Below are 45,550 nucleotides of genomic sequence, written 5' to 3'. Positions count from 1 at the left end.
ATCCCATAGGCAATTTTAAATGTGTGAATGCCATAGCCCAGCGGGGAGAAGGTGCCCGTAGGGCGGATGAGGGGGCCGGCGAAGCCGGTCTTTTCAACAACACGGACCCCGCAGGTTTCGAGACTCTGTTCAGGCCGCTGGAACTCGGTGTGGCGGGATAGGTGAATTATGTGTGAGAGGTATGCCGTGTGGCCCCCTCATCCGCCTGCCGGCACCTTCTCCCCGAGGGGAGAAGAGCTTATGCCGCGACCTCTCCGTCCCTCGCCACGTCTCGCAAAGTACGTCCTTCGCCGTGTTTACTGGGTCCGGAGAGTCGAGATGTGTGGCTCGACCCCGGTAAGGTTAGGGTGAGGAACAACCACCCCCACAAACCAGCCTGCCTCGCCCTACCGCGCCGCCCAATTGGCGCCGCGGCGGAAGATGGTCTTCATCTCGGGCACCTCGAATTCCTTGGCCTGATGGCCGAGCGAGGAATAGAAGACGCGGCCCTTGCCGTATTTCCGTTTCCAGACCACAGGCATGACAACGCCGTCGATCCAGTAGGCGTGGTCGCCGGTGAACTTCGTCGTTGCCAGAACCTCGTTCGAGGGGTCGACATGCATGTAATATTGCTCTGACGTATAGGGGAAATCGGCAATCCCTTCCACGAGGGGGTCATCGGGCCGGGTGATATTGACGGTATAGTCGATGATGTTGCCGGGGTGAGCCACCCATTGGCCGCCGATGATGAACTGGTAATCGACGGAGTCGCGGAAGGCATCGCCCGCGCCGCCGTGATAGCCGGCGATGCCGACGCCGCTTTCGATCGCCGTGGCGAGATTCTTGACCTCCTCCTTCTCGATCTTCGACATCGTCATGATCGGCACGACGAGGCTGAGATCATGGACGGAAGGGTCGGCAAGCGCCTCGGTGCCATGTTCGAGATAGACCTTGAAGCCGTCCTCCTCGAGCATGGTCTTGATGATTTCGGCGCACTCCTGCGGCTCATGCCCGCTCCAGCCGCCCCAAACGATCAGTGCTTCACGCATAGTCTTTCCTCCTGAAATTTATTTCGCCAGCCGTCCGTCGACGATGGAATCGGACAAGGGGGCAGGGCGCTCCGTCGCCGTGGTGATCGTCACCGTCCGGCCGGTTGCGGCAGCGGTGTGGAAGGCTTCCATGACTTCCAACACATGCAGCGCCAGATCGCCATTGGCGCGGTGCGGCCGGTTGGAGCGGATCGCATGCGCCATGTCGGCGACGCCGAGCGAGCGGTAGTTGCCGTCGGCATAGGGCGCTGTGACCGGCTGGTCCTCGAACGGACCGCCCTTCTTCAGATATTCCACCGGGCCGGCGAACTTGTTCGGATCGGGAACGATCAGCGTGCCCTCGGTTCCGTAGATCTCGAGCGGCACATGCTTGTGACCGGCGACATCGAAGCTCATGGCGATCTGGACGACCGCGCCGTTGGCAAAGGCCATCATGCCGGCAACATGGGTCGGCACATGCACGGGAATGCTCTCGCCATGACGCGGCTCGCTGGTAACAAGCCGTTCCGATCGCGGCGTCGTCGCAAAGCCGGCAACTTGCGAAACCGGTCCGAGAAGATTGACGAGATCGGTGATGTAATAGGGGCCCATATCGAGCATCGGCCCACCGCCGACTTCGTAGTAGAAGGCCGGGTTCGGGTGCCAGCGCTCATGGCCCGGGCACATGAAGGTGGCCGAGCCGCCGACCGGCTGGCCGATGACGCCCTGATCGATCAAGGCGCGGGCCGTCTGGTGGCCGCCGCCGAGGAAGGTGTCGGGGGCGGCGCCGATCCGCAGATTCCGCGCCTTGGCGGCCTCCGCCAATTTTTTCCCTTCCGCGAAATTAATCCCCAGCGGCTTTTCCGAATAGGTGTGTTTACCGGCCTCAAGCGCCTGCAGCGCGACCGCGACATGCGCCTTCGGGATCGTCAGATTGACGATGATTTCGACCGTGGGGTCGGCGAAAAGTGCCTCGACGGATTTGACCGGAACATTGAATTCAGCGGCCTTTGCCTCTGCCAGCTCCCGGTTGAGATCGGCGACGCCGCGAATGTCGAGAATGGGGAAGGATGCCATCGCCGTGAGATAGGCGCCCGAAATATTGCCGCATCCGATGATGCCGATACCGACTTTGTCCATGAATTCCTCCATTAAATCGTGATTGTGCGCCCGTCAGAGCGCCGGCCCTGTCGTGCTCCAGGGTGATTCGTAGAGTTCGTAGAGCGCCACCGCCGCCGCGCCTTGCGCCCAGAAATCATCGCTCGAATCGTCGAAGACGAGTTCGCTTACGCCTTTCAGCGACGGCGGAATGGCGAGCGCATAGGCATCACGCAGGCTGTTCAAAAAGGGTTCGCCGAGCGCCAGGCTCGACCCCACAAGAATGACCCGTGGCGGCGCAAACAGCGTGACGATATTGGCGATGGTCAATCCGACCGCTTCGCCGGCGCGGATGGCGGCGCTGATCAGCCGGTCGTCATCGGCCTTGATCAGCGCCTGGGCATGGTTCATGCCGCGCCCGAGGCGGATCGCTTCGGCAAAACGCCCGTCGGCCTGCTGTTCGCCGAGGATGGCGCTTTCGCCGGCCTGGCTGAAGAGCCGCACGACGCCATTCGGTCCCATGCCGAGCACGAGATCGCCAAGATTGTGGCTGAGGCCGCCGGCACCGCGAAACAGGCTGTTGCCGTGCAGGACGCCGAGCCCCAGCGTCTGTTCCAGCGAAATCAGCACCATATCCTCGAGATCGCGGGCCTTGCCGAACCAGTGATGGCCGAGGGTGATGGCATGGGCGTCGCTTTCGACAATGGTCGGCGTCGAAAGCCGCGCCGACATCTCGGCGGCGAAGTCGACATTGGTGTCGCGAAAGATCGGGCTGCTTCTGATATAGCCGGTGCGGTGCTCGATAACGCCGGGAAAGCCGAGGCAGACACTGTCGACATCCTCCAGCGACAGCCCGGCATCGACGACGCAGCGCCTGACGCCATCCTCGACTAGATCGGCGATGACGCCGATCGGCTGCCGGTCGATGCGGATCGGCAGAGCGAGCTTCGACAGCACGTCGCCGCGGAAATTGGTGACGACGAAGACCATCCTGTTGGCGGCGATCTTGGCGCCCACCACGCGGGCGGCATCGGGATTGAGCTCCAGCATCACCCGCGGCCGCCCGCGCACCGCCTCGTTGCGGATATCGCCTTCGTGACGCGGCAGGATCAGCCCGTCGTCGAGCAGCGAGGCGGTGATGGCGGAAACGGTCGTGGTGGAGAGTTCGGTGCGCTCGCTGATCTCGATCCGCGAGATCGGACCATGGCGCCGGATGGTATCGAGCACGGTCAAGCGATTGATCGCGCGCATTAATTCTGGATCTGCGGTCTTCATTTGGTCTAGCCGGGCGATCGTTTCGTTGGTGCGGAACCCAATATTTTTAACGGGTTACGAAATAAATAGCGGGCAATTCGGCGGCTCTGTCAAGCGCATTTGATAAAAATAGCGGCATTGGGTTGACATTGCGTCAAAGCTCCGTTGAATTAATCCGCATAGGGGAAAAATTGTGAGGATAGCCCCCTGGGAGGAAAAATCATGAATTTTATGTTGAAGAGCGCCGCTCTCGGCGGCAGGCGTATCGCATCCATGGCCGCGGCAGCCGGTATGCTGCTGGCCGGGGCAGGCGCCGCCTCGGCGACGACTGTCGTCAAGTGGCTGCATCTCGAGCTCGACCCGAAATACGTCGCGGCCTGGGAAGACATCGTCAAGAAATACGAAGCCCAGCATCCTGACGTCGACATCCAGATGCAGTTTCTCGAAAACGAGGCCTTCAAGGCCAAGCTTCCCACGCTGCTGCAGTCCGATGATGTGCCGGATTTCTTCTTCAGCTGGGGCGGCGGCGTCCTGAAGCAGCAGTCCGAGACCGGCGCGCTCCAGGATGTGACGGCAGCCCTCGATGCCGATGGCGGCAAGCTGCGCAGCGCCTATAGCCCGGCGTCGGTCAGCGGCCTGACATTCGACAACAAGACCTGGGCCATTCCCTACAAGGTCGGTCTGGTCAGCTTCTTCTACAACAAGGAACTGTTCGCCAAGGCAGGCGTCAAGGCCGAGGACATCAAGAACTGGGCTGATTTTCTCGGCACGGTCAAGAAGATCAAGGCGGCCGGCATCGTGCCGATCGCCGGCGGCGGCGGTGAGAAGTGGCCGATCCACTTCTACTGGAGCTATCTCGTCATGCGCGAAGGCGGCCAAAAGGTCTTCGAAGCGGCAAAGACCGGGCAGGGCGAAGGTTTCCTCGATCCGGCGATCATCAAGGCCGGCGACGATCTTGCCGAACTCGGAAAGCTCGAACCGTTCCAGCCCGGCTATCTCGGCTCGACCTGGCCGCAGGCGCTCGGCGTTTTCGGTGACGGCAAGGCTGCAATCATCCTCGGCTTTGAAAATACCGAGGCCAACCAGCGCAAGAATGCCGGTGACGGCAAGGGTCTCGCAGCTGACAATATCGGCCGTTTCGCCTTCCCGGCGGTCGATGGCGGCGCCGGCAAGCCGACGGATACGCTCGGCGGTCTGAATGGCTGGGCCGTCACCAAGAAGGCCTCCAAAGAAGCGATCGATTTCCTGGCTTTCCTGACGAGTGCTGACAATGAGCGGGCGATGGCCAAGGCCGGTATGCTTCTGCCCGTGGCCGTCGGCGCCGGTGACGGGGTCACCAACCCGCTGCTTGCCGAGTCGGCAAAACAGCTCGCCGCCTCGACCTGGCATCAGAACTATTTCGACCAGGATCTGGGTGCTGCGGTCGGCCGTGTCGTCAACGACGTGTCGGTGGAAATCGTCTCCGGTCAGATGAATTCCAAGGACGGCGCCCAGATGATCCAGGACGCTTTCGAGCTGGAACAATAACCAGCGCCTGCAGATTCCCCCGGCGCTCCTGCTGAAAGCGGGCGCCGGGATTGCTGCCGACGAGATGCGAAAGCAGGAACCATGGCCAATATCTCAGTCCCATCGATAACGACGGCCGCAAGGCCGGCAAGAAAAGCCGCAAACAGCAGGAGCTCGGTCGCGCATGACCGGCTGACGGTGCTGTTGATCTTTCTGCCGCCGGCGCTGCTGCTCTTCACCCTCTTCGTCATCATGCCGATGGGCGAGGCGGCCTGGTACAGCCTCTACAAGTGGAATGGTTACGGCACGCCGACCGAGTTCATTGCGCTGCGCAATTTCCAGGTTCTGTTCCGAAATGCGGCGTTCACGCAGGCGCTGGTGAATAACGGCCTGATCATCGTCATCTCGATCTGCATCCAGGTGCCGCTCGCCATCTGGCTGGCGACGATGCTGGCGCACCGCATTCCGGGCGTCGTCGGCTACCGGCTGATCTTCTTCCTGCCCTATGTGCTGGCGGATGTCGCCGCCGGCCTGATCTGGCGCTTCGTCTATGATGGCGATTACGGCCTGTTTGCCGCCGTATCCAACTTCTTCGGCTTCGCCAATCCTTACGTGCTCGCCGATAAGGACGTGGCGATCTATGCCGTGCTCGGGGTCATCGTCTGGAAATATTTCGGCTTCCACATGATGCTGTTCATCGCCGGCCTGCAATCCGTCGACAAAAGCGTGCTGGAGGCCGCCGAAATCGACGGCGCCACCGGCTGGCAGAAATTCCGTTACGTCACGCTGCCGCTGCTCGGCTCGACCTTGCGTCTTTCGATCTTCTTTGCCGTCGTCGGTTCGCTGCAGCTGTTCGACATGATCATGCCGCTGACGGGCGGCGGGCCGTCCAACTCCACCCAGACGATGGTCACCTTCCTCTATACCTACGGCGTCATGCGCATGCAGGTCGGCCTCGGCAGCGCCGTCGGCGTGGTGCTCTTCATCATCTGCGTGACGCTCGCCTTCGGTTACAAAAGGATCTTCATGCGCCATGACTGATATGAGCTCTTCCATCCGCATGAGAACGTCGACACGCGTCTATCTCTACGTGTCGCTGAGCCTGATTGCCGCGATCGTGCTCGTGCCGCTGCTGACGACGGCGCTCGGCGGCTTCAAGACGTTGGGCGACCTGCGCACCAATCCCTTCGGCCTACCGACGGAATGGCAATGGGCGAACTATACCGATATTCTCTTCGGTGAACGCTACTGGCTGCAGATCGGTAATTCGCTGGTGATCGCCTCGCTCACCGTCCTCCTGACGCTGATCGTATCGTCCATGGCGGCTTTCGCCTTTGCCCATGTCCGGTTTTTCGGATCGTCGTTCCTGCTCAATTATTTCCTGCTCGGCCTGATGTTTCCGGCGGCGACTGCGATCCTGCCGCTCTTCATCCGCATCCGCGATCTCGGCCTGCTCGATACCTATTGGGGCGTGGTGCTGCCGCAGGTGGCCTTCGGCCTCGGCATGAGCATCCTGCTGTTTCGGAATTATTTCCGCAATCTTCCGGAAGAATTGTTTCAGGCGGCCTTTGTCGACGGTTGCGGTTATCTCCGCTTCTTCTGGCATATCTCGCTGCCGCTTTCCCGGCCGATCGTCGCCACCGTAAGCATCATCTCCTTCGTCGGCAGCTGGAACAGCTACATCCTGCCGCTGATCATGCTGAACTCGGAATCGAAATATCCCTGGCCGCTCGGCATCATGGTCTATCGCGGCGAATACGGCACGGAGTGGCAGCTGGTGCTGGCCTTCATCACGCTGACCATTCTTCCCACCATCATCGTCTTTTTCGTCGCCCAGAGACACATCATCGCCGGTCTGACCGCCGGCGCCGTGAAGTCCTGAGCCGAACCATTGGAGTACCATCATGGCATCCGTTCAACTCACCGATATCAGCAAGACCTATGGCGCCGTCGATGTCATCCACGGCATCTCGCTTCATATCGACGATGGCGAATTCGTCGCCCTCGTCGGCCCGTCCGGCTGCGGAAAATCGACGCTGCTGCGGATGATCGCCGGCCTCGAGGAGATTACCGATGGCGAGATCGCCATCGGCGGCAAGGTCGTCAACGCTATGACGCCGCGCGAACGCAACATCGCCATGGTCTTCCAATCCTATGCGCTCTATCCGCACATGACCGTGGCGGAAAACATGGGCTTCAATCTGAAGCTCGCCGGCGTCGCCAAACCTCAGATCGAGCTCCGCGTGGCGGAGGCCGCCCGCATGCTGGATCTCGCCCAGCTGCTCGACCGCAAGCCGGCCCAGCTTTCCGGCGGCCAGCGCCAGCGCGTCGCCATGGGCCGCGCCGTCGTGCGCAATCCCGCCGTCTTCCTGTTCGACGAGCCGCTCTCCAACCTCGATGCCAAGCTGCGCGTGCAGATGCGCTCGGAAATCAAGACGCTGCACCAGAAGGTCCGGACGACCTCGATCTATGTCACCCATGATCAGATCGAAGCGATGACGCTCGCCGACCGCATCGTCGTGCTCAATCAGGGCAGGGTGGAGCAGCAGGGCACGCCGCTCGAACTCTACAGGAAACCCGCCAATCTCTTCGTCGCCGCCTTCATCGGATCACCGGCGATGAACATGCTCGACGGCACGGTCGACGGCGAAAATGGTGGGCCTGCTGCTCGTCTCAGTGACGGCACGGCGATCCGCATCGCGCCCGACCGCAAGGTCAAGCCCGGCCAGGCCATCACCATCGGCCTGCGCCCCGAACATCTCGTTCCCGGCCTGTCAGCCGGCACACCGCTCGCCGGCCGGACGATGCTGGTGGAACCCACCGGCGCCCAGACCCATGTCGTCTTCGACCTCGCCGGCCAGCAGGTGACCGCCATCGTCGACGGCGAATATCCCGCCCGCTATGGCGCGATGTTCGAGGCGAGTATCGGGAGCGATCAGGTGCATGTCTTCGACCGCGGCACCGGTGTGGCGTTGTAGGTGGGACGGCGTTTATTGTCAGCTGCTGCCTTCCACTCTAAACCAAACCGGAGTCGACTTGTCTCGACCGGTCTTCCGTAGACGCGCCCTATGAGAGGTGAGCGGGGGAGCGGAAAGTGCGCGGCATAATCTCTTCTCCCCTCGGGGAGAAGGTGCCGGCAGGCGGATGAGGGGGCCACACGGCACATCCTTCACCCATAACTTATTCTGGCATACCGACGATAGCGCGGTCGGAATCCGCATGGGCAGACCGGCGTCGCCGGCCGCCCTACGGGCACCTTCTCCCCGCTGGGGAGAAGAGGGAAACGAGACGCTGCGGCATGTTCCTTCGCCCCGTTTACGGGGCGCCGAAGGACGGGTTGAGGCCCGTCCTTCATCTCCAATCGTATTACTCCGCCGCGATCCGCGAGACGCCGTTGGCCTGGACGATCTTGTCCAAGAGCGCCAGCTCGTCCTGGGTAAGATCCGTCAGAGGCGGCCGCACCGGTCCCGGATTCTGCCCGAGAACCTGAAGCCCGGCCTTGATGATCGAGACGGCGTAGCCCTTCTTGCGGTTGCGCAAGGCGACGAACGGGAAGAAGAAGCTCTTCAGGATCTCATTGACAGTCGCCTGATCGCCGGTGCGCAAGGCGCCATAAAAGCGCTGGGCGAGCGCCGGGACGAAGTTGAAGACGGCCGAGGAATAGGTCGTCACGCCGGCGGCGAAATAGGCCTGGGCATAGACCTCATGGGTCGGCATGCCGCCGACATAGACGAGACGGTCGCCGAGTTGGGTGGTGATCTCGATGACCTTGTCGACATCGCCGACGCCGTCCTTGAAGCCGATCAGGTTCGGGCATTCCTCCGCCAGGCGCGCGATGCTCTCGGCCGAAAGAATGGCGTTGTCGCGGTTATAGACGATGACGCCGATGCCGACCGATTGGCAGACCGCCTTGACATGGGCGATCAACCCGGCCTGCTCGGCAAGCATCAGATAGGGCGGCAGCAGCAATAGTCCGTCCGCGCCGGCCTTCTCGGCCGCCTGTGCGATCTCGATGGCAAGCGACGTGCCGTAGCCGGTTCCCGAGATGATCGGCGTCTTGCCGGCCGACGCCTTGGCGGCCCGGACGACCTGCGGAATCTCACTCGGATTGAGGGAGAAGAACTCCCCGGTGCCGCCGGCGGCGAACAGCGCGGCGGCGTCATAACCGGCAAGCCACTCGACATGGCGGCGATACTTCGCTTCGTCGAATTTGAGCTGATCGTCGAAATGCGTGACCGGAAACGAGAGGAGACCACTACCAACGGCCTTCTTCAGTTCAATCGGGTTCATCATGAAGTCCTATTCTCTACGTGTTGAAGACCGTGTCAGGCGCTTTCCAGCACCTGCAGAAGGGCGGCGATATAGCCGTAGCAGAAGGCAAATGCGGTGGCGGTTGGATCCTTGCCGCTGACCGTCGGTACATGGTCGGGCATCAGCATGTATTTGAAGCCCACCTCCTTGTAGATCCTGGCCGAGCGGACCATGTCCATGTCGCCTTCCTCGGGGAACGTCTCCATGAAGGAAAGCTTGCCGCCGCGAATGTTGCGGAAGTGAACATTGAAGATCTTGCCGCGCTCGCCGAACCAGCGAATGACATCGTCGATCTCCTTGCCGGGATTTTCGAGCATCTCGCCGATCGAGCCCTGGCAGAAATTGAGGCCGTGATAGGGGTTTTCGCGCATCAGCACGAACTTCTTCAGGCCTTCCACGGTGCCGAGCACCCGCGTGACGCCGCGATAGCCGGGCGGCGTATAGGGATCGTGCGGATGGCAGGCGAGCCGGACGCGGTTGCTTGCGGCGACCGGAACGACGCGCTCGAGGAAATAGTCGATCCGCTCCCAATTGTCGTCTTCGGAGAGCACGCCGGCAAGACCGGGCTCGGCTTGCTGATCCGTCTTGTCCCAGCGGAAGCTGGCATTCAGCGAGCCGCCGCGCCCCGGTTCATCCGGCGTGCGGGGAATGCCAATCAGATTGAGATTGTATTTGACGGCCGGAATGCCGGCCGCCGCCGCATTCTCGATCAGCTTGCAGACGGCGTCGATCTGCCGGTCGCGCTCGGGGCCGGCGAGCAGTATATCGGGATAGGATGCCTTCTCGATCGGCTGCGAGGGCAGCGGCAGCTGGATCATGTCGAGGATCAGGCCGAAGCTTTCGACCTTGTCGCGATGGCGCTCGAGGTCGGAAAGCGTCCAGCTGCTCGGTTTTCCCGGCGGGTCGGCGTTGATATGTTTCACACCCAGTTGCGCGAAGATGCGATAATCGTCGTCATCCCGCGCAGCGACCTGTGTTCCCAGATACATTTGAGTCTCTTTCCAAATTCAACAATGTCATATGACATAATATGAATTTTGGAGAGAGTCGAGCCCTATTGCTGCTCGGCTAGCATCCGGTAACGCCGTTGGCTGGCCATCATATGTGCCCGCATCGCTTGGCGGGCGCGTTCCGGGTCCTGGTCGGCGATCGCCGACAGGATTTCCACATGTTCGGCATAGACCTTTTGCAGATAGTCCCGGTCATTGGCCTCAGGCAGGGTCGGAAACTGGCCGCGGGGAATGGCCTTGGGGCCGAAATGGCGGAGAACGTCGACATAGAATCGGTTGTTGGTGGCGGCGGCAATCGCCATGTGGAAGGCGTAATCTGCTTCCACCGTCTGCTGTCCGGCCTCAATCAGTTGCGCCATTCTGCGATTGGCCTCGCGGATCGCCGCCTCCTGCTCGGCGGTGCGGCGATAGGCGGCGATTGCTGCCGCTTCACCCTCGGCCGCCATGCGAAACTCCAGCAATTCCAAGGTTTCCGGGATGCTTTTGATTTCCACTGGCGTCAACGACAGGACCGAATGAACCTTCGGGTCCGCGACAAAGACCCCTTTGCCCTGGATCGGTTTGACGAAGCCCGCCGATCTCAGATCGGCAATTGCTTCGCGCACCACGGTGCGGCTGACGCCGAAGGTCGCTTCCAGCTGCGGCTCGGTCGGCAGTTGGTCGCCGACACGCAGTTTCCCCGTTTCGATTTGCGCCCGCAGCTGATCGATGACCTGCTGTGCCAGTCTTTGCCGACCGCGGCTGAGTGTCGTCATGTCCGTTCCCCATTCCTCTGCATCACGTCTTCCGTTCGGCTCTTGCAAATCATATTCGATTTCGTTAAATCATAATACGACATACGGGTGACATAATATGTCTCTTATAGTAATCCAGGGAGGACTGACAATGAAGCATTTTTCTAAGGGCTTATTCGTCGGCGCCGTCATCGGCGCCCTGACGATCGCAGCACCGCAGCTGCAGGCTGCGACGCCGCAGGACCAGCTGGTTGTGGGCACATCGCTGGCGCAGGTTTTGTCCCTCGATCCGCAGCAGGCGACCGAAGGTAAAGCGGTCGAGATCATGTCGAACCTTTACGACCGGCTGGTCGCCAGCACGGCGGATGGCAAGATCCTTCCGCAGCTGGCGGAAAGCTGGAAAATTGACGACAAGGGCATCACATTCACGCTGCGCAAGGCCAATTTCGCCTCCGGCAACCCGGTCACCTCGAAGGACGTGGTCTATTCGCTGGCCCGGCTCCTGAAGATGGATCAGGCTGCCGCCGCCAACCTCAAGCGCGTCGGCTACGACAAGAACAATGTCGAAAAGCTCGTGACAGTGGTCGACGACCAGACGGTGCGGATCGATCTCTCCGACCAGGTGACGGCAGAGCTTCTGCTCTACCGGCTGACGACGACCACCACCAGCGTGGTCGACAGCGTCGAGGTCGAGAAACACGCCGTCGACAATGACTACGGAAACGCCTGGATGCGGACGCATTCGGCCGGCTCCGGTCCGTTCACCCTCAATCGCTGGTCTCCGAATGAGCTGGTCATTCTCGATGCCAACAAGGGCTATATGACCGGCGCGCCGAAGATGAAGCGCGTCATCGTCCGCCATGTGCCTGAAAGCCAGGTCGAGCGGCTGATGCTGGAGCGCGGCGATATCGATATTGCCAGCGCCCTGACGGCATCCGATCTCGCGACGTTCCAGGCCAAGCAGGGCTTTGCCATCCAGCGCATTCCGACAGGCGGCTTCTATGTGCTGTCGATGAATGCCGGCAACCAGTACCTCTCCAATCCCAAGGTCCGAGAGGCCATTGCCTACGGCATCGATTACAAGGGCATCGAGAAGACGATCATGGGGCCTTATGGGCGGGCGAGAAACGTTCCCGTTCCGGAGAATTTCGAATATGCGATTGCGAATCCCGATTGGCATCTCGACGTCGAGAAATCCAAGCAGCTGCTGAGCGAGGCCGGTTTCAAGGACGGCTTCTCGCTGACGCTGAAGACCATTGCGCAGACGCCGCGTATCGATCTTGCCACCGCCATCCAGGCATCGCTTGCCCAGGTCGGCATCAAGATCGACATCCAGCAGGGCAACGGCTCGGAAATCATTGCCGCCCATCGCGCCCGGGATTTCGATCTGCTGATCCCGCAGACCAGCGCCTACATGCCGAACGTACTCGGCTCGATGGAGCAGTTTTCCTCCAATCCTGATAACTCGAAGGAAGCCAACAATGCCGGCAACTTCGTCTGGCGCTCGGCCTGGGACATTCCCGAACTGACGGCCCTGACGGCGAAGGCATCGATGGAGCCGGACGCCAAGAAGCGCGGCGAACTCTACGTTCAGATGCAGAAAATGTTCGTGGAACAGAAGCCGGCAGTGCTGCCGCTGTTCGAGCGCTTCGAGCCGATCGTCCTCAACAGCAAGGTGCAGGGATATATCGGGCATCCCTCACAGCTGACGCGTCTCGAGAACGTGACCAAGGTAGAAACCCAGTAAGACTCCCAGGGTAAGCCGATCATGAAGGAACTCTCCGTAGCCGAATTTGGCCGACGCCTGGCGCATTTGCTGGTCAGCCTGTTCATCCTCCTCTGTGTCACCTTCGTGATCGGCCGCATCTTGCCCAACGATCCGGTCGGCGCGATCGTCGGCGAGCTCGCCGATCCCGCCGCCTATGCGGCGATGCGGGCGCGCCTGGGGCTCGACCTGCCGATCTACCAGCAGTTTTTCCTCTATCTCTATGGGCTGGCGCATGGTGATTTCGGCACTGCCGTCCTCACCGGCAATCCCGTCTCTTCGGACCTTGCCCAGGCGTTTCCGGCAACATTCGAACTCGCGACGCTGGCGGTGATCATTTCCACCTTCGTCGGTGTTCCGCTCGGGCTCACCGCAGCCCTGTTTCGCGACAGCCTGATCGACAAGACCGCCCGGGTGGTCGCGCTCGTCGGCCATTCGATCCCGGTCTTCTGGTTCGGCATCGTCGGGCTGGTCATCTTCTATGCCGGCCTCAATTGGGTCGGCGGCCCGGGCAGGATCGATGTCTTCTACGAAGGCCTCGTCACGCCGAGAACCGGCCTGTTGCTGATCGACAGCCTGCTGCAGGGCGAGACCGAAATCTTCTGGAATGCCCTTGGCCACATCATTCTTCCCGCCGTCATCCTTGCCTATGCGGCGATGGCCTACATCACCCGCATGACACGCAGTTTCACCCTGGAGCAGCTGAGCCAGGATTACGTCATCGCCGCCCGGGCCAAGGGCGTCAGCCCGACCGGCACGATCTTGCGCCATGTCCTGCCGAACATTGCCGTGCAGCTGATCACCATCCTGGCCATTTCCTATGGTGGGCTTCTCGAAGGCGCCGTCGTGACCGAGATCGTCTTCTCCTGGCCGGGCATCGGCCAGTACATGACGAATGCGCTGATGATCGGCGACATGAACGCCATCGTCGCCGGCACCATCATTGTGGGATTCATTTTCATGCTGTTGAACTTCCTGGCCGACGTCGCTTACGCCGTCTTTGATCCGCGCATGCGGGAGGCGGCCCGATGAGCGACGTTATCCGCAGCGAGATTCAGATCCGCCCTCCAAGTGTGTCGACCCGTATTGCGGCGTCGTTTGCGCGCGCCGGCCGCAAATTGGCGGCCGAGCCGCTTGGTCTTGGAGGGTTCGTCATCCTCGGTCTGCTTTGCTTGATCGCAATCTTCGCGCCGCTCCTGGCGCCATACGATCCGGCGATACAGGCGCTTGGCGATGCCTTGCAGCCGCCGAGCCTCGCGCATCTGGCGGGCACGGACGAATTCGGCCGTGACATCTTGAGCCGCCTCATCTTCGGCACGCGCATCACCATCCAGACCGTGCTGTCGATCTCCTTGATCGTCGGGCCGATCGGCCTGTTGATCGGCGTCGTTGCCGGCTTCTTCGGAGGCCGCACCGATGCGATGTTGATGCGCGCCACCGATATCGTTCTGTCTTTTCCGTCGCTGATTCTGGCTCTGGCTTTTGCTGCGGCACTCGGCGCCGGCTTGACCACGGCAATCATCGCGATCTCGTTGACCGCATGGCCGCCGATTGCGAGGCTCGCGCGCGCCGAGGCGCTTGTCGTCAGAAACGCCGATTATGTGGTCGCCGCCCGCCTTTATGGCGCCTCGCCGATGCGCATTCTTCTCCTCTATATCGCACCGATGTGCGTCCCGTCGGTCATCGTTCGCCTGACGCTCAACATGGCGGGCATCATTCTGACGGCAGCTTCGCTTGGCTTCCTCGGGCTTGGCGCCCAGCCGCCGGCGCCGGAATGGGGCGCGATGATCTCCAGCGGCCGCAAGTTCATGCTGGATTATTGGTGGGTTGCCGTCATGCCGGGTATCGCCATCCTCCTCACCAGCCTTGCCTTCAACATCGCCGGAGATGCTCTGCGCGACCTTTTGGATCCCCGCCATGCAAGATCGTGATCTGCAGCCCGTTCTTTCCGTTGAAGGATTGACCGTCCGTTTCGGCCGAGGCGCCGTGCCCGCCGTCTCCAACGTCAGCTTCGACGTCGGGCGCGAACGCGTCGGCATCGTCGGAGAATCCGGTTCCGGAAAATCGACGACCGGTCGCGCCATCATGCGCCTTTTGCCGCCGGCCGCGGTGGTCTCGGCCGAACGCATGGATCTCGGCGGCGATCCATTGCTTTCAAAGAGCGAGCGTCAGATGGGAGCGCTACGCGGCAAGGACATCGCGCTGATCATGCAGGATCCGCGCTATTCGCTGAATCCGGTGCTCTCGATTGGCAAGCAGATCGCCGAAGCCGCGCGCCTTCACCTCGGTCTTCACAAGAAACAGGCGCATGAGGCTGCCCGCGCCATGCTGGAGCGCGTGCGCATCAGCGATCCGGACCGGGTCATGGCGCTTTATCCCCACCAGATATCGGGCGGCATGGGCCAGCGCGTGATGATCGCCATGATGTTGCTGGCGCGGCCGAAGCTCGTCATCGCCGACGAGCCGACCTCGGCGCTCGATGTCAGCGTTCGCAAGGACGTGCTGCTGCTGCTCGATGAACTGGTGCGCGAGAACAATTCCGGACTGCTGTTGATCAGCCACGACATTCGCATGGTGGCAGCCTTTTGCGAGCGCATCATCGTCATGTATGCCGGCCGGATCGTTGAGACGCTTACCCGTCTCGAGGACGCCCGCCATCCCTATACCCGCGGGCTGATCGCTGCGCTGCCCGACCCCAGGAATCCGGTTCGCCGGCTTGCGGTTCTCGACAGGACGAAACTCGATCTGGAGACGGCGCAATGATCAATGTGCGTGACCTCGATGTCGTCTTTGCCTCCGGCAAATCAAGCAACCATGTCGTCAGGGGCATCAGTTTTCAGGTTAATGAGGGCGAGACCCTTGGCATTGTCGGTGAATCCGGATGTGGCAAATCGACGGTGCTGCGGTGTCTCGCCGGCATGGAGGCCGGCTGGACCGGCCAGATCGAGCTTGGCGCCAAACCGATCGGCAAGAAGCGCTCCCGCGAAGAGCTGAAATTCGCCCAGATGGTGTTTCAGGACCCATACGGATCCCTGCATCCGCGCCATCGTATCGGCACCGCCTTGGCCGAACCGCTACGCTCCATGGGCCATGCCGATATCTGGTTGAAGGTCGAAAGAGCCTTGATCCAGGTGGGGCTGCCGGCAAGCTTCGCAAACCGTTTTCCGCATGAGCTTTCCGGCGGCCAGCGGCAGAGGGTGGCAATCGCCCGGGCCCTGATCCTGTCGCCGCCCATCCTGTTGCTCGACGAGCCGACCTCGGCGCTCGACGTCTCGGTCCAGGCCGAAATCCTCAACCTGCTTGCCGATCAGCGCGAGGAAAAAGGGCTGACCTATCTGCTCGTCAGCCACGACCTCGCTGTCATCGCCCATATGTGCGACCGGGTGCTGATCATGAAGAACGGTTGCTTCGTCGATGAGCTCACCAAAGCAGATCTGCAGGCCGGCGTTACGCATGATGCCTATGCGCGGGAACTGTTCGAAGCGAGCTTTATGGAGGCTTGATAAAAAACGGGGAGAGGGGACGTGCCCTGCGAGAGGCTTTCGGAGAGCTCGCGGCCTGGTCCCTTCGCCCCGTTTACGGGGGTCCGAAGGACGGGTCGAGACGAGTGGCTCGACCCCGGTCGGTGGCGGCAGCCGGATGAGGGGCTGCCCCCCCGGCACAGAATCCTCAACGCCCCTCCGTCACAGCAGGCATACGCCTGACAGCCGCAACGCTACCCCTTTCGACGAGATGGCAGGAAAGCTCGACACGGCGCCGTGGCGTCGCAAGGCCGAGCATCATGTCGCGCAGCAGATCGAGCGCGGTGGCGCCGAGTTCGCGCATCGGAATATGCACCGTCGAGAGCGGCGGATTGAGAAAGGCCGACTGCGGCAGGTCGTCTATGCCCATAACCGAGATGTCCTGCGGCACGGCATAACCCATCGCCTGCAATCCGCGCACGGCGCCGTTGGCAAGACTGTCGCCCGCTGTCAGGACGGCGGTGAAGAAGAGACCTTTGTCGCGGACGAGCCGGGTGATGGTCTCGGCGCCGAGTTCCGGCAGCCAGTCGCCGACCTCCAGCACCAGGTCGGCATCGGCTTTCAGCCCGTGGTGCTGCAGGGCGTCGCGCCAGCCCTCCAGGCGCCGCTCGATCGTTCGCCGTCCCGGCCTCAGCATGAACAGGATGCGTTCATGCCCGGATTTGATCAGGTGCTCGGCGGCGATGAAGGCGGCCGAGCGGTTGCAGGGCGTCACACTCGAAAGCCGCATATAGGGATCGTCGCTGTTGACGAGCACGACAGGCTTTCCGAGGCTGGCGGCCGCCGCCAGCATATCCTCATCGTCAACGGTCAGGATCAGCATGCCGCCGAAACTCGGATCGTCCCGCATCTCGGCGACGACGCGCGCTTCGTCACCGTTGTCGGCGACCGGGCGCATCGCCACCTCGATGCCGAGGGCGGCGGCGCGCGCGTTCAATCCTTCGAGCACGTAGAGGGTGAACTGGTTGCGGACATAGTCGATCATCGCCGCGCCGGAGGCGACGAGCATGACCTTCTTGCCGGCGACACTGGCCGGCAGCGCGTAGCTGACCGCGCTTGCCGTTTCCAGCACCAGCTTGCGGATCTCGGGCCTGACGCCCTTTTCACCGGCGAGCGCGCGGGAGACCGTGCTGATCGAGACGCCGCATCGGGCGGCGATGTCGTCGAGGCGTGTGCGCCTGCCTTTTTTCTGCTCCGCTGACATGACATCTCCTCGCTTCCTCTTCAGTATGCAAAAATCTTTCAGATTGCGCAAATGGAACGCCTATGCACAATTGCTTGAGGTGTCCGCGACAAGCGACAGAGCAGGGAGGCTTTGAGGATGCGGTTTGACGGCCAGTTCACGCGTCGGTGTTTTGCCTGTTGTCTTCAGGTTCAAGCGGGCTGAAGCATGGCCGCCGAGCAGCAATCCCATCTCCGCCGCCAGACCGCGAAGCAAGCCCCGATCGTCTATTGGCAGCTCGGCCGTCTCTCTGAGGAGCGCTACGACGTCGCCGACGGCCCGATGGAAGGCAGCATGGATCCGTTTTTCTTCGTCACCAAGACGAAGAACTTCATTCCGCACGAATATCCCTGCCGCACCGAATTCAAAAAATCCTTCTCCGGCCGGCGGCCGCAGCCATCAGCCGAATTCGAGGCTAGCCGCTGGTGGCTGCCCTTTGCGTCGCCGCGTGTCGATCTGTCCGGCTTCTGGTTTCGCCCGACGCGCATCGGCTGCTGGGCGCGCACCTTCCTCGATGCCCGGTCGGCCGGCCGTGCCACGCTTCGCCTGTCGACCTGCGGCGGCGCCATCCTCTTCGTCAATGGCGCCGAGCAGGGCTTCATGGCGCCTTACGAGCGCAATCTGGAAGCCCAGCAGATCTTCGAGGTCGAGCTTGTCGCCGGCCCCAACGAGATCCGCATCTATGTCGACGATCTCGCCGAGCGCGACGCCCGGTTCTATTTCCAGCTGGATTATCTCGACGGGCCGGAGGTCGAAACATCAGTTCCCGTTCCGATCGCCGCCGGTGACGCGGATGCGCTGGAGGGAATCCTCGAAGGCATGCGCTTCGACCGCACCGCCTATCTCGGCGAAGATGTAACGATCCTGTTTCCCGTGCCGCTGCCGGTGGTGCTGAGCTGCCATGTCGAGATCGAAGGCGACTTCATGTCGATCGAGCGCTTCGACTATGATTTCACGCTGGAAAAAGGCGCAACCAGGCTGGAGCTCGGCCCCTCGGCTGATATGCCGGCCGATTTTCGCCATTTCCGCATCACCTTCAAAACAGGCGAGCTTTCGCTCGGTCGCACGCTCGGCGTCGAGATCTGTCATCCCGAGCGGCAGGGTGAGGCACCGGCCGCCCTCAAGGACCGCGTTGCCGAGGCGCTGGCCGAGGTCGCCGCCCATTCCGAGCCCGATACGGTCTGCGCCTTCGCGCGCCTCGCTCTAGGGCAGGGCGGCGAGGAGACCGAGGCGATGATCGCAGTCATGCTGCCTGTGATCGAGGATTGTCACGACTGCGCCGATTTCGTGCTGGTGCCGCTGCTCTTTGCCTATACGCGCTGGAGCGATCTGCTGTCGCAAGGCCTGCGGCAGAGGATCGAGCACGCCGTGCTCAATTACCGCTACTGGATGGATGAGCCCGGCAACGACGTTCAGTGGTATTTCTCCGAAAACCACGCGCTTCTCTTCCATACCGCCGCCTATCTCGGCGGCAGGCTGTTCCCCGATGCCGTCTTCGTCCGGTCCGGCCGCAGCGGTGCTGCGCAGATGCAGGTCGGCGAGGCGCGTGTCCGCGCCTGGCTCGATCATTTCGAGCGCTGGGAAATGGCCGAGTGGAATTCCGTTCCCTATTTCCCGATCGACCTCAAAGGCCTGACGGCGCTGGCCGCCTGCGCGCCGGATGAGATTATCCGCGCCCGGGCGAGCGCCAGCATCGTCCGGCTGATGGAGATCGTCGCCCGCTCGGCCCATCATGGCATGCTGACCGGCAGCCAGGGCCGCTCCTATGAACATACGCTGCGCCCCGGCCGCTCGGTCGAACTCTCCGCCATCGCCCGCCTGCTCTGGGGCCGCGGCTGGTACGGCCGGCGCGTCCACGCCTTGCCGCAGCTTGCCGTCTGCATCCGCGACCACGGCCTGCACTTTCCAGAAGCGTTGGCGGCGATCGCCGCGCACCAGTCCGACGACGCCCAGGAATGGACCTTTTCCCAGGGCGAGAACCGTTTCGCGGCGCTCTATCACTACAAGACACGCGACACCGCGCTCGGCACCATCGCCCATTATCGCCCCGGCGCCTGGGGCTATCAGGAGACGGTGCTGCATTTGCGCCTGGGTCAGCGGCCGGAAGCACAGATCTGGATCAACCATCCCGGCGAAACCATCCAGTTCGGCTACGGCCGGCCGAGCTTCTGGGGCGGCTGCGGAACGCTGCCGCGCGTGCATCAGTATCGCGATCTGGCGATCCTCGATTTCGACATCCTCGAGGGCCAGCCGGATTTCACCCATGCCTGGTTCCCGCTCGAAGCCTTCGATGAGAGGGTGGTCGACGGCAATCTGGCGCTGGCCCGATCCGGCGACGGGCTTGCGCTGCTGATCGGCAACGGCGCGCTCGAACCGGTGAAGCACGGCCCGACGACGGATGTCGAGCTGCGCCTCGCCGGCCGCAACGGTCGCTGGATTGTCCGTCTCTCCGATCTCACCCGCGAGGGCGGCCTCGACGGCATGCGGACGCGTTTCGCTACACTCGCCGCCCGCCGTGACGGGCAGGGCGCCTTGACCGTCACCGATCCGGACTACGGCCATGTCGTCTTCGAGGAAGACGGCACCGTGCGCGCCGAAAACCGTATTCTCAGACCTTCGGACTGGTCGGTGCCGGGAGAAGCGGTACATCTGGAGATATCGGGCAGGCAGCCTCGGCGCGCCGCCTCATAGACGACGTGTCCGGCAGGTGGAGGACCCGGCCGGGCGCAGCAATTCATCGGTCAAGTGGAGGAGAAAATGACCAGAATGAAATCGATCGGGGCGGCTTTTGCTGCCGTTCTCTTGAGTTCCGTTGCCGCTCATGCCGGCGACGTGCGCATCATGTGGTATTCCGACGGCGGCGAAGGCGCTGTCGTCAAGGATCTGCTGGCGCGCTTCTCCAAGGCCAATCCCGATGTCAACGTCATCCTCGACGAAGTCTCCTACGACGTCGTCAAGGAACAGCTGCCGGTGCAGCTCGAAGCAGGGCAAGGGCCGGATATCGCCCGCGTCACCAATCTGAAGGCGCAGGCGCAGCACTGGCTCGATCTTCGCCCTCTTCTCGCCGATGCGAAATATTGGGACGATAATTTCGGCGCCCAGGCCGACTGGATGCGCCCCGACGGCTCGAACGCCATCACCGGCTTCATGACGCAGCTGACGCTGACCGGCGGCTTCGTCAACAAGACGCTGTTCGAACAGGCCGGCGTTGAAATTCCCGGCCCGAAGGCCACCTGGGACGACTGGGCGGCGGCAGCCAGGAAGGTCGCCGACAGCCAGAAGGTCTTCGCCATGGCGATCGACCGCTCCGGCCACCGCGTCTCCGGCCCGAATATCTCCTACGGCGCCAACTATATCGCCGCCGACGGCAAACCGGCGCCGATCGATCAGGGCGCCAAGGAGTTCCTCAGCCGCTTCGTCAAGTGGAACGAGGATGGCACCGTCAACAAGGATGTCTGGGTGAGTGCCGCCGGCACCACCTACCGCTCCGGCGCCGAAGACTTCATCAATGGCGGCCTCGCCTATCTCTACTCCGGCAGCTGGCAGATCTCGGGCTTTGCCCAGAAGATCGGCGACAGTTTCGACTGGGTGATGGCGGGAAGCCCCTGCGGCACGGTCGCCTGCACCGGCATGCAGGGTGGCGCCGGTCTTGTCGCCGTCAAATACACCAAAAACCCGAAGGACGTCGCCAAGGTCATGGATTACCTGGCAAGTGCCGATGTGCAGAAGGAGTTCGCCGAGCGCAGCCTGTTCATTCCGGCGCATAAGGGCGTGGCCGCCGGCCAGATGGACTTTAAGACCGACAATCCGCATGTGCAGGCGGCGCTGAAGGCCTTCGTCGAATCGGCCGGCCAGACGGCGGCGCCGGCGATGAAGCTGCCGGGCTGGAAGTGGTCCGACGCCTATTACAGCGCCATCGTCGCCCGCATCAGCCAGGTGATCGCCGGCGAAATGAAGCTCGACGATGCCTATGCGCGCATCGACGAGGACATCAAGGCCAAGGTTGGCGGCAACTGACGGACGAACCGATGGCGGAGAAGACGGTTTCTTCCGAACCACCTGTCAAAACCGGTCTGCGGCAGGCGCTGCTTGCGCCTGTTCGGCTTGCCATGGGGCTGGTCGACATCCCCATGCGCGGCTGGCAGAAGCTGACGGGGCTGAACGGCATGGCGGGCGTCTTCCTGGCGCCCAACATGCTGATCTTCACCATCTTCGTGCTCCTGCCGCTGGTCATCAACTTCCTCTATTCGACGACGAGCGGCAGCGCCATCTTCCTTCCGAACAGGACCTATGTCGGCGCCGACCACTACCGCATCCTCTTCGATTGCCGCAGCTATCTCGACCCTTCGACCTGTGCTGCCGACACCTTCTGGGCGGCCGTGCGCAACACCGCCGTCTTCGTCGTCTTCCAGGTCTCAGCGATGCTGATCGCGGCACTGGCAACGGCTTTGATCCTCAACCGCGAGCTTTCCAATCGCGGCTTCTGGCGCGCCGTCTTCTTCTTCCCGGTGCTGCTGTCGCCCGTGGTCGTCGGCCTGATCTGGAAATGGATCCTGCAGCGTGAAGGCCTGCTGAACTATGCGCTGAGCCCCTTCGGCTTCGAGCCCTTCTCCTGGCTCAGCGATCGTTTCTGGGCCTTCTTCTTCGCCGTCTTCGTTTCGGTCTGGGCGCATATGGGCTTTTATGCGCTGATCCTGCTCGCCGGCCTGCAGGCGATCCCGCGGGATCTCTACGAGGCGGCGGCGATGGACAAGGCGAGCCCCACCCGGATCTTCCGGCGCATCACCCTGCCGCTGCTGATGCCGAACCTCATCGTCGTCCTGGTCCTGGCGCTGATCCGCGCCGTGCAGATTTTCGACGAGGTCTTCGTGCTCACCGGCGGCGGGCCGGGCACCAGCACCATGTATATCACCCAGTATATTTACGAGACCGGCTTTGCCAGTTCGCTGCGCAATCCGGGGCTTGCCTCGGCCGCCTCGATCCTGATGGGCATCGTGCTCGTCATCCTGACGCTGGTCCAGCTTGGGGTCAGCAGCCGCAACGAGAAGAAGGGAACACGCCAATGAGCGCTGTCGGCACCTTCCTGCTTCGCCGCCGCGGCCGTGGCTGGCATTGGACCGATGTCGTCACCTGGATCTGGTTGATATCGGGCGTCTTCCTGATGTTCGGCCCAGCCGTCTGGCTGGTCTTCTCCTCGTTCAAGACGCCGGCGGCGCTCGCGGAATTCCCGCCGTCCTTTCTGCCCTATGTCACCGAACAGGCCGTGGTGCCGGGCTACGACAAGCCGTTGCCGCTCTACACCGTCGAGATGCCTGATGGCAGCAGCCGTCAGCTCGCCGAAATCCGCCGCATCGGCATCATCGGCCAGATGATCGATCCGAAACAACCGGGCGACATCGTCAAGGTCAACATCAAGGACCGCACGCCGGTGCGCGAGGTGGAATTCGCCGGCGGCAATTACACCGAACCGTTCCAGCGCTTCGATTTTTTCCTGTTCCTGCGCAACTCCGTCTTCGTGACGGTCTTCGCGACGGCGATCACGCTGCTCGTCAATTCCATGGCCGCCTTCGCCCTGTCGAAATACCAGTTCCCCGGCCGCACCGCCGTCATGCTGATGATCCTGGCGACGCTGATGGTGCCGCTCTCGGTCATCGTCGTGCCGCTCTATTCGGTGATCGGCACGCTGAACCTGTTCGACAGTCTCTGGGGCGTCATCCTGCCGACGGTCGCTACCCCCACGGGCGTCTTCCTGCTCAGGCAATATATGCTGACCATCCCCGACGAATTGATCGACGCCGCGCGCATGGACAAAGCAAGCGAATGGCAGATCTACTGGCGCATCATCCTGCCGCTGTCGGCGCCGGCGCTGGCGGTGCTGGCGATCTTCTCGGTCGTCTGGCGCTGGAACGACTTCCTCTGGCCGCTGATCGTGCTCTCGCGCAAGGAACTCTATACGCTGCAGGTCGGCCTCAACGTCTATGCCGGCGAGCTCAATGTGCAATGGCACTACATCCTCGCCATGACCGTCGTCTCGATGATCCCGGTCGTGCTGATCTTCGTCTTCCTGCAGCGCTTCATCACCACAGGCATCGCCGGCTCTGGCCTGAAATAGGCCAGCTGACAATACAACAGGAGAGTGCATGAGCGGGCTCGAGCTCAGGAACCTCGTCAAGAATTTCGGCGCCGTCGAGGTCATCCGCGATGTCTCGCTTGAGGTCAATGACGGCGAGTTCGTCGCCTTCGTCGGCCCGTCCGGTTGCGGGAAATCGACGCTGCTGCGCCTGATCGCCGGCCTCGACAAGCCGACTGCCGGCAGCATCGCCATCGACGGAAAGGATGTCACCGGGATCGGCGCCGCCGACCGTGGCCTCGCCATGGTCTTCCAGTCCTATGCGCTCTATCCGCATATGAGCGTCCGTGAAAACCTCGCCTTCGGTCTGGAGAATACCAAGGTGGCGAAGGCCGAGATCGAAGCGCGTATCGCTGACGCCGCCCGCATGCTGGAGATCGAACCTTTCCTGCAGCGCCGTCCGGGTCAGCTCTCCGGCGGCCAGCGCCAGCGCGTCGCAATCGGCCGCGCCATCGTCCGGCGGCCGGATGCCTTCCTGCTCGACGAGCCGCTCTCCAATCTCGACGCCGAGCTCCGGGTCAGCATGCGTGCCGAACTCGCCGCCCTCCACGCCCGCCTGAAGGCGACGATGATCTATGTCACCCATGACCAGGTCGAGGCGATGACGCTTGCCAACCGCATCGTCGTGCTGAGAGGCGGCAGGATCGAGCAGGTGGGAACGCCGCTGGAACTCTACAACAAGCCGGCCAACCGCTTCGTCGCCGGCTTCATCGGCGCGCCGCACATGAATTTCCTGGAAGGCGCGATCGTCGGCCACGACGGTGGTTTCACACAAGTCGAAACCGTCGGCGGCCATCGTCTTTCCGTTGTGGCCCGGGAGGCGCACCCGATCGGCGAGAGGGTCAGCATCGGCATCCGCCCGCAACACATTACCTTTGCCGAGGCGGGCGCCGCTGCCAGGCTGGACACCCGCGTCACCCTTGTCGAGGAACTCGGCTCGGAAACCGTCGTCCACGCCGACGCAGGTGGGAAAAAGCTGATCGCCGTCTTTGCCGGCCAGCAGCGGATGAAATCCGGCGACAGCCTGCCGCTGCATCTCGATCCCGAGGTTCTGCACCTCTTCGGCGAGGACGGCCGGCGTCTTTCCTGATAGCCTGCTGCGAAACGTCTCGTCAGCTTCCAGTCAAGCGCTCCCAATTTCGATGGGCGAACTTCGGTTTGTCGGTATCGTCGAGTTCGAGGCCCTCGACAAACCGGCGCGCTTCGCCTCCGGACCGGTACTGGTACGGGTAGTCTGTGGAGAACAGGATGCGATCCGTCCCGACCGCGTCGATCGCCTGCCGCAGATAGGCCGGGCTGAACATGCCGCTTGCGGTCAAATAGAGATTATTGCGGACGTAGTCGACGAAGGGACGCTGCAGTCCAGACACCCGATCGAGCATGGCCAGTCGCTCAAGATAGAAGATCACCAGTTCGCCCCAGTTGCCGAGGATCACCTGAAGGCCGGGATACCGGTCGAACACGCCGGCCAGAACGATGCGGACGAACTGGATGCCGGCCTCGAAATGCCATCCCAGGCCGAAGGTCGACAAAGCAAGATCGATCGGCGCTGCGAAGCCCGCATAATAGGCGTCGCGAACGCTCGCCTGAGGAATCTGCGGGTGGATCAGCAGCGGGACGCCAAGTTCTGCTGCGCAGGCAAATGTCTGTTCGAAGATCGCGTGATCGAGGTTCTTTTCGCCGACCCGGCCATAGAGAATGGCGCCCTTGCACCCAAGCTCCCGAACAGCACGCCGAAGCTCTTCGGCGGCGGCATCAGCGTCGACGGACGGCAGGACGGCCAGCGCCTGGAAGCGGGACGGGTTGGCAGCCATGGTGTCGGCGAGGAGATCATTGACGCGGCGGGCCAGATCGACGCCTTGACGCCCAAGATTATTCAAGCCTGGCGTCGTGAGCGACAGGACCTGGACATCGACGCCGGTCTCATCCATCAAAGCCAGCCGTTGTTGCCTGAGATCGGCGAGCCGTTCTCCGAGTACACCCGGATTGAGCCCCAGCGTTCCGTCGTCGGCGCCGGGTATCGTGCTCCATGCCTGCTTCACCTCATCGGGAAGGACATGCTCTTCGATCGCAATGATCTTCATCTTTGAAATCCTTGAATCTGCGCTTTCTGGCTCCTTGCGGGTTTTGCTATCCGCGACGCCAGATGACTCGCCACTTTTCATCATCCTGCGTGGACGTAAGGATGAGCTGATCATTCACAAAGCTGTATGCTCGCGGGAAATCCTGGCCCACCAACTCGTGAACCAGCGCTCCTTCGACACGATAGATGAAGATGCTGTTTGCGGAATCCAGCGTGATTTTGCCGAAGCTCGCCTCGTATCCACCGCTGCTGTACGCACTGTCGACATGCCCGGGTTCGAGGTTGCGGACCTGGATCGCCATGTAGCCATCACGCGTACAGACGAGGAGACCGTCGACGCGCGCAGTCTTCACCGCTCCTTTCGCATCGGGCTGCTCGATCGTCACGAGGTGCCAGCCCCCATCCAGTCGTGCAATGATCTCGGAATCGGCGGCGGATTGCTCACTCGTACCGGCGGTCTTCATTGGCCGTTCTCCTCTGTCTCGATCCTGTCAGGCTCCGGGTCCGACTGGAGAAAGCCTCTCACCAGGAATTGCCTCATCAGGCTGCGGCCGGAGCGCCGGATGTCGTTCAGGACTTCGCGGCAAGCTGATTGGCCACAGCTTTGCCGACGCCATGTGCCGAAGCTGGGTTCTGCCCTGTGATCAGGCGGCCATCGACCACCACGTTCTCCGTCCAGTTCGGTGCCGGCTGGTGCAGCGCGCCACGGTCCTTGAGGGTCGTCGCCAGCAGATAGGGTACGACATTGGTGTACTTGACCTCGGCCTCTTCCTCGTCCGTAAACGAGGCGACCTTCCTGCCAGCGACAAGATGACTGCCGTCCGACAGCGTCGCGTTTACCAACGCTGCAGGGCCGTGGCAGACCGCCGAGACGACGCCGCCGGCCTCGTAGATTTCGCGGGTGACGTGCTGCACGGCTGGATTGTCGGCGAAATCCCACATAGTGCCATGGCCGCCAGCGAAGAACACCGCCGAATAGCGGGAAGGATCGAGTTCACTCAGAACCAGGGAGTTGGCCAGAGCATCGCGGAACTCGCGGTCCTTCCAGAAGCGGTCATTGACCGGATCGCTAAGGTCGAAGAAGTCGATCGGCGGATGGCCTCCCCGGATCGAGGCGATCTCGGTCGGAATGCCGGCCTCGCGGAACACTGCGAGGGGGTGGGTGAGTTCGACCATCGCAAAGCCGGTGGGCTCACCGGTGTCGCCTCTGATCGGGTGGCTGGTGACCACGCAAAGGATGGGCTTGATGTTATCTGCCATTGTCTTGGCTCCTCATGATTTGAGCGAAGCCATGTCGATGACGAAGCGATATTTGACGTCGCTCTTCAACATGCGCTCATAGGCGTGGTTGATCTGTTTGATGGAGATGATTTCAACGTCCGATACGATGGCGTGCTGCGCGCAGAAATCGAGCATCTGCTGGGTCTCGGCGAGACCGCCGATGAACGATCCTGTGATCGCCCTGCGGCCGCGCACGACCCCGCCGGCGTTAACCGGCGTGCCAAGTGACCCCATATAGCCGACGAGCACGAGCACGCCTTCCAGCGTCAGCGTCGGCATGTAGGGATTGACGTCATGGTCATAGGGAACCGTGTCGATGATTACGTCGAAGCGGCCGGCGACGGACGCCATCTGCGCCGGATCGCTCGAGAGCACGACATGGTCGGCTCCGAGACGGAATGCGTCTTCCTCCTTGCCGGAGGAGCGCGTGAACAGGGTGACGTCGGCGCCGAGCGCCTTGGCGAGCTTTAGCGCCATATGGCCGAGACCGCCTAGACCGATCACCGCGACCTTGCTGCCTTCGCCAACATTCCAGCGATGAAGCGGCGACCAGGTGGTGATGCCGGCGCACAGGAGCGGTGCGGCCCCAGCCGGATCGAGCCCGGCTGGAAGCGTGAGAACGAACTTCTCCGTCACCACGATCGCGTCGGAATAGCCGCCATGGGTCGGCATGCCGTCGTGCCTGTCGAGGCTGGCATAGGTGAAGGTCGGACCTTCGGCGCAGTCCTGTTCCCATCCCTTCAGGCAGCGTTTGCAGTGCCGGCAAGAGTCGACCATGCAGCCGACGCCGACCATGTCACCGGCCTTGAAGCGGCTGACCTTCTCCCCGACCTGACGAACCCTTCCGATGATCTCGTGACCCGGAACGATTGGATAGGTCGTGAAGCCGCCGTGGTTGCGAGCCAGATGCAGATCCGTATGACAAACTCCGCAATAGAGGATGTCGATCGAGACATCATCGGACCGCATCGCACGCCGCTCAAAGGTGAAAGGCTCGAGAGCACCGGTGGGCGATGGAGCGGCATAACCGAGGACGTTCATGTTTGTATTCCTTTCGATCTGGCGCCATCGACGCGCGGGGCGAACTCACTGCGCCCGCCGAGCCGCGGTCGGGCGCAAAGTGTTCCATGATGTCGCGGACGGGAAATCTCAGGCGTTTGCTGGCGCGAACAGCGTTTCCCAGTTCAGGAAGGGGCCAAGCGGGATGACATCCCAGTCGATAAGCCCGGCCTTGGCCAGCGGAAACGCGCGCAGGGCCTGCTTGGCGGCTTCGACCGACTCGCATTCGGCGATGATGGCCACACCGGGGCGGTCCTGGCGGAAATAGATGTCGCGGATGACGCCGCCCTTGTACATTTGCCAAGCGTGCCGGGCTTCATCCGACATATGCGGTTGGTACTGTTCCAGGCTGGCACCGGGCTGCGGAATATCGAGGCAGAGCAGTTTCATAGCAAAGTTCCTTGGTTGGCAAAAATGGGTCAAGCGGGCTGGAACCGGCGCACGGTCTCGGCGACGCGACGGCCGAGGTAGCCTGCCGTCCTGAGATCGCTTCCTAGAGGCGCGACATCCGGTGCCTGGTCGACGTTCGATTGGGTCATGACACCAAGCTAGCTGCCGAGCCGGTTGAGGTCATCCGAGCTGCCGGTGCTGCTGCTGTTACCCGGCATCAGATCGAGACCGACCCAGATCATGCCGTGTTGCGCGGCAAACAGCGTCATCGATACGAGCGAGTTCAGCTTGTCTCCGTGCTGGGCTCCGGAGTTGGTGAAGCCGGCCGCGATCTTGTTGCGCCACTTCAGCTCTGACCAGGCTGCCTTGGTGGAGTCCTCGAAGAATTGCTTGAGCTTGGCGCTGATGAGGCCGTTATAGGTCGGCGACCCGAAGATGATGGCGTCGCTTTGCTCAAGCGTTTCCCAGTCCATCGCTCCATCCGCGACCGCGATGAGTTTCGCCTCCGCCCCTTGGACCTCTTGGATGCCGATGGCAACCGCTTCCGCGACACGTGCCGTATGGCCATACCCGCTGTCATATACGATGGATATTAGCAATTGCCGTCCTTTCATTGACGAGGTCGCCCGCGAAGCGAGGGCCATGGTTGCCCGCTGTTTCGACGACCGCATTGGTCGTCGGCGTCACGAATATCGTTTGCTTGGCCGGCGTTATATCGTAGAATGGAATTGACAATTAGAGATCATTTTTATCTTCTTTGGTTCCCAGGATTCTCCAATCGTGGGACTCGATGCTCGGGAGGACTAGCTCGGTGCGTGATAGGTTTGATGGTGTGCAGGCATTCGTCGAGGCAGTTGAGACGGGTGGCTTTGCCAAGGCGGCCGATCGGCTGTCATTGACACGTTCCGCGGTCGGCAAGGCGATCGCGCGTCTCGAAGAGCGCCTGGGTGTCCGGTTGTTTCACAGGACCACGCGAACGCAGAGCCTGACCGAGGATGGTCAGCAATATTACGAGCGCTGTATCCGTGCCATTGAGGAATTGCGCGCAGGCGAGTCTCTTCTGGAATCCGGCCGGCGCGAGGTCGTCGGCCGATTGCGCGTGTCTTTGCCTGTTCTGTTCGGCCGCTACTGCGCCGCGCCCATCCTGCGTGCCTACGCGCGCGAGCATGAGAAGCTCGAACTCGAACTCAGCTTCAGTGACCGTCAGATCGATCTGATCGCCGATGGCTTCGACCTCGCGGTGCGCAACGGCGTCCTCGGCAATGGAACCGCACTCCACGCCCGGCGACTGGCCAGCCCCCGCAAGGCGCTATGCGCCTCTCCAACCTATCTCGCCGCACGAGGGGAACCGCACTCTCTGGCGGATCTGTCCGAACATGAAACCCTCGTATACTGGCGCAACGATCATGGCCTGACCTGGCAGCTTCCTGATGCGACCGGCGCGCTGATCGACCTGTCGGTGACATCCAGACTGCGCTTTGATGATCTCGAAGTGATCGCCGATGCTGCCGTCGACGGCATGGGCCTGGCCTGGCTTCCCTACTGGTTGATCCATGACCGCGTGCAGGCCGGCGAACTGATTGAGCTCTGGGCCGATCGGCCGCACGCCGCGATGGAATGCTATGCCGTGTGGCCAACCAACCAATATCTGCCGTTGCGGTCGCGACTGGCGATCGACGCGCTCGCCACCGAATTGCCGAAGCATTTCGAAGTCTGAAGCGGACTGTTACGCTTTTGTCGACCACTTCGCGCTTCCTCTCCTGGCGCTGGTGCCACGTACCGTTCACAAAGCGGCTCGCCGCTGTCGCCTCGGAGCCGCTCACTTTGAATAACGCAAGGCGTTCACGAGAAGGGAAAAAGCGGGCGAAGACTGGCGCCGGCTTGGATAGTAGAGATGAAAGCCCTCCCAATAGGGCGAATAATCTTCCAGAAACCGGCGGAGGCGACCGGTATCGAGATAGCGCTTGGCGATATCCTCCGGGACATAGGCGAAACCGAAGCCGTCGAGAGCCGCTTCGACAACATTATAAATCGTGTTGAAAACGAGTTGTCCGTCACCCGAACCTTGATCTCGCGGCCGTTCTCTTCAAATTCCCAGGCACACAGACCGCCATAGGTGGGCAAGCGCAGATTGATGCACTTGTGCTGCATAAGGTCCTTCGGATGCTTCGGAATATCGCGTGACGCAAAATATGATTCTGCGGCAACGACCGCGAAGCGAACATCGGGCCCGATCCTCGCAGAGATCATGTCCTTGGCGATCTGTTCACCGAAACGCACGCCAGCGTCATAGCCTTCGCTGACGATGTCCTGCAGACCGTAGTTCACGTCCAGTTCGAGCCTGATGTCGGGATACTGGTGGAGAAAAGCTCGGAGCTTAGGCCAGATGTAGCACTGGATCTGATAGTCGCCGGCCGTTAACCGGACAGTTCCCGCCGGCTGGTCCCGAAGTGTGTTTAGTCCATCGAGCGCAGATCCGATCTCGTCGAAAAGCGGACCGATGCTCTGCAGCATCCGTTCGCCGGCCTCAGTCGGCGAGACGCTGCGTGTCGTCCTCGTCAGAAGTCGCACGCCCAGCCGCTCCTCGAGCTGACGGATCGTGTGGCTCAGCGCCGACTGTGAGACGCCGACCTTGGCGGCGGCCTTCGTGAAACTGCGCTCTCTCGCAACCACCAGGAACACCATCAGGTCGTTGATATTCTGGCGCTCCACTGATGATTCCTTCTCATAGACAGACGCCCATCATAAACGCGTGTCCATGAAATGGTAGCAATGGAGCCTGGAGCAGCAAGCAGGCTGGACCACCTTTAGGGACCGGCACTTCCGCTACAGGTTGAAGCTAGAGACCGGATCGGCGCAGCATTGCATCGGGGTAGCGAGCGCCCTGGATGACGATGTTGGCTTGCGCGATCTCATCCAGATCGACCTTGTCCAAGGTGACGTTCAGCGCCCCGATATTCTCCTCGAACCGTTCGAGCTTGCGTGTGCCGAACAGTGGAACAATCCACGGCTTCTGGGCCAGCAGCCAGGCCAGCGCCACCTGCGCCGGCGTCGCGCGATGCTTCTCGCCGATTTTGCGGATCAGGTCGACCAGCTTCTGGTTGGCGATACGTGCTTCCTCGGAGAAGCGGGGGATGCCTGCTCGGATATCGGAATTGTCGAACGTGGTGGTGACGTCGATCTTGCCGGTCAGAAATCCCTTGCCGAGCGGGCTGAAAGGCACGAGCCCGATACCAAGTTCCTCGATCGTCGGGATGATTTCGGCTTCCGGCTCGCGGGTCCACAAGGAATATTCGCTCTGTAACGCTGCCACCGGCTGCACTGCATACGCTCGCCGTATGGATTGGGCACCAGCCTCGGACATGCCGAACCACCGCACTTTGCCCTCGGCAATCAGCTCCCTGACCGTCCCGGCCACATCTTCCATCGGCACGTCCGGATCGACCCGGTGCTGATAATAGAGGTCGATGTAGTCAGTACGCAGGCGCTTCAGGCTGCCCTCGATGGCGCGGCGGATCTGCGCCGGCTTGCTGTTGACGCCACCACGGTGCTCGCCGGTCTCCTGATCGATATCCCAGCCGAACTTCGTCGCGATCTTCACCTTGTCGCGAACCGGAGCAAGCGCCTCGCCGACCATCTCCTCGTTCGTCCAGGGGCCGTAGACTTCGGCGGTGTCGAAGAAATCCATGCCGTGTTCGACAGCGGTGCGAATCAGGTCGATCATCTCCGGCCGGTCGGGGAGTTCGCGGGCCTTGCCATAGCCCATGGCGCCTAGCGACAAAGCGGATACTTCAAGGCCCTGGCCAAGTGTGCGCTTGATCATTTGCTTCTCGTCCTTTGAGGTTGATTTGAAGAGCTATCGACGACGCGCGCCTTGAGGCGATGCCGACCTCATGCGATCCGGCCGCCGTCAGGTATTCTCCTCGCGTGGCGTGATCCTGACGGTTGCCGCGCGTGCTCGGGCGCTGACCATCGGCGGTAGATACTGGCTCTTGCGGTATTTCGCACGGTAGGCGTCATCGATGCGATCGTTGATCGGACCGTCGACCGGCTCGAAGGCGACCGTGCGCATCATGCCGGCCGCAATGATCCGTCCGGCCTTCTGGCGGACCGCCGCCTGATACCAGCGGGACTTCTGACCATGGTAGCCGCGCCCGTAGAGCGAGCCATCGACGACGACCTCCCAGATCCAGGTCGGGGTCCCATGGGTGGCGCCATCTTCCCGAAACGGGGCGATTTTCAAATCGTCGGCCCGATCGATTTTGCTAAGCTCATCATCCGACCAGTTCATCGTCGCTCTCCGCTCGTCTCGGCCACAGTCGTCGTACCGCTTCCCGATCTTATGCTCTGAATATAGAGCGCGCACCCAGCTATGATTAGGCGCCGCAAATCGCATGAACTTATGAGCGTGAATCATCAATACAGTTCACAGGTGAGGTTTGGCCTGCGACGCAGCCTTTGCTCTTACGGCGCTCTGGTGGAAAGGTGGCCGAAAACGCATGCGCGAACTTCGCCTTGTCGGCGACGCGCCGAGGTCCGGATCTTCGATAAAGCGCCGAGCTCGGGCTTGATTGATCGATGAGGTCAGGCCTTCCGGGGACGAACCTCCATAAACACGTATGGCGCGCTGGTTCCCGAGGGGATAGCATATACGTCATAGACCGCGGCCGGATCGGCACCCATTCCCAATGAGCCGGACGGCATCCCCGGCACGGCCAGTCCTCGGACCGGCGGCCGCTCTCGGAGCAGGCGCTCCACGGCCTCGAGCGGAACATGTCCCTCAAGATAGTATTCCTCAACGGCAGCGCTATGGCATCCTTCCATTTCGGCAGGCACGCGAAGCCGAGCCTTGACTGCGGCAAGGTCGTCGGTGTTGCGGAGATCGACAGAATAACCTGCCTCTGCCATTGCTTTCGCCCATTCGTGGCAACAACCGCAATTCGGGTCCTTATAGACAGTCATTTTTGCCGGCGCCGTGGCACGAGCCTTTCCGCTCAGCAACACCAGGGCAGAGCCTGCCATTGCAATGAAACTTCTTCTTCTGTGCATCGTTTGCGCTCCTCGATGTCCTGCCGCCCGGATCGACCCGGGCGGCAGGAGTCGGTTATTTTACATTGGTGACGGTCAGCTTGCCATTCACACGCTCGGCAACGAACTCGACATTCGCGCCTTCCTTCAGTTTTTCGATCAGAACCGGGTCTTCGACGCGGAAGACCATCGTCATCGCCGGCATGTCGAGGTTCTTCAGGTCCTCATGCTTGATGGTGACCTTCCTTGCCTTTGTGTCGACCTTGTTGACGACACCCTTGGTGAATTCCTCGGCGAATGCGCCGAAGGCTGCGCTGGCGCAGAGCAGGGTGGCGAGGCCGATTTTGATCATTGTAGTTTTCATGCGTGTAGCTCCTTTGTTGCAGATTACTTGCCGGCGACGGTGGCGTCGCCATGCATGCCGGCTTCGTAGTGACCGGGGATCAGGCAGGCGAACTTGAACGCGCCGTCGGTGGTGAACTTCCAGACGATCTCGCCGGATTGGCCAGCCGGAAGACGGATGGAGTTGGCGTCGGCATGTTCCATTTCCGGGAACTTCTCCATGACCTTCTTGTGCTCCAGGATCTTGTCTTCCTGATCGAGCACGAATTCGTGGTCGACGGTTCCGGCATTCTTGATCGCGATCTTGACCGTCTGCCCTTTGCGGACGTTGAAGACCGCGGGGGTAAACAGCATCTTTCCGTCGTCGGTTTCCGTCATCGTGACGCGGATGGTCTGTGTCGCTTTGGCCTTATCGCCGGGTTCTCCGATAGCCATCTTCTCGCCGTGGCCACCGGCATGATTGCCGGAGGCAAGTGCTGGCGACGCGAGTGCTGCGAGGGCCAATGCCATGAGATAATTCTTCATCCGTAATTCCTTTTCGATGTTGAGATCGGACCTCAGCCGTTTGTAGGCTTCGGCGTAATTTGCGTTTCTGCGTCTTTGGCCTTGGTCGCGTCCGGAAGTTCTCCGGTCCATTCCCAGGCCTGCGTTCCGGGCGGGTTTTCGTACCAGCCGGGATCTGAGTAATCGTCTGCCGAGATCCCCTCGCGGACTTTCACGACCGAGAACATGCCGCCCATTTCGATCGGACCATGCGGCCCCCAGCCGGTCATCATCGGAACGGTGTTCTCGGGGATGGGCATCTCCATTTCGCCCATGTCGGCCATGCCCTTGGTGCCCATGGGCATGTATTGCGGCTGCAGTGTCCTGATCTTTTCGGCGACCTTCGACTTGTCCGCGCCGATGAAGGTTGGAATGTCATGACCCATGGCGTTCATCGTGTGGTGCGACTTGTGGCAGTGGATCGCCCAGTCGCCGAGATACTTGGCGTCGAACTCGTAGGCACGCATCGCGCCGACCGGGATGTCGATGCTCACCTCCGGCCACCGCGCTTCCGGCCGCACCCAGCCGCCGTCGGTGCAGGTCACTTCGAAATCGTAGCCATGCATGTGGACAGGATGGTTGGTCATCGTCAGGTTACCGACCCGGACGCGCACCCGGTCATTCCTGGACACGACGAGAGGGCTGATGTCCGGGAACACGCGGCTGTTCCAGCACCACATGTTGAAGTCGGTCATCTCCATGATCCGCGGCACGTAGGAGCCGGGGTCGATGTCGTAGGCGTTGAGCAGGAAGACGAAGTCTCGGTCGACGCGCATGAACTTGGGATCTTTCGGATGGATCACGAAGAAACCCATCATGCCCATGGCCATCTGCACCATCTCGTCGGAATGCGGGTGGTACATGAAGGTGCCGGATTTCACGAGGTCGAACTCGTAGACATAGGTCTTGCCGACCGGAATATGCGGCTGCGTCAGGCCGCCGACGCCGTCCATGCCCGACGGCAGGATCATGCCGTGCCAGTGGATCGTCGTGTGCTCGGGCAGCTTGTTGGTGACGAAGATGCGGACGCGATCCCCCTCGACAGCCTCGATCGTCGGTCCCGGTGACTGCCCGTTGTAGCCCCACAGATAGGCGGTCATGCCGTCCGCCATCTCGCGCTCGACCGGTTCGGCGACGAGGTGGAACTCCTTGACGCCATTGTTCATCCTGTGCGGCAGGGTCCAGCCGTTGAGGGTGACTACGGGCTGATAGTCCGGACCGGAGCTAGGGTGGAGTGGCGGCTGCATGTCCGCCGATTCCATGGTCGGAGCGTCGGGCAGACCCATCGCCGACGTCTTCGTCCAGGCGGCTGTGGTGAACAGAGCGGCGCTGGCTCCAAAAAGTTGTCGTCTGTTGAACATGGTATGTCCTTTCTCAATGACCGCCGCCAGCGCTGCTTTCAGAAGCAGCGGCGACGTCGGTCTCTGCCGACACCTTCGTGGCGCTGCCGCCGTAGATCACAGGCGCCAGATCGGCTTCGGCCAGCCAGAAATCTCGCTTCGCGTTGACGGAAAGCAGGGTGGAGTTGATCTTGTCGCGGGTGTCTGTCAGCAGCTCGAAGGTGTTCGAGATCATGCCGTTGTAGGTCAGCAGGGATTCCTCCTCGACCTTGTGCGCAGCGGCACGACGTTGTTGCGGTAGTGCCGCGCGATATCGTAGTTCGAGCGGTAAGCCTCGTAGGCGGAACGTGCTTCCGAGCGGACGTTGACGGCTTTCTCCGCCAAAAGGTTCGCCGCCCGCATGTAGGCCAGCTCGGACTTGCGCATCCGGGCCTTGCCGGTGTCGAAGATCGGGATGGCGAACTCAAGCTCGACCTGCGCGGTGGTTCGCGTTTTCTTCTCGTCGTCCTCGATTTCCCGTTCCGTTTCGAAACCGGTCAGGATCTCGAGGTCGCTGACATAGCGCGTCGCCTCGGTGAGGCCGTAGGATCTGGCCGTGGCCTCAAGGTCGAGCTTAGCGATCTGCAGGTCGATGCGGTTCCTGAGAGCCTCGGCCTCGATGGTTTCGCGCCTGACGACGGATTTGGGGAGCGGCGGCAGGCTGTTCGGAACCTGGTAGTCCAGATCGGAGCCCCAGAGGCCCATCAGCCGCGTCAACTCCTCCTTGGCAAGGCGGGCGGACAAGCGGGCCTTCGCCGTTTCCCCGGCGAGTTCGGCGACGAAGACATGTTCACGGGCCTGGGCGCCCTTGGCCATCGCGCCTGTCTCGCCCAGCTTCTCGGCGAGTTCCGAGGCTGCGTCGGCAGTCGCCTGGGCGTGCTGGAGCTGCCCGACATTCTCCCATGAGGCGACCGCGCCGATCCAGGCGCGCCGGGTGTCAACGGCGACCTGAAGCGTCTTCACCGCCGCGATCAATTGCGCCTGCCGGAAGCGGGTGTCGGCGATCGCCATGTCCCTGTTCTTCGTGGCAAGCGCCAGGATGTTCGTCGTGATCATCCCTTCGATCGTTTTGAATGCCTGCAGTTCCGGAGTGCCGATCCCGGTCGTGCCGATGGAGACGGTCGGGTTGATGAACATCGTCGACTGCCAAGCGTCGGCGGCGCTGTCGCCAAGATCGGCATAGGCGGCCTGGAGGCCCTTGTTGTTGAGCAGCGCGATCTGGACGGCCGTCTCGACGTCGAGAGGCTTCGTCCGGGCAAGCAGACTTTTGACCTGCGCGGCCGCCGATCGGGCCTGGTTCTGGTTCTGGTTCTGGATCCAGACGGTCTCTTTCGCCGTGACAATGGCGGTTTTGTTGGCAACGGAGGTGAAACCCGCCTCTTTGCGGGAATAGTCGGCGCCTGGAATGCAGCCGCTCAAGGCGAGCGGGAATGCAAGCGCCGCGATCAGTCTTGTGGTGCCGATCATGAGCCGTCTCCATTCATGGGAGACTGCAGATCGTTCTGTCTGCGCCAGGGTTTGGGATCGACCGGCTGGCGGGCGACGTAACCTGTGATCGGCGACCTGTATGCCGCCGGAAGCGCGGATGGCTGAACGAGCGTGGTGGGAAACGCCACCACGTCGGGAGGAAGCGTGGATGCGCAGCCACCGGCAACAAGCGGCAGCCCCACCACGAAAAGCGAGGGTTTCATTTTGAAATGTCCGAATAGGAGATAGCCTACAGGGCGCTCGCCCAGAAGCAGGCAAGCGTCCGACTAGACCCGATCAAGCGGGTGCGTCTCTATTCAGATATTCGGGGGACGGTTGAGGGTTGGCAGTTCGCCAAGGGTCGTCCGGTCGTCGATGAACTGCCGGATCGAGGTTACGATGGGTCCGCCGACATCCTGGCCTTCACAAATAATGCCCAGCCCGCCACAGAAATCCTTGCAGCATTCTTGCTTGACGGGCTTCGATACGCCATCTGCGTCACCGCTGGCCTCGCCTTGAGAGTGGTCATGGACAGCCATCTTCGTCATGTCATGGCCGTCGTGATGCTGCGCAGCATCGGTTTCGGACACGACCGCTGCCATTTCGGGGAACGAGGAGCCATGCATGGCGGCGCTGGCGTTCGACAGCGAGTACCCCGCCAGTGATACGATGATCACCAGCCGTATCATCACGAGCAGCCTGCTCATCGCGATTCGGTACATCTTGCCCATGCTCCTCGAACTACATGCAAAGCAGCTCGATTTCAATTGCACTCATCTGTCGTTAATGTTCGAGCCCTTTGTGTGGCACGAACATCATCCCGTTCACGATCCTGGTGTTCGCCGCCAAGGCCGGCCGCTATGTCGTGCTGACGCTGGCCGCTCTAGAAATTCTCGGCTGACCGCTTCTGGCGCGAGAACACCATGCGGTCGACCGTCTCGTCACGAGCGACCAGGGTGTGCCAGGCCGCCGCGGCGAGGTGCAGCGCGACCATCGCCAGGATAATCCTCGACCCGATCACGTGATACGGCGCGATGGCGAACGAGAGATAGCTCGCGACGAACCCCATGCAGGCCTGTCCGATGATTGCGACGTAGAAGCCGTAGTGAAGCGCCTTCGCGGCCCGCCCGGCCCATGAACCGGGCCCGCTGGTTTCGGGCGGTTGAAGGAGACGAAGAACCAGCCGCAGGCCCATCAGCAGGCCGATCATCATTCCCGCGTAGTTGTGAAGCTGGTGCTGGACAACGTCCCAAGAGGATGGCGTGAGACCCATGTGGACGGCGTGATGGGTTCTCTCGATGCTGCCGCCGGTCAGATACTGGACCGGCACCATGAAGGCGACGAGCCAATGGAGTCCTATTTGGGCCAGCGAGTAGCCACTCTTCATCGATCCTCTCCGAGCGAGAGGCGCAGACTAACCGGCGACGGTTAATGCTTTCTCATCGCCCGGTTGCCAAAAGATCTGAGTGCTACAGATCAACCGCCGATTGGAAGCTGGGAATGCGCCGGCCGCCTGACGGGCGCGCATCCGCCCTCTTGCTGCCCAGATAAAGACGGATATCCGGTCACGGCATCGGATATCCTTTGCAGCATCATGGTCACCAAACCAGGCGTCGTCCTCGATGAAATTAACAGCTGACGCGAACAAATTCGGACCGTTCGCCTTCATGGCGGCGGTCCTGATGACGGCGGCCATGGTTTCCGCCGAGGAGGACGTTGTCACCATTCGGCAGGCGGACATGAAAGCCATGGCCGCGGCGGCAAAAACGATCTCCGGCATGTTCAAGGCTTCGACGACCTACAAGGCCAGCGAGTTCAAATGGGCGGCCGACACCATCCGCGACAGGTCCGGAGGCGTTCTCTCTGCACATTTCGCGTCCGCGGCCGACAGTCGGCAGTCGAAGGCCGGACCGAACATCCTTGAGGAGCGCGACCGGTTCGACCGTATCGCCAACGACCTGCGCGACTACGCCGTCGCGCTGGATGCCGCCGCGCAGAAGAACCCCGGGCCGATGACTGCCAGCATGCGCATGAAGCCCGGAGAGGCGATGGGCAGCGGTCCCTTCGGCACTCACGTCCGCAACGAGGACGAACTGTCGACGATGGCGGCGGAACACGCGTTCCACCTCATGCTACAGACCTGCACGACCTGCCACACCCGGTTCAGGATGGAATGACGGCGGCCACTCGCCCGCAACCTCGATCAAAAAAATGCGCATGTCGACGAAAACGTTCCAGGAAAACAACCGCATCCAGCCATGCCCGGAAGCCGCTATGCGGCTCGCGGGCTCTTTCCAAATCGACGGGTCGCTCTAGCTTAAAGGGCACAGGAAGAAAGGAGAAAACCATGACCGACGCACCGAATACGGCGACCCCGGCGCGAAGAGTGTTGCGGGGCCGCCCCTACAGCATCGGCGAATTTGCCAGGAAATACCGGCTCGACGACAAGGAGGCGAAGCGCCTCTATGAGAAATTTGGCCCGTCTGCCACCGAACTCGACCTGTTGATGGCGGCTAAGCGGCGCCCGCCGGGCCTTCCGTCCAGTCTCGATGCCTGACGGCCCATCATGAAGATCCGAACCGGAGGCTGCCTTTGCGGGGCGGTCGCCTATCACGTGGAGGGCGAGCCGCTTCGCGTCGGCCTCTGCAACTGCGCCGATTGCCGCAAATCGAGCGGCTCGGCCTTCGTCTTCTTCGCGGTCTGGCCGCGCCGGGCTTTTTCCTACTATGGCGAGATCGCCACCTTCGCCGGCCGCAGCTTCTGCCCTGCCTGCGGCAGCCGGCTTTTCTGCCTCAGGGATGATGAGGCGGAAATCCGGCTCGGCTCGCTCGACGACCCGCCGACCGACCTTACGCCCGGCTATGAAGTCTGGATCAAGCGGCGCGAAGCCTGGCTGCATCCTGTGCCCGGCGCCGGCCAATTTGCCGAGGATGCGGACTGACGGGCGCTTGCGCACCGAAACTTGACTTTTCTTACCAATATTTCATTTCCCCCATCCGCAATTCCGTGCCACTTCCGCGGCAACGCTAATGCCCGGTTCATCTGCGCTGTGCTTATTTTGCTGCGGGCCGAGACGGCCACTGACTGATCGAGGATGACATGAACGATACCGGAACCGGCAAGAAGACCGGCGCACAGACAAGCGGCGCGTCCGACCTCGCAGCCGTCCTTGCCGCATCCGGACGACAGGGCAAGCGCAGCCGCTGGCGCGGACGCCTGCTCATCCTTTTGGTCTTCATCGCTGCCGCTGCCGTCGCCGGGTATTTTTATATGGGCCGCGGGCAGAGTGAAGTGAGCTACGCCACCCAGCCGGCAAAACGCGGCGACCTGACAGTGCTCGTCACCGCCACCGGTTCCGTGCAGCCGACCGAGCAGGTGGATATATCGAGCGAACTTTCCGGCACCGTCCGCGACGTCAACGTCGACTACAACAGCACGGTCAAATCAGGCGAGGTACTCGCCCTTCTCGATACCAACAAGCTTGAGGCGGATGTGAAGAGTTCGCGCGCCAAGCTTAATTCGGCCAAGGCGAATGTCGTCAAGGCCAATGCCGATATGCAATCGGCGGCCACCTCGCTCGAGCGGTTGAAGAGCCTGGTCAGGAGCAATGTCTCCACCCAGCAGAGCCTCGACGACGCCACCTACAAATATGATTCCGCTGTCGCCGCCAAAGACATCAACGAAGCCGAGGTGCTGGCCTCGGAGGCCGACCTGCAGCTGGCCGAGGTCAATCTCGCCAAGGCGAAGATCATCTCGCCGATCGACGGCGTCATCCTCACCCGCTCGGTCAATCCGGGCGCCACGGTCGCGGCCTCGCTGTCGGCGCCGATCCTTTTCACCATTGCCGGCGACCTGAAGAAGATGGAGCTGCAGGTCGATGTCGACGAGGCCGATGTCGGCCAGATCGCCGTCGGCCAGAAGGCGAAGTTTACGGTGGATGCCTATCCCGACCGGACTTTTCCCGCCGAGATCGAGCAGATCCGCTTCGCCTCCGAAGTGGTCAACAACGTCGTCACCTATAAGGCGGTACTAACGGTCGACAATGCCGATCTGCTGTTGCGCCCCGGCATGACGGCGACGGCCGATGTCACCGTCGAGGCCGTCAAGGATACGCTGATGGTGCCGAACGCCGCGCTGCGCTACGCCCCGGCGCAGGCCGAAAGGCGCGGCCGCGGTATTTTCGGCATCTTCGGCCCGCCGCGCCAGCGCAACAACAATGCCGGTTCGGCGCTGACCGGCACGCAACGGCGCGTCTGGGTGCTGCGTAATGGCCGGCCTGTGCCTGTTATCATCCAGGTCGGCTCATCCGACGGCCAGTTCACCCAGGTTGTCTCCGGCGACATCAAGCAAGATGATGCCCTGGTGACCGACGCCACGACGCGTGCGAACTAGGCGGAGAGACGGATGGCAAGCCCGCCGCTCATCGAATTCAGCCAGGTCTCGAAAATCTACGGCGAGGGCGAGGCGGCGATCCGTGCGCTCGACCACGTCGACCTTGCGATCAACGCCCATGAATTCGTCGCGATCATGGGTCCATCCGGCTCCGGCAAGTCGACGGCGATGAACATCCTCGGCTGCCTCGACGTGCCGACATCAGGCGACTACATTTTCGAAGGCATTCCGACTAGCGGCTTCGACCGCAGCCAGCTGACGCTGCTGCGCCGCCATATGCTCGGCTTCGTCTTCCAAGGCTTCAACCTCCTGTCGCGCACCTCGGCGGTCGAGAATGTCGAGCTGCCGCTGATCTATCGCGGCATGGGGGTGCGCGAACGGCGCGAGCGGGCCCGCGAAGCCCTGGCGCTGGTCGGCCTCACCGGCCGCGAACATCACAAGACCCAGGAATTGTCCGGCGGCCAGCAGCAGCGTGTGGCCATCGCCCGCGCCATCGTCACCGAGCCGGCGCTGCTCTTGGCCGACGAACCCACCGGCAATCTCGATACGAAGACCAGCGTCGAGATCATGGATCTGATGACGCGGCTGAACCGCGAGCAGGGCATCACCATCGTCATGGTCACCCATGAGCCCGATATCGCCGCCTATGCGCAGCGGCTGCTGCGTTTCGTCGACGGCAAGCTGGAGACCGAGGTCGAGCATCGGAGGAGGGCGGATCATGTTCTTTGAGACGCTCAAGCTGGCGCTGCGGGCCATCAGCCGCAACATGCTGCGCTCCTTCCTGACCGTGCTCGGCGTCGTCATCGGCGTTGCCGCCGTCATCGCGCTGGTGACGATCGGCAACGGCACCACAGCACAGGTGTCGACCGAACTGTCGCGGCTCGGCACCAACATGCTGTTCGTCCGTCCCGGCCAGTTCGGCCCCGGCCGGGCGAGCTCCGAGGCCAAGCGCTTCAGTATCAAGGACGTCGCGGCGATCCGTGACCAGATCGGCGGCCTCAGGGCCGTGGCGCCGCTCAACCAGTCGACGGCGACGGTGATTTTCGGCGGCCAGAACCATTCGACCAGCGTGTCGGGCACCACCAATGATTATTTCGTCGCCCAGGACTGGAATCTGGCGCTCGGCCGCAATTTCACGCCCGCCGAGGAACGTGGCCAGGCGCGCTGCATCATCGGCGAAACGGTGCGCTCGCAGCTTTTCGGCAGCGCCGATCCCACAGGCCAGCAGATCCGCGTCGGCAAGGTCTCATGCCCGGTCATCGGTGTGCTGGCCAAGCGCGGCCAGTCCGGCATGGGCAACGACCAGGACGATGTCGTCATCATGCCGGTCAAGATGTTCCAGCGGCGCATCAGCGGCAGTTCCAACGTGCCGCAGATCATCATCTCGGCGCGTGACGGCGTCTCCACGGCCAAAGTACAATCCGACGTCGAAAATCTCCTGCGCGAGCGCCGCAAGATCATTCCCGGCCGCCAGGACGATTTCAACGTCAACGACATGACGCAGATCGCCGAGGCGATGACCGGCACGACGACGCTGCTGACCGGCCTGCTCGGCGCCGTCGCCGCGATCAGCCTGCTCGTCGGCGGCATCGGCATCATGAACATCATGCTGGTCTCCGTCACCGAGCGAACCCGCGAAATCGGCATCCGCCTGGCGATCGGCGCGCTCGAAAACCAGGTGCTCACCCAGTTCCTGGTCGAAGCCGTGGCGCTGTCGCTGTTCGGCGGCATCACCGGCATTATGCTTGGCCTGAGCCTCGGCTTCGGCGCTGTGACACTGCTGAAGGTGCCGTTCGTCTTCAGCCCATTGATGGTCGCCATCGCCTTCCTGTTCTCTGCGGCGATCGGTATGATCTTCGGCTATTTCCCGGCGAGACGGGCAGCGCAGTTGAATCCCATCGAGGCGCTGCGGCATGAGTGAAAAAGGCCGTGGCAAAACGCGTGATGTCTCTCTACTCTTGTTAATCGAATGCAAGCGCTATCGGAGGCTGGCATCATGCCGCTCAACAGGCTGGTGATCTACGCTAGGAATGTCGAGGAAACGGCGCGGTTTTATGAGAAGCACTTCGGTTTCAAGGCGACCAGCCTGCCTGGCGACAGGATCATTGAACTGGTCGCTCAGGACGGCGGCGCGAATATTATGTTGCACCAGGCCGCCAAGGGGCAGCGGAGCGGTCAATCCACGGTCAAGCTGGTCTTCGACGTGGAGGATGTCGAGGCTTTTTGCAGACGATGCGCGGAGAACGGCCTGGAGTTCGGTGCCATCCATAAAGCCGATGGCTATCTGTTCGCCAATGCAAAAGACCCCTGTCAAAATTCGATCTCGGTTTCCAGCCGGGCGTTCCGCAAGGAGTGACCGAGGGAAGGTGCCGGCCTGATGAAGCAGCCGACGCGGTGTGCCTCAGCAGGCCGGGGCGAGTTGCACGAGCCTTCACGGCGCAGACGTCAATGTCTCGCCGGTTTTCAGCAGCCTCACCTATGTTATCTATCTGTCTCTATTCTGATATTTCAATGCCGACTTGTCTTCGGTTTTTGACCGTGTCACTATGTGATATATCAGCTGGCAACGGGTTTCCGCATTGCAGACTTCACAAAGCCATCTTGCCTATCTCGCGCTGGAGCATCTGATCGTGACGCTGGCGCTGAAGCCCGGCGCGCTGGTCACTGAAAAGCAGCTGATCGATATGGCGGGCCACGGGCGTACGCCGGTGCGCGAGGCGATCCAGAAGCTCGCCTGGCAGGGGCTGATCCTGGTGAAACCGCGCGTCGGGCTGCAGGTCGCCGAGATCGCGGCTGGGGATCATGGCAATGTCATGCAGGTGCGACGCGAGCTGGAGCCGATCGCGGCAAGCCTTGTCGCCGAACATGCGAGCGACGAACAGCGCGCGCGCCTCATCGATTGCGCCCGCGTCATGGGCGAATGTGCCGTCACCGGCGATCTCGCCGGCTTCTTCGCCGCCGACAAGGCCTTCGACGAAATCCTCGAAGATGCCTGCCCGAACGGCTTCATCATGGCGGCGCTCGGTCCGGTTCAGACGCATTCGCGCCGTCTCTGGTACTCCACCGCAAGCCCGGAGCGCATGGATCGCGCCATCGCCCTGCATGTCGCCGTCATCCACGCCATCCATCAGGGCAGGCCGGATGAGGCGCGCGCCACCATGGCGACGCTGATCAACTATCTCAGCCAGGAATAGAAACGGCCCCGTTTCCGGAGCCGCTGCCAGATCTGATTGTCGAGAAAAACCTCAGCCGACGAAAGCGCGCTCGATGACGAATTCGGCGGGCTTGCTGTTGGCGCCTTCGTTGAGGCCGGCCTTTTCGAGCAGTTCCTTGGTATCCTTCAGCATCGCCGAGGAGCCGCAGATCATGCCGCGGTCGATTGTCGGATCGAGCGGTGGTACGCCGAGATCGGTAAACAGCTTGCCTGACGAAATCAGGTCGGTGATGCGGCCGCGATATTCGAAATCCTCGCGCGTGACGGTCGCATAGTGGCGCAGCTTGTCGCCGACGACTTCCTTCAGCAATTCGTCGTTCTGGATTTCGTGCACGAGGTCGAAGCCGTATTTCAGCTCGGCGACATCGCGGGTCGTGTGGGTGAGGATGACTTCCTCGAACTTTTCATAGGTCTCGGGATCGCGGATCAGGCTGGCGAAGGGCGCAACGCCCGTGCCCGTCGAGAACATATAGAGACGACGGCCGGGGGTCAGCGCATCGAGCACCAGCGTGCCCGTCGGCTTCTTGCGCATCAGCACCTGGTCGCCCGGCTTGATCGCCTGCAGATGCGAGGTCAGCGGGCCGTCCGGCACCTTGATCGAGAAGAACTCGAGCTCTTCGGCCCAGGCGGGGCTGGCGATCGAATAGGCGCGGAAGACCGGCTTGCCGTCGACCATCAGGCCGATCATCGCGAATTCGCCGGAACGGAAACGGAAGCCCTGCGGCCGGGTCATCGTGAAGCGGAAGAGCCGGTCGGTGTAATGCGTCACAGCGAGCACCGTCTCGGCATAGACGCCGGCGGGGATGGACGGGGC

46 protein-coding genes and 3 pseudogenes (1 of these 49 only partly in view) are annotated in these 45,550 nt (G+C 61.9%); 23 read left to right on the top strand and 26 right to left on the bottom strand.

What is annotated here, in order from left to right:
* Positions 1-386: 386 nt before the first annotated feature.
* Genes CO667_RS18995 through CO667_RS18985 form a run of 3 tightly spaced genes read right to left on the bottom strand, consistent with a single transcriptional unit; the run spans position 387 to position 3,380 of the window.
* Entirely contained in the window at positions 387-1,028 is a 642-nt protein-coding gene (locus CO667_RS18995) for a ThuA domain-containing protein (protein ID WP_097619824.1), read from the bottom strand.
* 18 nt (positions 1,029-1,046) lie between these two features.
* Entirely contained in the window at positions 1,047-2,147 is a 1,101-nt protein-coding gene (locus CO667_RS18990; protein WP_097619823.1) for a Gfo/Idh/MocA family oxidoreductase, read from the bottom strand.
* Positions 2,148-2,180: 33 nt separating this feature from the next.
* Complete coding sequence (locus tag CO667_RS18985) at positions 2,181-3,380, bottom strand: ROK family transcriptional regulator (RefSeq protein ID WP_097619822.1); 1,200 nt, start codon at positions 3,378-3,380, stop codon at positions 2,181-2,183.
* Positions 3,381-3,581: 201 nt separating this feature from the next.
* Between CO667_RS18985 and CO667_RS18980 the strand changes: the two genes are divergently transcribed.
* From CO667_RS18980 to ugpC (CO667_RS18965), 4 genes are all read left to right on the top strand, one after another.
* Entirely contained in the window at positions 3,582-4,886 is a 1,305-nt protein-coding gene (locus tag CO667_RS18980; protein WP_097619821.1) for an extracellular solute-binding protein, read from the top strand.
* Positions 4,887-4,967: 81 nt separating this feature from the next.
* Positions 4,968-5,906, top strand: a complete 939-nt coding sequence (locus CO667_RS18975) for a sugar ABC transporter permease (protein ID WP_097619820.1) — start codon at positions 4,968-4,970, stop codon at positions 5,904-5,906.
* A complete protein-coding gene (locus CO667_RS18970) occupies positions 5,899-6,747 on the top strand; it encodes a carbohydrate ABC transporter permease (RefSeq protein WP_097619819.1) in 849 nt (282 codons plus the stop codon). The genes CO667_RS18975 and CO667_RS18970 overlap by 8 nt, the downstream gene beginning before the upstream one ends.
* Positions 6,748-6,769: 22 nt before the next feature.
* The gene (gene ugpC, locus CO667_RS18965) at positions 6,770-7,843 is read left to right on the top strand and encodes a sn-glycerol-3-phosphate ABC transporter ATP-binding protein UgpC (protein ID WP_097619818.1); all 1,074 of its coding nucleotides are present in this window, start codon (positions 6,770-6,772) and stop codon (positions 7,841-7,843) included.
* Positions 7,844-8,231: 388 nt separating this feature from the next.
* Here ugpC (CO667_RS18965) and kdgD read toward each other — a convergent pair whose 3' ends face one another.
* The 3 genes from kdgD to CO667_RS18950 form a co-directional block, all read right to left on the bottom strand.
* Positions 8,232-9,158: a 5-dehydro-4-deoxyglucarate dehydratase gene (kdgD, locus tag CO667_RS18960; RefSeq protein ID WP_097619817.1), complete on the bottom strand. Its 927-nt coding sequence runs from the start codon at positions 9,156-9,158 to the stop codon at positions 8,232-8,234.
* 32 nt (positions 9,159-9,190) lie between these two features.
* The gene (locus tag CO667_RS18955; protein ID WP_097619816.1) at positions 9,191-10,165 is read right to left on the bottom strand and encodes a mannonate dehydratase; all 975 of its coding nucleotides are present in this window, start codon (positions 10,163-10,165) and stop codon (positions 9,191-9,193) included.
* A 65-nt stretch (positions 10,166-10,230) separates the two neighbouring features.
* The gene (locus CO667_RS18950) at positions 10,231-10,941 is read right to left on the bottom strand and encodes a FadR/GntR family transcriptional regulator (protein WP_097619815.1); all 711 of its coding nucleotides are present in this window, start codon (positions 10,939-10,941) and stop codon (positions 10,231-10,233) included.
* A 130-nt stretch (positions 10,942-11,071) separates the two neighbouring features.
* Here CO667_RS18950 and CO667_RS18945 point away from each other — a divergent pair, with 130 nt between their 5' ends.
* Genes CO667_RS18945 through CO667_RS18925 form a run of 5 tightly spaced genes read left to right on the top strand, consistent with a single transcriptional unit; the run spans position 11,072 to position 16,188 of the window.
* The gene (locus tag CO667_RS18945) at positions 11,072-12,667 is read left to right on the top strand and encodes an ABC transporter substrate-binding protein (protein WP_097619814.1); all 1,596 of its coding nucleotides are present in this window, start codon (positions 11,072-11,074) and stop codon (positions 12,665-12,667) included.
* Between the two features lie 21 nt (positions 12,668-12,688).
* The gene (locus CO667_RS18940) at positions 12,689-13,717 is read left to right on the top strand and encodes an ABC transporter permease (RefSeq protein ID WP_097619813.1); all 1,029 of its coding nucleotides are present in this window, start codon (positions 12,689-12,691) and stop codon (positions 13,715-13,717) included.
* Positions 13,714-14,616 carry an ABC transporter permease gene (locus CO667_RS18935; RefSeq protein WP_097619812.1) on the top strand — a complete coding sequence of 301 codons (903 nt, stop codon included), beginning with the start codon at positions 13,714-13,716 and terminating at the stop codon, positions 14,614-14,616. Before CO667_RS18940 ends, CO667_RS18935 begins: the two co-directional genes overlap by 4 nt.
* Positions 14,603-15,448: an ABC transporter ATP-binding protein gene (locus CO667_RS18930; RefSeq protein ID WP_097619811.1), complete on the top strand. Its 846-nt coding sequence runs from the start codon at positions 14,603-14,605 to the stop codon at positions 15,446-15,448. Before CO667_RS18935 ends, CO667_RS18930 begins: the two co-directional genes overlap by 14 nt.
* A complete protein-coding gene (locus CO667_RS18925; protein ID WP_097619810.1) occupies positions 15,445-16,188 on the top strand; it encodes an ABC transporter ATP-binding protein in 744 nt (247 codons plus the stop codon). Before CO667_RS18930 ends, CO667_RS18925 begins: the two co-directional genes overlap by 4 nt.
* Positions 16,189-16,354: 166 nt before the next feature.
* Here CO667_RS18925 and CO667_RS18920 read toward each other — a convergent pair whose 3' ends face one another.
* Positions 16,355-17,410 (bottom strand): LacI family DNA-binding transcriptional regulator, encoded by a 1,056-nt coding sequence (locus CO667_RS18920; RefSeq protein WP_097619809.1) that lies wholly within the window; start codon positions 17,408-17,410, stop codon positions 16,355-16,357.
* Positions 17,411-17,596: 186 nt separating this feature from the next.
* Here CO667_RS18920 and CO667_RS18915 point away from each other — a divergent pair, with 186 nt between their 5' ends.
* The 5 genes from CO667_RS18915 to ugpC (CO667_RS18895) all read left to right on the top strand — a co-directional run bounded on the left by CO667_RS18915 (position 17,597) and on the right by ugpC (CO667_RS18895) (position 24,648).
* A complete protein-coding gene (locus CO667_RS18915; protein ID WP_097619808.1) occupies positions 17,597-20,119 on the top strand; it encodes a hypothetical protein in 2,523 nt (840 codons plus the stop codon).
* A gap of 66 nt (positions 20,120-20,185) precedes the next feature.
* Positions 20,186-21,445 carry an ABC transporter substrate-binding protein gene (locus CO667_RS18910; protein ID WP_097619807.1) on the top strand — a complete coding sequence of 420 codons (1,260 nt, stop codon included), beginning with the start codon at positions 20,186-20,188 and terminating at the stop codon, positions 21,443-21,445.
* Positions 21,446-21,456: 11 nt separating this feature from the next.
* Positions 21,457-22,494 carry a sugar ABC transporter permease gene (locus CO667_RS18905; RefSeq protein WP_097619806.1) on the top strand — a complete coding sequence of 346 codons (1,038 nt, stop codon included), beginning with the start codon at positions 21,457-21,459 and terminating at the stop codon, positions 22,492-22,494.
* On the top strand, positions 22,491-23,540 hold the full coding sequence (locus CO667_RS18900; RefSeq protein ID WP_097619805.1) for a carbohydrate ABC transporter permease: 1,050 nt from the start codon (positions 22,491-22,493) through the stop codon (positions 23,538-23,540). The genes CO667_RS18905 and CO667_RS18900 overlap by 4 nt, the downstream gene beginning before the upstream one ends.
* Positions 23,541-23,568: 28 nt before the next feature.
* Positions 23,569-24,648, top strand: coding sequence for a sn-glycerol-3-phosphate ABC transporter ATP-binding protein UgpC (ugpC, locus tag CO667_RS18895; protein WP_097619804.1), 1,080 nt, complete (start codon positions 23,569-23,571; stop codon positions 24,646-24,648).
* Between the two features lie 22 nt (positions 24,649-24,670).
* Here ugpC (CO667_RS18895) and CO667_RS18890 read toward each other — a convergent pair whose 3' ends face one another.
* The 6 genes and pseudogenes from CO667_RS18890 to CO667_RS18865 form a co-directional block, all read right to left on the bottom strand.
* On the bottom strand, positions 24,671-25,642 hold the full coding sequence (locus tag CO667_RS18890; protein ID WP_097619803.1) for an amidohydrolase family protein: 972 nt from the start codon (positions 25,640-25,642) through the stop codon (positions 24,671-24,673).
* 46 nt (positions 25,643-25,688) lie between these two features.
* Positions 25,689-26,105, bottom strand: a complete 417-nt coding sequence (locus CO667_RS18885; RefSeq protein WP_097619802.1) for a lipocalin-like domain-containing protein — start codon at positions 26,103-26,105, stop codon at positions 25,689-25,691.
* Positions 26,106-26,211: 106 nt separating this feature from the next.
* Positions 26,212-26,901: a type 1 glutamine amidotransferase domain-containing protein gene (locus CO667_RS18880; RefSeq protein WP_097619801.1), complete on the bottom strand. Its 690-nt coding sequence runs from the start codon at positions 26,899-26,901 to the stop codon at positions 26,212-26,214.
* Positions 26,902-26,913: 12 nt separating this feature from the next.
* On the bottom strand, positions 26,914-27,963 hold the full coding sequence (locus tag CO667_RS18875) for an NAD(P)-dependent alcohol dehydrogenase (RefSeq protein ID WP_097619800.1): 1,050 nt from the start codon (positions 27,961-27,963) through the stop codon (positions 26,914-26,916).
* 108 nt (positions 27,964-28,071) lie between these two features.
* Positions 28,072-28,371, bottom strand: a complete 300-nt coding sequence (locus CO667_RS18870; protein ID WP_097619799.1) for a superoxide dismutase — start codon at positions 28,369-28,371, stop codon at positions 28,072-28,074.
* A 29-nt stretch (positions 28,372-28,400) separates the two neighbouring features.
* A pseudogene (locus CO667_RS18865) lies at positions 28,401-28,970 on the bottom strand (flavodoxin family protein).
* Positions 28,971-29,182: 212 nt separating this feature from the next.
* Here CO667_RS18865 and CO667_RS18860 point away from each other — a divergent pair.
* Positions 29,183-30,088 (top strand): LysR family transcriptional regulator, encoded by a 906-nt coding sequence (locus CO667_RS18860; protein ID WP_097619798.1) that lies wholly within the window; start codon positions 29,183-29,185, stop codon positions 30,086-30,088.
* Between the two features lie 102 nt (positions 30,089-30,190).
* On the opposite strand, the pseudogene CO667_RS18855 reads toward CO667_RS18860, so the two are convergent.
* The 12 genes and pseudogenes from CO667_RS18855 to CO667_RS35445 all read right to left on the bottom strand — a co-directional run bounded on the left by CO667_RS18855 (position 30,191) and on the right by CO667_RS35445 (position 38,826).
* Positions 30,191-31,083: pseudogene (locus tag CO667_RS18855) on the bottom strand (LysR family transcriptional regulator).
* Between the two features lie 127 nt (positions 31,084-31,210).
* Entirely contained in the window at positions 31,211-32,194 is a 984-nt protein-coding gene (locus tag CO667_RS18850; RefSeq protein ID WP_097619797.1) for an aldo/keto reductase, read from the bottom strand.
* 87 nt (positions 32,195-32,281) lie between these two features.
* Positions 32,282-32,662, bottom strand: a complete 381-nt coding sequence (locus tag CO667_RS18845; RefSeq protein ID WP_097619796.1) for a DUF2255 family protein — start codon at positions 32,660-32,662, stop codon at positions 32,282-32,284.
* Between the two features lie 293 nt (positions 32,663-32,955).
* Entirely contained in the window at positions 32,956-33,420 is a 465-nt protein-coding gene (locus tag CO667_RS18840; protein WP_097619795.1) for a DUF411 domain-containing protein, read from the bottom strand.
* A gap of 55 nt (positions 33,421-33,475) precedes the next feature.
* Entirely contained in the window at positions 33,476-33,763 is a 288-nt protein-coding gene (locus CO667_RS18835) for a copper-binding protein (protein WP_097619794.1), read from the bottom strand.
* 23 nt (positions 33,764-33,786) lie between these two features.
* Complete coding sequence (locus CO667_RS18830) at positions 33,787-34,266, bottom strand: plastocyanin/azurin family copper-binding protein (RefSeq protein WP_097619793.1); 480 nt, start codon at positions 34,264-34,266, stop codon at positions 33,787-33,789.
* A gap of 32 nt (positions 34,267-34,298) precedes the next feature.
* Positions 34,299-35,645 (bottom strand): copper oxidase, encoded by a 1,347-nt coding sequence (locus tag CO667_RS18825; RefSeq protein ID WP_097619792.1) that lies wholly within the window; start codon positions 35,643-35,645, stop codon positions 34,299-34,301.
* Between the two features lie 13 nt (positions 35,646-35,658).
* Positions 35,659-37,130, bottom strand: a pseudogene (locus CO667_RS18820) (TolC family protein).
* Entirely contained in the window at positions 37,127-37,354 is a 228-nt protein-coding gene (locus CO667_RS18815; protein WP_097619791.1) for a hypothetical protein, read from the bottom strand. The pseudogene CO667_RS18820 and the gene CO667_RS18815 overlap by 4 nt, the downstream one beginning before the upstream one ends.
* A 93-nt stretch (positions 37,355-37,447) precedes the next feature.
* Entirely contained in the window at positions 37,448-37,861 is a 414-nt protein-coding gene (locus tag CO667_RS18810; protein WP_179874180.1) for a hypothetical protein, read from the bottom strand.
* A gap of 152 nt (positions 37,862-38,013) precedes the next feature.
* Positions 38,014-38,517: a cytochrome b/b6 domain-containing protein gene (locus CO667_RS18805; protein WP_097619790.1), complete on the bottom strand. Its 504-nt coding sequence runs from the start codon at positions 38,515-38,517 to the stop codon at positions 38,014-38,016.
* A gap of 27 nt (positions 38,518-38,544) precedes the next feature.
* Positions 38,545-38,826 carry a hypothetical protein gene (locus CO667_RS35445; RefSeq protein WP_179874173.1) on the bottom strand — a complete coding sequence of 94 codons (282 nt, stop codon included), beginning with the start codon at positions 38,824-38,826 and terminating at the stop codon, positions 38,545-38,547.
* Between CO667_RS35445 and CO667_RS18800 the strand changes: the two genes are divergently transcribed.
* The 8 genes from CO667_RS18800 to CO667_RS18765 all read left to right on the top strand — a co-directional run bounded on the left by CO667_RS18800 (position 38,753) and on the right by CO667_RS18765 (position 44,716).
* Complete coding sequence (locus CO667_RS18800; protein ID WP_097619789.1) at positions 38,753-39,307, top strand: cytochrome c; 555 nt, start codon at positions 38,753-38,755, stop codon at positions 39,305-39,307. The two genes, CO667_RS35445 and CO667_RS18800, sit on opposite strands and share 74 nt — an antisense overlap.
* A gap of 170 nt (positions 39,308-39,477) precedes the next feature.
* Complete coding sequence (locus CO667_RS18795) at positions 39,478-39,687, top strand: hypothetical protein (protein WP_097619788.1); 210 nt, start codon at positions 39,478-39,480, stop codon at positions 39,685-39,687.
* 9 nt (positions 39,688-39,696) lie between these two features.
* Entirely contained in the window at positions 39,697-40,071 is a 375-nt protein-coding gene (locus tag CO667_RS18790; protein ID WP_097619787.1) for a GFA family protein, read from the top strand.
* A gap of 158 nt (positions 40,072-40,229) precedes the next feature.
* Positions 40,230-41,522, top strand: a complete 1,293-nt coding sequence (locus CO667_RS18785) for an efflux RND transporter periplasmic adaptor subunit (protein WP_097619786.1) — start codon at positions 40,230-40,232, stop codon at positions 41,520-41,522.
* A 12-nt stretch (positions 41,523-41,534) separates the two neighbouring features.
* Positions 41,535-42,251: an ABC transporter ATP-binding protein gene (locus CO667_RS18780; protein ID WP_097619785.1), complete on the top strand. Its 717-nt coding sequence runs from the start codon at positions 41,535-41,537 to the stop codon at positions 42,249-42,251.
* Positions 42,241-43,443, top strand: coding sequence for an ABC transporter permease (locus tag CO667_RS18775; protein ID WP_097619784.1), 1,203 nt, complete (start codon positions 42,241-42,243; stop codon positions 43,441-43,443). The genes CO667_RS18780 and CO667_RS18775 overlap by 11 nt, the downstream gene beginning before the upstream one ends.
* 75 nt (positions 43,444-43,518) lie before the next feature.
* On the top strand, positions 43,519-43,878 hold the full coding sequence (locus CO667_RS18770) for a VOC family protein (protein ID WP_097619838.1): 360 nt from the start codon (positions 43,519-43,521) through the stop codon (positions 43,876-43,878).
* Between the two features lie 223 nt (positions 43,879-44,101).
* On the top strand, positions 44,102-44,716 hold the full coding sequence (locus CO667_RS18765) for a GntR family transcriptional regulator (protein ID WP_097619783.1): 615 nt from the start codon (positions 44,102-44,104) through the stop codon (positions 44,714-44,716).
* A 51-nt stretch (positions 44,717-44,767) separates the two neighbouring features.
* Here CO667_RS18765 and CO667_RS18760 read toward each other — a convergent pair whose 3' ends face one another.
* Positions 44,768-45,550 carry the 3' portion of a ferredoxin--NADP reductase gene (locus tag CO667_RS18760; RefSeq protein WP_097619782.1) on the bottom strand. 30 nt of this gene lie beyond the right edge of the window, so only the last 783 of its 813 coding nucleotides appear in the window; its start codon lies off the right edge, out of view — the gene reads right to left on this strand; the stop codon is at positions 44,768-44,770.

The organism is Rhizobium sp. L43, from assembly GCF_002531725.1.
In the GTDB taxonomy this organism is placed as follows: domain Bacteria; phylum Pseudomonadota; class Alphaproteobacteria; order Rhizobiales; family Rhizobiaceae; genus Rhizobium.
The sequence above is the reverse complement of the archived record's forward strand: the minus strand, read 5'-3'. Positions and strand labels throughout refer to the sequence as shown.

What these genes read in the sequence shown, in the direction of transcription:
- CO667_RS18995 (WP_097619824.1), bottom strand. Translation starts at nt 1,028, where the DNA reads ATGCGTGAAGCACTGATCGTTTGGGGCGGCTGGAGCGGGCATGAGCCG.
- CO667_RS18990 (WP_097619823.1), bottom strand. Translation starts at nt 2,147, where the DNA reads ATGGACAAAGTCGGTATCGGCATCATCGGATGCGGCAATATTTCGGGC.
- CO667_RS18985 (WP_097619822.1), bottom strand. Translation starts at nt 3,380, where the DNA reads ATGAAGACCGCAGATCCAGAATTAATGCGCGCGATCAATCGCTTGACC.
- CO667_RS18980 (WP_097619821.1), top strand. Translation starts at nt 3,582, where the DNA reads ATGAATTTTATGTTGAAGAGCGCCGCTCTCGGCGGCAGGCGTATCGCA.
- CO667_RS18975 (WP_097619820.1), top strand. Translation starts at nt 4,968, where the DNA reads ATGGCCAATATCTCAGTCCCATCGATAACGACGGCCGCAAGGCCGGCA.
- CO667_RS18970 (WP_097619819.1), top strand. Translation starts at nt 5,899, where the DNA reads ATGACTGATATGAGCTCTTCCATCCGCATGAGAACGTCGACACGCGTC.
- ugpC (WP_097619818.1), top strand. Translation starts at nt 6,770, where the DNA reads ATGGCATCCGTTCAACTCACCGATATCAGCAAGACCTATGGCGCCGTC.
- kdgD (WP_097619817.1), bottom strand. Translation starts at nt 9,158, where the DNA reads ATGATGAACCCGATTGAACTGAAGAAGGCCGTTGGTAGTGGTCTCCTC.
- CO667_RS18955 (WP_097619816.1), bottom strand. Translation starts at nt 10,165, where the DNA reads ATGTATCTGGGAACACAGGTCGCTGCGCGGGATGACGACGATTATCGC.
- CO667_RS18950 (WP_097619815.1), bottom strand. Translation starts at nt 10,941, where the DNA reads ATGACGACACTCAGCCGCGGTCGGCAAAGACTGGCACAGCAGGTCATC.
- CO667_RS18945 (WP_097619814.1), top strand. Translation starts at nt 11,072, where the DNA reads ATGAAGCATTTTTCTAAGGGCTTATTCGTCGGCGCCGTCATCGGCGCC.
- CO667_RS18940 (WP_097619813.1), top strand. Translation starts at nt 12,689, where the DNA reads ATGAAGGAACTCTCCGTAGCCGAATTTGGCCGACGCCTGGCGCATTTG.
- CO667_RS18935 (WP_097619812.1), top strand. Translation starts at nt 13,714, where the DNA reads ATGAGCGACGTTATCCGCAGCGAGATTCAGATCCGCCCTCCAAGTGTG.
- CO667_RS18930 (WP_097619811.1), top strand. Translation starts at nt 14,603, where the DNA reads ATGCAAGATCGTGATCTGCAGCCCGTTCTTTCCGTTGAAGGATTGACC.
- CO667_RS18925 (WP_097619810.1), top strand. Translation starts at nt 15,445, where the DNA reads ATGATCAATGTGCGTGACCTCGATGTCGTCTTTGCCTCCGGCAAATCA.
- CO667_RS18920 (WP_097619809.1), bottom strand. Translation starts at nt 17,410, where the DNA reads ATGTCAGCGGAGCAGAAAAAAGGCAGGCGCACACGCCTCGACGACATC.
- CO667_RS18915 (WP_097619808.1), top strand. Translation starts at nt 17,597, where the DNA reads ATGGCCGCCGAGCAGCAATCCCATCTCCGCCGCCAGACCGCGAAGCAA.
- CO667_RS18910 (WP_097619807.1), top strand. Translation starts at nt 20,186, where the DNA reads ATGACCAGAATGAAATCGATCGGGGCGGCTTTTGCTGCCGTTCTCTTG.
- CO667_RS18905 (WP_097619806.1), top strand. Translation starts at nt 21,457, where the DNA reads ATGGCGGAGAAGACGGTTTCTTCCGAACCACCTGTCAAAACCGGTCTG.
- CO667_RS18900 (WP_097619805.1), top strand. Translation starts at nt 22,491, where the DNA reads ATGAGCGCTGTCGGCACCTTCCTGCTTCGCCGCCGCGGCCGTGGCTGG.
- ugpC (WP_097619804.1), top strand. Translation starts at nt 23,569, where the DNA reads ATGAGCGGGCTCGAGCTCAGGAACCTCGTCAAGAATTTCGGCGCCGTC.
- CO667_RS18890 (WP_097619803.1), bottom strand. Translation starts at nt 25,642, where the DNA reads ATGAAGATCATTGCGATCGAAGAGCATGTCCTTCCCGATGAGGTGAAG.
- CO667_RS18885 (WP_097619802.1), bottom strand. Translation starts at nt 26,105, where the DNA reads ATGAAGACCGCCGGTACGAGTGAGCAATCCGCCGCCGATTCCGAGATC.
- CO667_RS18880 (WP_097619801.1), bottom strand. Translation starts at nt 26,901, where the DNA reads ATGGCAGATAACATCAAGCCCATCCTTTGCGTGGTCACCAGCCACCCG.
- CO667_RS18875 (WP_097619800.1), bottom strand. Translation starts at nt 27,963, where the DNA reads ATGAACGTCCTCGGTTATGCCGCTCCATCGCCCACCGGTGCTCTCGAG.
- CO667_RS18870 (WP_097619799.1), bottom strand. Translation starts at nt 28,371, where the DNA reads ATGAAACTGCTCTGCCTCGATATTCCGCAGCCCGGTGCCAGCCTGGAA.
- CO667_RS18850 (WP_097619797.1), bottom strand. Translation starts at nt 32,194, where the DNA reads ATGATCAAGCGCACACTTGGCCAGGGCCTTGAAGTATCCGCTTTGTCG.
- CO667_RS18845 (WP_097619796.1), bottom strand. Translation starts at nt 32,662, where the DNA reads ATGAACTGGTCGGATGATGAGCTTAGCAAAATCGATCGGGCCGACGAT.
- CO667_RS18840 (WP_097619795.1), bottom strand. Translation starts at nt 33,420, where the DNA reads ATGCACAGAAGAAGAAGTTTCATTGCAATGGCAGGCTCTGCCCTGGTG.
- CO667_RS18835 (WP_097619794.1), bottom strand. Translation starts at nt 33,763, where the DNA reads ATGAAAACTACAATGATCAAAATCGGCCTCGCCACCCTGCTCTGCGCC.
- CO667_RS18830 (WP_097619793.1), bottom strand. Translation starts at nt 34,266, where the DNA reads ATGAAGAATTATCTCATGGCATTGGCCCTCGCAGCACTCGCGTCGCCA.
- CO667_RS18825 (WP_097619792.1), bottom strand. Translation starts at nt 35,645, where the DNA reads ATGTTCAACAGACGACAACTTTTTGGAGCCAGCGCCGCTCTGTTCACC.
- CO667_RS18815 (WP_097619791.1), bottom strand. Translation starts at nt 37,354, where the DNA reads ATGAAACCCTCGCTTTTCGTGGTGGGGCTGCCGCTTGTTGCCGGTGGC.
- CO667_RS18810 (WP_179874180.1), bottom strand. Translation starts at nt 37,861, where the DNA reads ATGGGCAAGATGTACCGAATCGCGATGAGCAGGCTGCTCGTGATGATA.
- CO667_RS18805 (WP_097619790.1), bottom strand. Translation starts at nt 38,517, where the DNA reads ATGAAGAGTGGCTACTCGCTGGCCCAAATAGGACTCCATTGGCTCGTC.
- CO667_RS18800 (WP_097619789.1), top strand. Translation starts at nt 38,753, where the DNA reads ATGAAATTAACAGCTGACGCGAACAAATTCGGACCGTTCGCCTTCATG.
- CO667_RS35445 (WP_179874173.1), bottom strand. Translation starts at nt 38,826, where the DNA reads ATGGCCGCCGTCATCAGGACCGCCGCCATGAAGGCGAACGGTCCGAAT.
- CO667_RS18795 (WP_097619788.1), top strand. Translation starts at nt 39,478, where the DNA reads ATGACCGACGCACCGAATACGGCGACCCCGGCGCGAAGAGTGTTGCGG.
- CO667_RS18790 (WP_097619787.1), top strand. Translation starts at nt 39,697, where the DNA reads ATGAAGATCCGAACCGGAGGCTGCCTTTGCGGGGCGGTCGCCTATCAC.
- CO667_RS18785 (WP_097619786.1), top strand. Translation starts at nt 40,230, where the DNA reads ATGAACGATACCGGAACCGGCAAGAAGACCGGCGCACAGACAAGCGGC.
- CO667_RS18780 (WP_097619785.1), top strand. Translation starts at nt 41,535, where the DNA reads ATGGCAAGCCCGCCGCTCATCGAATTCAGCCAGGTCTCGAAAATCTAC.
- CO667_RS18775 (WP_097619784.1), top strand. Translation starts at nt 42,241, where the DNA reads ATGTTCTTTGAGACGCTCAAGCTGGCGCTGCGGGCCATCAGCCGCAAC.
- CO667_RS18770 (WP_097619838.1), top strand. Translation starts at nt 43,519, where the DNA reads ATGCCGCTCAACAGGCTGGTGATCTACGCTAGGAATGTCGAGGAAACG.